Source organism: Paraburkholderia sp. CNPSo 3281 (genome assembly GCF_024206515.1).
Classification (GTDB): domain Bacteria; phylum Pseudomonadota; class Gammaproteobacteria; order Burkholderiales; family Burkholderiaceae; genus Paraburkholderia; species Paraburkholderia nodosa.
The window spans coordinates 1-42,182 of record NZ_JAMBPS010000060.1 but is presented as its reverse complement, the minus strand read 5'-3'; the positions used below and the strand labels follow the sequence as shown (position 1 = coordinate 42,182).

Sequence of the window (42,182 nt, the reverse complement as noted above, 5' to 3'; positions counted from 1 at the left end):
GATGAAATCGGGCGACACTTCGGTGCCGTAGGTCTCGGCCAGAAACGCCTGGATCTCGCGCACGCTCATGCCACGCGCGTACATCGCGATGATGCGCTCGTCAAAGCCGGTGAAACGACGCTCATGTTTGGGAATCAGGATCGGTTCGAAGCTACCGTCGCGGTCCCGCGGCAGTTCAACCCTGAGCGGGCCGTGATCCGTGATGATCGTCTTGCCGGTGGCGCCGTTGCGCTCGTTGGTCTGGCCTTCGGGCTTGCTGCCCCGGCGGGTAGCCCAGATGCCTGTTCATCTCGGCGCCCATCGCGCGCTCGATGACGGCCTTGTTGAACGCCAGCATCAGGTCCTGAACCTCGGCGGGCGTCATCGGCCCCTTGACCAGTTCGTCAAGCAGGCCTTCAGGCAGGGCAGGCAGCGGCCCTCGGGCCGCTGCCTGCGAAGCTACCGTGCGCTTCTTCATCGGCATATCCATGATTTTTACCTCTCATGATATGCCTCGCCCACGAAATGACGGATAGGTCCGATATGCCTCGCCCACGAAATGACGGATAGGTCCCGAAAACAGGGAACCGCCAAAGACCCCAAAGCAGCGACTTAAAGCTCGATCCGCTTGATATCACCCACGATGAAGATGTACGAGGCCGCGCCGATCAGCGCGATGACGCCGATGAACACGAGCGCCCAGACGAACGAGCCCGTTACACCCACGATCAGCCCCACGACCAGCGGCGTGATGATACCCGCGAGATTGGCCGCAAGGTTGAAAATACCGCCCGTGAGACCGAGCATGCCCGCCGGCGCGATATCCGATACGAGCGTCCAGCCGAGCGCGGCCATCCCTTGCGAGAAGAACGCCACCGAAAGGATCGCGATCACGGCCACGTTGCTCTCCACGAAGTTCGCGAGAATGATCGTCGAGGCGAGCAGCAGACCGGCGATGATCGGCAGCTTGCGCGCCACGTTGGCCGAGATGCCGCGGCGCAGCATCCAGTCGGAGAACGTACCGCCGAACATCACGCCGATCGACGCAGCAATGAACGGCATGATCGCGAAGAAGCCGATCTTGAGCCAGCCCATGTGACGCTCGGTGGCGAGGTAGGTCGGGAACCACGTGAGGAAGAACACGAGCGTGGAGTTGCCCGCGAACTGCCCGAGGCAGATGCCCGCGAGCTGACGGCGGCGCACCAGCTGGCCGGCCATGCGCCAGTCGAAGCCCTGCTTTTTCGGTTGCCCGGCAGCGGCTTGCGCGTCGGCCTTGCGCTCGTGACGAGCGAGACCGCCGCCCGCCTCGATGTAATCGAGCTCGGCGCGGTTGGCCGCAGGATGCTCGTGCGGCTCGCGATACAGGAACCACCACACCAGACCGAACACAATGCCCACGCCGCCCACCACGTAGAACAGCGAGCGCCAGCCGTAGGCGCCCATCAGCGCGAAGAGGAACGGGCTAAAGAACGCGAGGCCGATGTACTCGCCCACCGTATAGGTGCCCGTGGCGAACGCGCGCTCGCTTTGCGGGAACCACGTCGCGACCACGCGGCTATTGGTCGGGAAGCACGGCGACTCCGCGGCGCCGAGACCCAGACGACACGCGAACAGCGCGCCCACGCCGCTGATGAAGCCCTGTGCGAGCGTGCACATCGACCAGAGCGTCATCGAAAGCCAGTAGGTGAACTTGCTGCCGAAGCGGTCGAGGAACACGCCGCCCGGAATCTGCGCGACGACGTAGCTCCACGAGAACGCCGAGAACACGACGCCCATGAGCGCCGCGTTGATGCCCAGTTCCTTGGTGAGCTGCGGCGCTGCGATGCCAAGCACGGTGCGATCGAGGTAGTTGATCATCGTGCCGACGGCCAGCAAGCCCAGGATGCGATAGCGCGCCTTCGAGCGACGCATTGCGCCCTCGGCGGGCGCGGCTGCGGAAAGGTTCGGCGCGTCGCCGCGCCCTGTGGATACGGGTGGTGCCATGTCGTCGTCTCCGATGTGTCGGCGGGAGTTGGCGCTTGAGCGCTGGCTCCCGTCCCATGCCTGTTTCGCGGTCGGCGGGAGTTCGCGCTTTCACACTGACTCCCGCCGCGCGCTGTCGTTGTTATTCGCCGGCGCTTGCAGCGTTCGCCGCCAGCATGGATTGCAGATGCGCATACATGCGTTCCGCGTCGGGCTCGACGCCCGTGAACAGCCGGAACGCATCCACTGCCTGGTACACCGCCATGCCGCCGCCGCTCAGCGTGCGGCAGCCGCGCGCTTCAGCCGCTTCGAGCAGCGCGGTGCGGATCGGGAAATAAACGATGTCCGCCACCCACAGCCGCTCGTGCAGATACTCCGCGGGCAGCGGCATGCCGGGCAACTTCGCCATGCCGGTGGGCGTGGCGTGGATAAGGCCCGTGGCGTGCTGGAGCACTTCGCGCAGATCGCCGCCCGCGCTCACGCGAACCGCCGGGAAGCGCGCCTGCAATTCGCTGGCGAGCGACTCGGCGCGCGACGCGTCCACGTCGAACAGCGTGAGCGCCTGGGCGCCCATCTGCAGCGCCGCGTGCGCGACCGCCGCGCCCGCGCCGCCCGCGCCCAGTTGCACCACCGCTTCGAGCGAGACGTCGGCAAGGCCGCGCTGGAACGCGCGCGCGAAACCCGACCAGTCGGTGTTGTGGCCGATGCGCTTGCCGTCGCGGAACAACACCGTGTTCACAGCGCCGAGGGCGCGAGCGTCATCGGAGAGTTCGTCGAGCAGTTCGATCACAGCCTGCTTGCACGGATAGGTGATGTTCAATCCGTCGAAGCCCATGCGCTCGGCGGCCAGCAACAGATCGGGCAGCGCGGCGGGCGTGAGCTTCAGCGCTTCGAGGTCGATGCGCCGGTACACATAGTTGAAGCCGAGTTCGCGACCTTCCTGCTCCTGCATCGCGGGGGTGAGCGAGCCGCCGATGCCCGAGCCGATCAGCCCGCAGAGAAACGAGTTGGCGGTTGCGCGCGCGCCCAGCGCGTTCGTTTTGGCGGTGTCCTGGGCGCTCATTGCGTCACCTTTTTAGCGAGCAGCGTGGCCATGCGCTCCAGCGCGAGCACATACCCTTGCGTGCCGCAGCCGACGATGATGGCCTCCGCAACAGGCGAAACGAAGGAATGGTGCCGGAACGCCTCGCGCTTGTGCACGTTCGAGATATGGACCTCGATCACCGGCTTCGCGATGGCGGAAAGCGCATCGGCAATCGCCACCGACGTATGCGTATAAGCAGCCGGATTGATGACGATGCCGTCTACGCGCGTGCGCGCTTCGTGCAGCCAGTCGATCAGCTGATGCTCGGCGTTCGACTGGCGAAAATCGATCTCGAGCCCAAGACGCCCCGCCGCCTCGCGGCACAGGTTGGCGACGTCATCTAACGTTTCAGCGCCGTAGATCGCGGGCTCCCGCGTTCCCAGCAGATTCAGGTTCGGTCCGTTCAGGACCAGCACCGAAGGCATTCCCATTGCACACACTCCAGAACAGCTTGACGACCGGCACGGCGCATACTGAAGAACCGTTGCATGCTTCACCGCATGGCCGCCAGTGTGCCGCGAAGCGGTGCACCGGTCACCTGGGGTTTGCCAGAATTTGTACTAACTAGTTAGTTTGGCGTATCCTTCGGACACTCCAGCGGCAAGTGTGTCTGCGGTGCGCCAGTTAGTTAAACGCCCGCCCCACGCCGCCGCGCCGGTCCCTTGTTCAACACCGAAGTCGCAGTCAGCACGCTCGCCATGTCCATGTCCAAGCCGCTCCATGCCCCCTCTCGCGCGCTGCGCCGCTCGATCGCCACGGTGTCGATCAGCGGCACGCTCGCCGAAAAGCTCGCCGCGATCCGCGCCGCGGGCTTCGATGCCGTCGAGATCTTCGAGAACGATCTGCTCTATTTCGAAGGCTCGCCCGCCGACGTGCGCCGCATGGCTGGCGATCTCGGCCTCGATATCGTGCTGTACCAGCCGTTCCGCGATTTCGAAGGCGTCGCGCCCGAGCGCCTCGCGCGCAACATCGAACGCGTGAAGCGCAAGTTCGACGTGATGCATCAACTGGGCACGGACCGTTTGCTGGTGTGCAGCAATGTCTCGCCCGAAACGATCTGCGACGACGCCCTGGCCGCCGAACAGCTTGGCGCGCTCGCGCAAGCCGCCGGGGAAGCGGGCGTGACGATCTGTTATGAGGCGCTTGCGTGGGGACGCCACGTGCGCACCTATGGCCACGCGTGGCGGCTCGTCAACACCGTCAATCACGCGAACCTGACGCTCGCGCTGGACAGCTTCCATACGCTCTCGCTCGACGACGCGCCCGACGGCATCGCCGCGATTCCGGGCTCGCGCATCGGTTTCGTACAGATCGCCGATGCACCGAGAATGCAGATGGACGTGCTCGAATGGAGCCGGCACTATCGTTGCTTCCCGGGCCAGGGCGACTTCGCGCTCGCGGATTTCACGGCGCAGGTGGTGAAAAGCGGCTACACGGGCCCGCTCTCGCTCGAAATCTTCAATGACGGCTTTCGCGGCGCGCCGCCCGCCGCCACCGCCGCCGACGGCCATCGCTCGCTCTTGCTGCTCGAATCGCTCACGCGCGAAACCCTGCAGGCGGAGCATGTCGATGCGAGCGCGCTCTACCATCCGAGCGCCGCGCCCGCGAACGCGCAGTGGCAATTCCTCGAGTTCGCCGTGGACGACACCGCGCGCGCGCATGTGGCGAACTGGCTCGAAAAGCTGCGTTTCCGCCGCGCGGGCCAGCATCGTTCGAAGGACGTGACGCTCTATCAGCACGGCTCGGCCGCCATCGTGCTCAACGCCGAGCCCGACTCGTTCGCCGGCGCGTTTTTCCAGCGCCATGGGCTCTCGCTCTGCGCCTCGGCGTTTCGCGTGGACGATGCGCGCCTCGCGCTCGAACGCGCGGCGGGCTTTGGCTACCAGCCGTTCTCGGGCCGCGTGGGTCCGAACGAGCGCGTGGTGCCCGCCGTCCAGGGGCCGGACGGCAGTCTTAACTATTTCGTTAATGAGGAGCCGGGCCAGCCCACCCTCTTCGAAGCCGATTTCGCGCTCACGGATATCGACGGCCCGGTCGAAGTGGGACCGATCGCGGGCATCGATCACGTGAGCCTTTCGCTGCCTGCCGGCTCGTTCGACTCGTGGGTGCTGTTCCTGAAGTCGGCGTTCGGGCTCGAAGCGACGCCCGCCGTGCTGCTGCCCGACCCGTACGGCCTCGTGCGCAGCCGCGCACTCATGAGCCGCGACCGCGGGTTGCGCGTCGTGCTCAACGCCTCGGTGGACCAGCACACGGCCGCGGCAGAGACCGTGCGCGCCTACCACGGCACGGGCCTGAACCACGTGGCGTTCAACACCGGTGACATCTTCCGCGCCGTGACCGAATTCGAGGCGGCCGGTGTGCCGCTCCTGCGCGTACCCGCGAACTATTACGACGATCTCGACGCGCGCCATGCGCTCGACCCCGAGTTTCTCGACGCGCTGCGCAACCACAACCTGCTCTACGACCGCGACGAGCGCGGCGGCGAGTTCCTGCACGCCTACACGGAGACGCTCGACCAGCGCTTCTTCCTGGAGATCGTGGAGCGGCGCGGCGGCTATGACGGCTACGGCGCGCCCAACGCCGCCGTGCGCCTCGCGGCGCAGGCGCGCCAGCGCGCACTCGCCGCTGAGGGGGCGCGCCAACCGCAGGATTGATTCAAACGCGGTCACCGTAGTCACTTCGCGCAGCAGTACGCACGCCGCATCGACCTGAAAATCAGGCGGCGTAGCAAAGAAAAATATAAGCAGTCCAAATCTCACCCGGAGACACACAACGATGAAGAAAGCAGGCCTTGGTTTTGGCACGTTCCTAGCCACCAGCGCGGCCCTCGTGGCCAGCCCGGCGTTCGCGCAAAGCAGCGTCACGCTTTACGGCGCCGTCGACGACGCCATTACCTACGTCAACAACCAGAACGGCCACTCGAACGTCTATCTGCGCCAGGGCAACCTGTATGCGTCCAAGTTCGGCTTGCAGGGCAAGGAAGATCTCGGCGGCGGCACGTTCGCGATCTTCGACCTGCAGAACGGCTTCGACCTCAACTCGGGCGCGCTTTCGTCGAGCGGACTGATCTTCAATCGCCAGGCCTACGTGGGCCTGCAGAACCAGAACCTGGGCACGTTCACGGCTGGCCGCCAGTACACGCCGTATTACCTGTTCGTCGGGCCGCTCACGGGAAGCTCGTGGCTCACGGGCGCAACCGGCGCGCACCCCGGCGATATCGACGGTCTCGACACGACCGTGCGCATCAACAATTCAGCCACCTACACCTCGCCGATCTTTTACGGCGTGCAGGCCAGCGCCATGTACGCGCTCGGCGGCATTGCGGGCAGCACCGGCAAGGGCCAGACGTGGAGCGCCGCGCTGCGCTATTCCGCCGGCCCGGTGAGCGTCGCCGCGGCCATCCTGCGCATGGACAACGCGCAGTTGACGAGCGGATTCGACAGCTCCTCCACCGGCAGCTTCGGCAAGTCGTCGCTGAATACGGGCTATGTCTCGGCGAGCGCGGTCCAGCACATCGCGGCCGGCGGCAACTACACGATCGGCAACCTGGTCCTCGGCGCGTCGTATTCGAACGTTCAGTACATTGCGGGTGGCAAGTCGATCTTCCACGACACGGCCATCTTCAACACCTGGGCGGCGCTCGCCGTGTACCGCTTCACGCCGGCCTTCGACGTGGGCGGCGGCTTCGCCTATACGCTGGCCTCGAAGGCCAACGGCATCACGAGCGCGGCGCGTTATCAGCAGTACTCGCTCAAGGAGTCGTACCACCTCTCGAAGCGCACCACGCTTTATGCGCTGCAGGCCTACCAGCACGCGGGCGGCCAGACGCTCGGCGCGAACGGCGCGGGCAACATCGTCAACGCGAGCCCGGCCGTGGGCGACTCGCAGAACTCGACGCCCTCGTCCACGCGCTCGCAGTTCGTCGGCATGGCCGGTATCGCGCTGTTGTTCTGAGCGTTGTGCCGATGCACCGCCGGGGGTCGCCTGCACGGCCCCCGGTTTCGCCTGCAGCCCCTCGACGCAACGGCACGGCGCTGAGTACACTCGCGGGTATCGCCTAAACGAACCCGCGCGAATCCGCGAACTCACCGTGCCGCCCCCCGTTCCCTCCATCAGCCCACGCCTGCGCAGCAGGCTTCGCACGCTCGCCAAAACCCAGCCCAAGGCGGTCCAGCGCACCTACGACACGCTGCTCTCGCTCGAAGGCTATAGTGCGCTCTCGGCGGCGGCGCGCAAGGACATCTTCTCGTCGATCGCGTTTTCCGCGAACCTGTGGTTCCAGTGCCTGCTCGACGGTACGCCGCCCACCTCCGAAGTCATGGACCAGACCGCGGCGTTCGCGCGCCGCCGCGTGCACCAGAACGTGCCGCTGCGCTCGCTGCTGCGCGCCTTTCGCCTGGGCGCGCGCGAGTTGTGGCGCACCTGCACGGAGCTTGCGGAAGCCGACCCGGCGCTCGCGCACGAACTGCTATTCGATATTTCGCCTTATCTGCTCGATTATTTCGATGCGATGGCCGAGCACATCGCCGAGGCCTATCTCGACGAGCAGCACCAGCAGGCGCGCTGGCGCGGCTCGCTGCTGCAGCAGCTCTACGACCTCGTGTTCCATGCCCCCGACGACGCCGCACGCTTTCGCGAGACCGTCGAGGCGCTCGGCCTCGACGCCACGCTACCGCGCATTGCGCTCGCCGTCGATCTGGACTTGCGCGACCACGCGCCTTCGGTGCGCGAGGATGCGCTCGACCGATTCGCACTCAGCGCCGCGCGGCACTTCGAGCTGAAGCCCGATGCGCTGGTGCGTGCGTGGCACCGCGAGCGGCTGGTGTTCTGGCTGCCGTGCGTGCGGGGCGATTCGATGACGCGCAACGATCAGCGCGTGGCCGAGCATGCGGCCGCGCTCGCGCGCGCCGAGCCGCGTGTGCGCAGCATCGGCATCGGGCTCATGAACGAAGGGGCGCGCGGCTGGGCGGCCTCGGTGGAAGAAGCGCTCAAGGCGGTGGACTTTGCGCCGCGTGGCAGCCGCGCGGACGACGGCGACGAAAATGGCGACGAACCCGGCAACTTCCTGCGCGTGCACCGCTTTTCGTCGATCGCCATCGAGGAGAGTGTGCGCAGCAGCGCCAACGTGCTGCGCTATCTCGTCTCGCTCGCCGAGCAACTGGCGACAGAGGCGGACCTGCTCGCCACGCTCGAAGCGTGGTTCGCCAGCGGGCAGCGCCGGCGCCAGACGGCTGAAACGTTAGGGGTGCATCCGAATACGCTCGACTACCGGCTCGAGCGCATCGAGACGCTGCTGGGCGCGAAGCTCACCGACGCGCACTGGATCGCGCGGCTCGATATCGCGCTCAAGCTGCGTGGGGCGACGCAGGGTGTCCAGCGCGATGGCAAGAAGATGGAGAAGAAGGGACGCCTCGGGGTGAAGAAGGCGAAGAGCGCGGCGCGCTGAATGACGCGACACGCCGCTCTCGCGCGTCACCCCGCGTCGCGCAATTCACGCCGCAAGATCTTGCCCACCGTCGACTTCGGCAGCGCCTCGACGAAGCTCACCACGCGCGGCACCTTGTACGCCGCGAGTTGCGCCCGGCAATGCGCGATCACGGCTTCCTCGCTCAGCGCCGCCTCACGCGCGGGCACCACGAACACGCGCACGGCCTCGCCGCTTCGTTCGTCGGCCACGCCCACACACGCGCATTCGGCCACGCCCGGCAGCGCGGTCACGACCGCCTCGATTTCATTCGGATACACGTTGAAGCCCGAAACGAGGATCATGTCCTTCGAGCGATCGACAATACGCAGAAAGCCACGCGCGTCGAACACGCCCACGTCGCCGGTGCGAAAGTAGCCATCGTCCGTAAACGCGGCGCGCGTGGCCTCGGGCTGGTTCCAGTAGCCCTGCATCACCTGCGGGCCCTTCGCGCAGATCTCACCCGGCTCGCCTGGCGCGGCCTCGACGCCGTCGTTCATCAGCTTGACGTCGGTGGAGGGCACCGGCAGCCCCGTCGTCCCGGTGAAGCGATCGACGCTCCCCGGGTTGAACGACAGCACCGGGCTCGTCTCCGACAGCCCGTAGCCTTCGCGGATGAAGCCGCCCGTAATGGCCTGCCAGCGCTCGGACACCGTAGGAATGATCGCCGCGCCGCCGCCGCCCGCGAGCCGCAGCCGCGAAAAATCGACCTCGCCGATGCGCGGATGCGCAACGAGCCCCGCATAGAGCGTATTCACGCCCATGAAGCTCGTGGGCCGCGCGGCCTTGAACACATCGATCATGCCGTCGAGATCGCGCGCATTCGCAACGAGCCAGTTGTCGGCGCCAATCGAGAAGTAGGTGATCAGATTCACCGTCAGCGCGAAGATGTGATAGAGCGGCAGCGCGGTCACGACGACTTCCTCGCCCGGGTTCATGAAGCCCGGCATGAAGGCCTTGAACTGCTCGACGTTGGCGACGAGGTTGCGGTGCGTGAGCAGCGCGCCCTTGGAAAGCCCGGTCGTGCCGCCCGTATATTGCAGGAAGAGCGGATCGTCGCCGCACAACGCGGGGGCTTCGAACGGCAAGCCGGCGCCCTGTGCGAGCGCCGTCGCAAACGAGCCGGGCTGCACATCGCGCTCTCCGCCCGCGCTTGCGCAATCGCTTGCAGCAACGCTCAGCACGGTCTGCACGGCCGTATGCGCCTTGATCGCATCGAAAGTGGGCAGCGCACCCTCGAACACCACGAGCGTTTGCGCGCCGGAATCCACCAGCTGGTGCTGAAGCTCGCGCGGCGTATAGAGCGGATTCACGTTCACCTGCACCGCCCCTGCGCGCACGATGCCGATCAGCGCGATGGGAAACGCGAGCAGGTTCGGCAACATCACGGCGACGCGGTCGCCCTTCTTCACGCCCACGTGCTGCAGATACGCCGCGAAGTCGCGCGAGAGACGATCGACATCGGCGTAGCTGAGCGAAGCGTCGCCCGGCGAAGCGTCGCCCGGCGAAGCGTCGCCCGGCGTGGCGTCGCCCGCGCGCAATGCCGGCCGGTGCGCATGTTCGCGCATCGCCTCAATGAACATATGCGCGAGCGACGGATGCCGATCGGGATTGATGGTGGCGGGAATCTCGCCATAGCTGGCGAACCAGGGGGCTTTCGACACGTTCGTCTCCATGAATTCAATTCGCGGCTTGTATGCGAGGTGCCGCGTTTCACGCCCATGCTACGGGCTTGGCCGCGCCGGGAGAACTGGGAAAGCGGATAAGGTGATTGTGAAAAGTCACAAAAGCGCGCCCGCGCGCGGACCCGTGCGGCGTCACGTCCGTGTCTGATTTTTGTCATTTGTGCGACACTGCGTCGTCTCGTCCGCAGCGCTTTTCCAGCGTGCCGACGCGGCACCGCGCCACGCACGTTTGCGAACCCGCATACGCTGTGCCGAGGCGCTTCCCCAAGCGGATTGACCAGAGCCACCACGCTTTCATGCCGGACATACCCTTGTCCCCCTACCGCGCTCCGAGCGCACGCCGCCGCGGTATGGGCATCGCCCTATTTCTCGCCGTCATCGCGGCCGGGGCGATTTATGTCATCGATCATCTCGTCGTTGATTTGCGCGCCGTGCGCGAAAGCTCGGCGCTGCCCTTCATCCTGCTCGGGCTTGCGCTCCTCATCGCGCTCGGCTTCGAGTTCGTGAACGGCTTTCACGACACCGCCAACGCCGTCGCTACCGTCATCTACACGAACTCACTCGATCCGCATCTCGCGGTGGCATGGTCGGGCGCGTGGAATTTCATCGGCGTGCTCGTCTCCAGCGGCGCGGTCGCGTTCGGCATCCTGCAACTGCTGCCGGTGGAACTCATCCTTCAGGTCGGCAGCGGTGCAGGCTTCGCCATGGTGTTCGCACTCCTGATCGCCGCAATCGTCTGGAACCTCGGCACCTGGTATTTCGGGCTGCCTTCATCCAGTTCACATACGCTCGTGGGCTCGATCATCGGCGTGGGGATCATGAACCAGTTCATCAGCGGGCCTTCGGGCACGAGCGGCGTGGACTGGGACCAGGCGGCGGGCGTGGGCAAAGCGCTGCTGTTCTCGCCCGTGGTCGGCTTCGTGATGGCCGGGCTGCTGCTGCTCGTGCTCAAGCTGCTCGTGCGCGTGCCCGCGCTCTATGCCGAGCCCAAAGCCAACCAGGCGCCGCCGCTCTGGATCCGAACGCTGCTCATTCTCACCTGCACCGGCGTTTCGTTCGCCCACGGCTCGAACGACGGCCAGAAAGGCATGGGCCTCATCATGCTGATCCTGATCGGCGTCGTGCCGACCGCCTACGCGCTCAACAAGGCCGTCACGCCCGAGCAAACCGCGGCGTTCGTGGTCGTGGCGCGCGAGGCGTCCGCAACGCTAGGCCGATACGCGCACGGCGCGCCGCCCGACAATGCGCGCGCCGAGGTCGAGGCGTTCGTGCGCACACGCCAGCTCACGCCCGCCACGCTGCCCGCGCTGCGCCAGCTCACCGATACCATCGCCGACCAGGTCGCCCTTTCCGGCTCGATGGCGACGGTGCCCGACGCGATCGTCGACAACGTGCGCAACAACATGTACGTGGCGAGCGAAGCGATCCGCCTGATGCAAAAGGCGAAGGCACCCGAGATGTCACCCGGGGACGCCAAGGTGCTCGACACCTTCCGCAAGCAGATGGACCACTCGACCAAGTTCATTCCGACCTGGGTGAAGGTGGCCGTGGCTCTCGCGCTCGGTCTCGGCACGATGGTGGGCTGGAAGCGCATCGTCGTGACGGTGGGCGAAAAGATCGGAAAGCAGCACCTTACCTATGGTCAGGGCGCTTCGGCCGAAGCGGTCGCCATGATTACGATCGGCATGGCCGATGTCTACGGCTTGCCGGTGTCGACTACGCATATCCTCGCTTCGGGCGTGGCGGGCACGATGGCCGCGAACGGCTCGGGCCTGCAGTGGGGCACCGTGCGCAACCTCGTGCTCGCGTGGGTGCTCACGTTGCCTGCTTCGATTGCGCTGGCTGCTGGTCTTTACTGGATGTTCCGGCAGGTTTTCTGACATCGGCTTCACGCAGCATGTCGCGCAAACGGAACTTCTGCACCTTGCCTGCGGGCGTGGTCGGCATGGCATCGAGCAGCCATAGCCGCTCGGGCAGGTACTGCGCGGCCACCTTGTGCGACTTGAGAAAGCCTACGAGCGAAGGCAGATCGACAACGGCGCCAGGCCTGGCCACCACTACGGCGCAGGCGCGCTCGCCCAGCCGCTCGTCCGCGTACGCGACGATCGCCACCTGCGCAACCGCGGGATGACGATAGAGCAGCGACTCGATCTCGACCACGGGAATATTCTCGCCGCCGCGAATGATCACGTCCTTGCTGCGGCCGCTGATGCGGATGTAGCCGCGCTCGTCGACGATCGCGAGGTCCCCGGTGTCGAACCAGCCTTGCGCATCTGTCGCGTTGAGATGCGCGCGCTTGAGATAGCCGCCGAAACCCGAGCATGCGCGCACGAAAAGCCGGCCCGCTACGTTCGGCGGCAGCGCGTGGTCGTTCTCGTCCACCACCTTCACTTCCACGCCCGGCAGCGGCGCACCATCGGTCGTGGACGCGCGTTCGTCATCGTCGTCCAGACGCGTGAGCGTCACCGCGCCCAGCTCCGTCATGCCCCACGCGGAGACAATCTTCGCCCCCAGCGCCGTGCGCGCGCGTTCGACCAGTGCGCCGGGAATCGGCGCGCCCGCGCACAAGAACGTCCGTAGCGTCGGCACGCGCGTGCCCGTCTCGATGGCCGCGTGGGCGAGATCGCCGAGAAACGCCGTGGACGCCATCGTGAACGTAGCACGCTCCTGTGCGACGAGCGCGAGCGCCGTCTCGGGCTGCCATACGTCCTGCAGGACGGCGCTCGCCCGCAAGGCGATCGGCATCATGAGGCCATACATGAAGCCGGTTTGATGCGCCATCGGCGAGGCCATCAGCACGACATCGTCGCGGCCGAGACGCATGGCCTGCGCATAAGGAAGAATGTTCGAAAACAGCGTGTTCGCCGTGTGCATCACGCCCTTGGGCTCGCCCGTCGTGCCGGAGGTGTAGAGCAGTTGCGTCACGTCGTCGGGGCCTGGGCGATTGCGCGTGAGGATGGCTTTGGCGTCACTCGCTTCTTCCCAGCGCGGGCCGCTCAGGAGCGCTTCGAAACTGTTGCGCGCCGGCTCGCCTTCGTCGGTTGCGCCCACGACCACCACGTGCTCCAAGGCAGGTAGTTCAGGCCGCAGCGCGCGCAGCATGGCCTCGTAGTCGAAGCCTCGATAGCGCTGCGGCACGATCATCACCCTGCTGCCGCCATGGTTGAGCATGAACGACAACTCGCGCTCGCGAAAGATCGGCATGAGTGGATTGAGCACCGCACCGATGCGCGAGGACGCGAGATATAGCAGCGTGAACTGCCAGCAGTTCGGCAGCTGCATCGAGACCACGTCGCCCTTCGCGACGCCGAGCCTGACCAGGCCCACGGCAATGCGGTCCGCCATGCGCGCCATCTGCGCGTAGGTGAAGCGCGTGGCCTCTCCGTCTTCGATTCGTACCGCCGTGAGCGCGGTCTTCGCCGGACACTCCGCCACGCAGGCGTCCAGTTCGTCGTTGATGGTGCGCCCGGGCCACCAGCGCCGTGCCTCCTCCCGCGCGCGGCGCGGCCCGATCAATACCGCGTCGAACTCCATATGCAGCCTCCCGTGGCGTTGCAGGAAACGTCGCAGGCGGCGCGCATCATGCCGGCACCGCGTCGCGGCCCGCGTTCGAGCGCGCGATGATGGTCTTCATGATCTGAGCCGTGCCGTCGCCGATCTGGAAGCCGAGCACGTCGCGCAGGCGCTGTTCGAGCGGCCCGCGATCGTAGCCGCCGTGCCCGAACGAAAGCAGGCATTGATGCACCACGTCGTAGGCGAGCTTCGGCCCCCACCACTTGCACATGGCCGCTTCGGCCGTATGCGGCAGTCCACGGTCCTTGAGCCACAGCGTTTGCAGGCACAGCAGGCGCGCCGCCTCCACCTGGGTTGCGTATTCGGCGAGCGGATGCGACACGCCCTGGAATGCCGAAAGCGGCTTGCCAAAGGCTTCGCGCTGGGCGACGTACTCCCACGTTTCTTCGAGGCTCACGCTCGCCACGGCAAGCACCTGCAGGCCGATCAGCGCGCGCGAAAAGTCGAAGCCCTGCATCACCTGAACGAAGCCGTTGCCCTCGTCGCCCAGCAGGTGGTCCACCGGCACGCGCACATTCTCGAAGAAGATCGAACCGCGTCCGATGGCGCGCTGCCCGTGGCAGTCGAAGCGGTTGCGCGTGACGCCCGGCAGATCCATCGGCACGAGAATGGCCGAGACGCCGCGTGCGCCGTCTGCCACGCTGCCGGTGCGCGCGAACACCACCGCGGCGTCGGCCTGATCGGCGGCCGAAATCGAGGTCTTCTCGCCGTTGAGGACGTAGTGATCACCTACGCGCTCCATTTTCAGGCGCAGGTTCGCGGCATCCGAGCCGCCGCGCGGTTCCGTGAGCGCGATGGCGAGCAGCGCGCGGCCCTGCGTGAGGCGCTCGAGCCACGGGCGCGCAATCTCGGGGGCGGCGTGCTTGGCGAGGATCTGTCCGTTGAGCGAGGCAAGCAGATTGATGTACGAGAGGCTCAGGTCCGCGCGCGCAATCTCCTCGTGGATCACCCCTGCGGCGAGGCAGCCCAGGCCCTGGCCGCCATACTGCTCAGGCAATTCCGGCGCAATGAAGCCCATCTCGCCCATTTCGAGCATGAGGCCGCGATCGAGCACGCGTGTGGTATCGCGCTCGATAAAGCCAGGCGCGACGCGCCCTTGTGCGAAGCGCCGCGCGTGCTCGCCGAGCGCGGCGAGGTCGTCGTCGATATACGGATTCATGGTGTCTCCTTGAAGCGGCCTGCTCTATTCATTCGTCATCCTTATCGTCATGGAGACGCCTTTATTTGGCGTACTTGCGGAACTCGGGTTTGCGCTTTTCCTGGAAAGCGCGCACGCCCTCGCGCGATTCTTCCGTGTCGTAGTAGAGCTTGAGCGCATACATGCCCATGCCGGCAATGCCGGCCTGATGCGCGGTGTCCATATTGAACGAGCGCTTGGCGATCGCAATGGCCGTGGGGCTCTTTTCCATGATCTCGTCGCACCACTTCTGCACTTCCGCGTCGAGCTGATCGTGCGGCACGACCGCATTCACGAGGCCCATGGCCAGCGCTTCGGCCGCCGGATAGCGTCTGCACAGATACCAGATTTCACGCGCCTTCTTTTCGCCCACCACGCGCGCGAGAAACGCCGTGCCGTAACCCGGATCGACCGAGCCGACCTTCGGGCCCGCCTGCGCGAACACGGCCTTTTCCGAAGCGATGGTGAAATCGCAGATCGTGCACAGCACGTTGCCGCCGCCTACCGCATAGCCCTGCACACGTGCGATCACGGGTTTGGGCACGTCGCGAATCGCCGTGTGCAGCTCTTCCATCGGCAGGCCGATCGTGCCGCGCCCGTCGTACTGTCCCGCGTGCGCGGACTGGTCGCCGCCCGTGCAGAACGCCTTGTCGCCCGCACCCGCAAGGACGATCACGCCGATCTCGCGGTCGTAGCCCGCCTTGTTGATCGCGTGAATGAGTTCGTCGCAGGTGCGCCCGCGAAACGCGTTCATCTTGTCGGGCCGGTTGATGGTGATCCATGCCGCGCCGTTGCGCACTTCGTAGAGAATGTCTTCGTAGTTCATGATCGATGCCTTTGATGTTTCGTAGTCGATAGAGCGCGCGTTCGTCGGCGTTAGCCCGCCATGGTCAGGCCGCCCGATACGCTCAGCACCTGGCCCGTGATGTAGTTCGCGTCGTCGCTCGCGAAGAACACGATCGCGCCGGGCAGATCGTCGGGCTGCCCGATGCGGCCGAGCGGAATGGAGCGCTGGAACGCTTCCAGAAGCTTTTCGGGGTTGCCCGCGCCTTCCTTGTATTCGGCGAAGAGAGCGGTGTCGGTCGGGCCCGGGCACACCACGTTCACGGTGATGCCGTGGCGCGCATGCTCACGCGCGATGGTCTTCGAAAACGCCACGAGGCCGCCCTTGCACGCCGCATAGACCGCTTCGCCCGACGAGCCCACGCGCGCGGCGTCCGAGGCGATGTTGATGATGCGTCCGCGCTTGCGCTCGACCATGCCAGGCAGCACCGCGTGATGCATGTGCAGCGCGCCGGTGAGATTGATGGCGATGAGCTTGTCCCACTGCGCCGGTTCGGTCTTCGTGAACGGGCGGAATACGTCCCAGCCCGCATTGTTCACGAGCACATCCACGGGACCGAGCTGTGCTTGCGCTTGCTCGAGCGCCGTTTCCACCTCCGCGCGGTTCGTGATGTCGCAACGCAGCGCCAGCGCGTGGCCGCCCTTTTCGTGAATCTCCCCGGCCACCTTCAGCGCCGCTTCGAGCGACAGATCCAGCACCGCTACACGCGCGCCCTCGGCCGCGAAGCGCCGGCAGGTCGCCCCGCCGATGCCGCCGCCACCGCCCGTCACCACGACCGTCTTGCCTTCGAGTTTTCGCACCGCGATCCTCCATTCGGTTGAGCAGTACCATAGACGCCTTCGACGCCGGGCCCGCCTTTTGGCCTCGTCGCGAATTACGTCAATATGTTGACGTATACTAGGTAACACCCAAGTCGAAGACAAGCGCGGAATCACCAGGAGAAACCCTTGCCTAAAACACCAAAAATTCAGGATTCAAGCCGCTTCGATCTCGCCAACCGGCTCTTCTTCCGGCTCTATCAATGCGCAAACATGTTGCATAAAACCGGCACGCGCGCTGTGGAAGCCGAGGGTTTGACCACGCAGCAATGGGCCGTGCTCGGCGCGCTCTCGCGCCCGGAAGCCCAGCCGGGGATGAGCGTGGGCGATCTCGCGCGCTATCTGATGGTGAGCCGCCAGAATCTCTCGGGTCTGATCAGCCGGATGGAACGCGACGGCCACGTGAGTACCCAGGCGGATGCGCGCGATCGCCGCTCGCGCCTCGTTTGCATGACCGGGCCGGGCCGCAAGCTATGGGTTGCGCAGGCCACGCCGAAAATCGAGGCGTACTACGAAGCCGTGCTGGACAATTTTTCGTCGGACGACATGACGCACACGCTGCACTATCTGCTGAAGCTGCTCGATAACATGAAGCGCGTGGACGAACGGGAACGCGTGGCGGACGACGACGATGCGTGAGCGCGCTCCGCTACACTCTGACGTAACACACAAGGAGAAAACCGCATGAAGATGGACGCATTTCGCTTCGGCACCACCGACTGGTCCAGCGTCGAACCCACCCAACACAACGGGGAAACGGGCATGGCCACCTGGCGCACGCGTTTCTTCGGCGACGAAGCCGACCCGATCCGCGTGCGTATGGTCGAGTATTCGCCCGGCTACCTCGCGGATCACTGGTGCAAGAAGGGGCACATTCTGTTCTGCCTCGAAGGCGAACTCGAAACCACACTCGACGACGGGCGCAAGTTCGTCCTCACGCCCGGCATGAGCTATCAGGTGGGCGACAACGCCGAGGCGCACCAGTCGTACACGCGCACGGGCGCGAAGCTTTTCGTCGTCGATTGAAAGCGACGCCGCTTCAGCGCGGCGCGCCGAGATCGGCGTCGAGCCGCTTGCGCAGGTCGCGCACCACGCGCGCGGCCGGAACGAGCCACCACGTGGGCGCCGCCACGGAGAAGTCGTACGCGAGCGCCGTCTGCGCGGCGCCGGTCGTGTGCGCCCGGCAGCGGAACGCCACCATGTGGCGCCGCGTGGCGGTTTGCGAACCAGGCGAGAAGCGCATGACCGCACGCAGCGCGAATTGCGTATCGTCGGGTGCGGCCTCGTACGATTCGATACTCCACTCCGCTCCGTAGTGCGCCTCGTGACGCAACGCCGCGCTCACGCGCCGGCGCGTTTCATCGGCAGGCAAGGCCACGGGGTGCTCGCGCCCCGCACGCCCGGCGCGAAACAGCGTGCGCTGCGACCAGCCCCAGCCGAACGTGAGCACCACGCCGCCCGCCACGAGCGCCCACTGCAGAATATGCGTGAGCCAGCGGCCAACCTCGAAGCGCGCAATGGGCGCGAGCAGCAAGCCCGCGATCCAGTGCGCGGCAACGAAGATCACGATGCACGCGAACACGCTCGCGGAGAGTGTGAGCAGCCAGCCCCGCGACGGGTCGTCGAATTTCGCAAACAGGAAATCGCGCACGCCGCCTGAACGCGCGTGCACGTCATCGGTTTCGGGCGCGGTTACGCCCTGCGGCTCGCCTGGCTGCGCGGCATCCGCTTCGTCGCGCAGCCCCGTGAGTTCGCCGTGCAGCGAGTCGCGCTCGGTTCGCATGCGCTGGATCTCGTCGAGGGTGCGCGTGCGCTCGGCGCGCAGCCCGTCCAGCTCGGCGCGCACGCGTTCACGCTGCGCCAGCAGCGCCTGCATCTGCGCGTGCAGTTCGTCGGCCTGCGCGACGCTCAGCGCGGAGCGGCTCACCGGCGGCGCATGATGCACGGACCAGTACGCATCGAGCAACTCGCGCGCCTCCTTGACGCGTTTGAACTGGTCGTCGGCCCAGCGCATCGAGGCGGCCGTGGGGTGCCGCCATTTGTCGGGATGCAGGATCTGCGCGAGATGGCGATAGTGATGCTTGATGTCCGCCTCGCTCGCCCCCGGCTCCAGATCGAGCCGGTAGTAGAGGCGGTCGTAATCCACGGGTCGGTAATCGCGGCCTGGCATGACCTGTATCTATTCGTCAGTGGATGGGTTGGCAGGCGGCGCAACGCCTGCCCTGCTCAAGTTAGCGCAATGCGCCCAGTCCGGCAAGGAAAGCGCCACTGCGATTGCCCTCCCGGTTTCAGTACGGCCGCCCCGCGAGCAGGCGGCTCAACGTCGCGAACGCGGTGGCCGGCAGCTCGTGCAGCTTGCGCACGACCACGGCATGCGGATAGAACGCCTCGACTGCGTCGTCCAGGATGCCGATGCCGACCAGCTCGATGCCCTGCTCCTCGACCGCCTGCACGCGTGCGAGCAGGTCGCTGCGCAACACAGTCGGGTCGCCGTCGCTCGTCGAAGGATAGCCGTCCGAGAGGACGAACAGCAGCCGCCGGCGCGCCTTGCGCTGCGCGAGCCGGGACGCCGCCCAGGCGAGCGCTTCGCCATCGGGGTTCTCGTGGCCGCACTCGATGGCCGCGAGTCCGCTCAGGTCGCGCGAGTCGAAGCGCTTGAACACGCGCAGATCCAGCCGCTCGACGAAGCGGTTATAGGCCCGCAGATCGGCGCCGGCGGCGCGTTCGCGCTCGTAGCGCGCGCGCATTTCCGGCGCTTCGATCGAGCTGTAGCCGAGCACTTCCGAATCGAAGGCGAGTTGCGTGAGCGCGTCGGCGAGCGCCGCCGCGCACAGGCGCGCCAGCTCGATCTTGCGGCCCGCCATCGAGCCGCTCAGGTCGAGCAGCAGCGTGACGACCGTGTCGCGCCCGCTCGCATGACGCGCCACGCGAAACGGCGTGCGGTAGCCGCGCGAGGCGGCGAGACGCGCGAGCGCCGCGCGGTCGATCTCGCCGCGCTCCTGCTCGCGCTTCCAGTGCGTGAGCTCGTCGGCCTTGAGCAGGCGCTCGAGCTGGGCCTTGAGCGCGCCGGTCTCCGCGCGCGCCAAGGCGCGCAGCTTGCGCCAGGCGGCGGCGTCGCCGCGGCCCGTGAGATCGGTGACGGCGTCGTAGGCCGTAGTCAGCGGGAGCGACAAACGTGGCCGCCCTGGCGCGGGGCTGCGATTCATGGCGGCGTGAGGCGCATCCGCTTCGGAAAGCACTGCACCGGAGGCGGAATCGGACTCGGCGCTCGCGCGTGCCGACGCGCCGTCGTCACCCTGGCGGACGTCATCGGGCTGCGCGGCGCCGCCCGCCGGTTCGACCTCGTCTTCCTCGCCGAATGCGTCCATCGCACGCGCGAGCCGCGCCGATTCGTCGTCGAGCCCTTCGGACGGGCCCGCCGTCTGCATCATGTTGTTCGCGCAGCGCGACGCGAGCGAGCGCACGCCCGCCACGATCGCCGCGGCGGCGCTCAGGCTGGCGCGCGTCGACTGGCTTGCGCGGGCCGCGCCGAGCGGAGCGTCGATCGCGCGCAGCGCGGCGGCAAGCGCCGCGGCATCGCGCTCCAGCACGCCCGGCGCTTCGTCCCACAGCGTACGCTCGATCGCCCAGGCAAGGCGTTCGCGCCACGCCAGTTTCGACCAGCGTCGCGCGAGCGCCTCGCCGCGCTGTGTACGCCAGCTTTGCGCGTAGCGTTGCGCGCCAGGGAACGCCCGCGCGAGCTGCGCGAGCACGCGACGGTCCTCGATCGCCTGCGCAATGCGCCCCGTCACGCCGGCTTGCGGCGTGTCGAGACGCGCCACTTCGCTGTAGCGATGGCGCGCCGCAAGCAAATCGAGCGCGCCGAGCAGTGCGGCTTCATTCGCGCCTTCACTCGCGAGGCGCGCGGGCAGCACGAAGCGTTCGCCTTCCACGCGCGGCTCGCCCGCGCCGAACGTCACGCTCACGCGCGAGTCGCCGGTCAGCACCCGCGCCAGGCGGCCGAGCGCGCCCGCGGGATCGGCGCTCGCCGTCAAACTCTGTGTGTCGTCCTGCAAGCTGGACACAGGCGCCTCCGCACTCACGCGTCGAAGATCACGTGATGCCGGATGACGCTGCGGATGAGCGCCGCATCGTCCGCGCTCACCTTCGCGTAGATCGCCGGCCCCGCCGCGCGTTCGACATCGCCGGTGCGCAGCATGAGTTCGGCCCAGTCGATCAGGCGCCGCGTGGAGAACGTGCTCGCGAGGTCCTCGCGGGCGAACGCGGCCCGGCAGTCGGCGGCGATGGCAGCGAGCGTGTGCGCGAGCGGCCGCGTGAGCGCCGGCAGCGTGCGCAGCAATACTTCGGTTTCCTCTTCAAGTGAGAGATAGTCGAACAGGTAGACGCGCCAGCGATCGAGAAACGCCTCGTTGAGCAGGTTCGCGCCCTGGTACAGATGGCGGTACGCACTCATTGCGCCCGCGGCGTTCGCGGTGGCGAAGAGGCGGAACGACGGATGCGGCTCGACGATTTCGTTGCCGCGCTCCTTGAGCAGCAGGCGGCCGTTCGGTTCCAGCACGGCGGTGAGTACCGCGAGAATGGACGGCTCGGCAAAGTCGAGTCTTCGGAAACGAAGCCCTCGCGACGCCACTTGAGCAGCTTCGCTTCGAGATTGTCGAGATCGATTTCGGTGTCGATGTCGATGTTGACTTCACCGTCCTCGCCCTGGCCGTGCTCGATGCGATACATGTGCGCGCGTTCGGAAGGCGTGACGCACCACCATTCGCGCGCCTGGCCGGCGCCGCGGATGTAAAGGCCGAGCGGAGCTTCGTCTTGTAGTGCGGGATCGGATGCGTTCATGGGAGAAGAAGCGGGCAGCGTGGCGCGATAAGTCGCCCTATCTTACCCGCGCATACCACAGGTGCGCAAAAAACCGTCGGAACGCACGCACTGTCTTCTTCAGCAAACAGGTTACGCGATCAACAATCGAGGTGCGTCAATTACCGATCGCGAATCTGTTTCAAAGCGCATGCCCCAAGCATCAAAATAAGAGAGATCGAATTTTCAGGATCCGACTCATTCTTGCACCACAACGTTGAATTCCCGAGGGGCCCGCATGTCGTTTCCGTTGGAGTTGGTACGCGAATACATCGCCGCGTACCGGATTGCCGTTAGCCACGACAAGGCACTTCCCGCTCGCTTTGCTGCGGCAACGCTGGTGATGATCGCCGTCGTCGCTCTCGAAAGCGCAGTGCCGTGGCTATTGCGAGAAAGCACAAACGCGCTCTCGGTCGAGCGAGCCCCTGGCTTCGGGGGAGCCGCCGTCACGCTCGCGGGCGTCTATGGCCTATGCTGGACCGCAGCACGCGTCTCGGAGTGGGTCAAAACAATATTCTCGTCCGCCACGCTTGCCCGATCCGACGCCGCGTTTCAGAAAGCCTACTATGCGCATCTTATTCGCGTCGAATACGCCCGGCTCGCGACGATCGATCCTGGCGCGATGGTATCGGTCATCGCCAGGAGCCGCACCGCTTTCAGTGCAATCACATTGACCCTCTTCTGGGTAATCGTGCCTGCGCTCTTCCAGCTCGTTGTCACGGCATCGATTCTTTGGCGCGTGACCAACCTCGCATTTGCAGCCGCGTTCGTCGGCGCAATCGGTGCACTGTTCGTGGCGACGTGGCGGCTCGCTGCGAGAACGAAAGGCGCGCACGCCCAGATTTTCGATGCATCCAATCTTCTCTCCAGCCATCTCGTGGAACGGCTAGGTTTTATGCTAGACATCAAATTGAACAACGCCTACGAGCGCGAAGAAGCCGGACTCGACCGCATCCTTGCCCGTTATGTCGCACAAATTTCGCACGGCAATGCACGGCTTGCGCTGCTGCTTGCAGCGCAAGCGTTTTTCACCGGGCTCGTGCTGACAATCTTCACGATCGTCGCGGCGACATCGGTCACGAGCGGCGTTTTCCGAATCGGCGATTTTGTAATGATTACCGGTTATGTCGTGGCGCTGACCGCGCCATTCACCGGCCTCGCCGCTTCGCTTTCCGATTTGCGCAGAAATCAGCTTGCCTTGCACGAAGGCCTCGGCATTCTTGCACTACCACCCGAGCCGGGTGGCGTCGAGGTCGCAATTGCGCTCGACGCAAACCCCGTTTATGCCCTTTCGGATGTCAATATTTCATTCGGAAAGCGAACTATTTTTCGCGGAGCCAACCTTATCGCGAATCGAGGCGAGGTAACCGTCCTGATCGGGCCATCTGGACATGGCAAGTCGACACTCGTCAATCTGATGCTCGGCCTCTTGCGCCCCGAACGCGGGCGAGTCGAGTTGAATGGCGTGGACGTTTCTACACTCTCTCCGGCTTCGATATCGCGGATTGTCGCGGTCGTTCCGCAAAATCCGCTGATCATCAGCGGAACGCTCCGTGAAAATCTCGCTTTCGGCTGCGCTGACCCGCCGCCCGACGAGCAATTGCTGGCGCTGGTCTGCGCGCTGGAACTGCAAGGACTAGCCGGCGAGTCGGGCGGTAACGTACTCGACGTCATCCTCGGCGTACAGGGCAGAGCGCTTTCCGGCGGCGAAAGGCAACGTGTCGCGCTGGGTCGCGCGCTTGCGCGCCGCACTTCAGTCATCGTCCTCGACGAGCCAACCTCTTCACAGGATCCGTCCCGCGAGGCGCGTGTGCTGGAACAGGTCCGCCGTCGCGTTCCGACGATCGTCGCGATCACACATCGTGAAGCGTTGCTGGAAATGGCAGATCGTATCTATCGGGTTGATGAAGGGTGCGTCGTCGAATCGGGTGCCAGAAGAAAAGCGGCCACGACCAGTCAGAGCGGATAATGTCGCGGAGCACTCGCCACACCGCAATTCACCCGGAGCCCCGCCCATGCCACAAGCCGCGCCACCCGAACTCGACGACGAGCCCGGACGCGGCCGCTCGCTCGCACGCCACTACCCGCGCGGCCTCCAGATCGAGCCGCACACGCATACGTGGGCGCAGGTGCTCTACGCCGTCTCCGGGGTGATGTGGGTCGAGGTGGAGCGCGAGGCGCTCGTCGTGCCGCCGCAGCGCGCCGTGTGGCTGCCTCCCGGCACGCAGCACGCCATCCACATGCTGAGCGCCGTCGAGATGCGCAACCTCTATCTGCACGAACGCGACAGCCGGCACCTGAGCGAGCGGTGCGAAGTGTTCGAGATCAACGGCCTGCTGCGCGAACTCATCACGCGCCTCGCGGAACGCACTCGCGAAGATGACGCCTGGCTAGACGCGGCCCATCGCCTCGCATCGATCGAACTCGCCCACGCGCCGCGCTCCACGCTGCGCATTCCGCTGCCCGATGCGTCCGACCGCCGCCTCGCCACGCTGTGCCGCGCGGTGATCGACAACCCGTCGGCCGATATCGGCTTCGAACAGCACGCGGCATGGGTGGGCGCGAGCGTGCGCACGCTCTCGCGGCTCTTCACGCGCGAGCTTGGCATGGGGTTTGCGAAATGGCGCCGCCAGGTGCAACTCGCACTCGCGGTGTCGCGCCTCGCGGAAGGCGAGCCCGTGAGTGCCGTGGCGCACAGGCTGGGCTTTCTGCCCAGCAGCTTCAGCGACATGTTCCGCCGCGAACTGGGCGTTGCGCCCAGCGAGTTCCGGCCCGCCGGCACCCTTGGCGGCACAGCGGGTTTCGCGGAGGAAAGCGCGGCGCAGTAACGCGCGCGTAGCCGCGTGGCGCGGCTCAATGCGGCGGCAGATCGCCCACTAGCGGAAACATGTCGGGCGTGTAGCCCATATTGAAGTAACCGGCCCGTGCATAGGTGGCGATTCGTTCGAGCTGCTCGGTTGCGCGCGACGCGTCGCGCAGTTCGGGCTCATCGGCTTGCGGCGTGGGCGGCGGCCGGTTCGCCCGGCCGCGCCGCGCGAACCACGCCGGCACGGACAGCATCGACAGCTTCGACATTGCGGACTCCTTGCAAGGCTTTGATCCCTTCCAATCTAGACAGTCAGAGGCGCGCACGCAAACAAGCATTTCTGCGTTGCATTGCACACCCCGGCCGATGCTCACCGTTCATCCGGCCCGCACGCTGTAAACGCCCGAAAACCTTACAAATAACTAACGTTTCGAAATTGGCGCACGAGTTGGTTAGACTGCGAGTCTCGGCCTTCGCTGCACGGCGGAGCACGGCTTCGACGGCATAACAATCATGAGAATGCGTATGCAGCAACTCGACAGTCACCGGCAGCATTTCGCGGCGGCCAAGCCGTTGAGCGCGCCGACTTCGTTTCTCCGCACCGCCTCGCGCGGTGGTCCGACCTCCTGGAGGCAGGCATGAGCGACGTCCCGCAGACGCAACCCGCGCCCCCGCCGCCACCGCCCCCGCAGGCGCCGAAGCGCCGCCGGCTCGGTCCGCTCATTCTCGCCATTGTCGTGATCCTGCTGATCGTGCTCGTGATCGTGCACATCATGCGCAACAAGAAGACGGAGCACGGCGCGGCGCCGCAGGTCGTGACCGTGGCCGCCGCCACGCTCGGGCCCATGCCCGTGACGCTCAACGCGCTCGGCACCGTCACGCCGGTCGCCACTGTCACGGTTCTGCCGCAAATCAGCGGCTACCTCACCGAGGTGGGCTACAAGGAAGGCCAGGATGTCGTGAAGGGGCAGTTCCTCGCCCAGATCGACCCGCGCCAGTACGAGATCAGCAAGGAGCAGGCGCTCGCGCAGCTCGCCAAGGACCAGGCCCTGCTGGCGCAGGCGCGCGCCGACCTCGCGCGTTATACGCAGTTGAACGCAAAGCAGTCGATCGCGGCGCAGACCTACAGCGACCAGCAGTTCCTCGTCAAGCAGTATGAAGCCGCGGTGCAGGCCGACAAGGCCAACGTCAGGCTGTTCGAGCTCGATCTGATCTATTGCCGCATCACGGCGCCGGTGTCGGGGCGCGTGGGCCTGCGGCTCGTCGATCCGGGCAACTATGTGACTTCGTCCAGCTCCACGGGCATTGCCGTCATCACGACGATCAAGCCCACCACCGTGCAGTTCGCCATCCCGCAAACCTCGCTCGGCAGCGTGCTCGAGCGCGTCAACGCCGGCGCGAAACTGCCGATCACCGTCTTCAGCAGCGACAACACCCGCCAGATCGCCACCGGCACGCTGTTCGCGCTCAGCAACCAGATGGCCACGGCCACCGGCACGGTCACGCTGCGCGCGAGCGTGCCCAACGACAACGAGGCGCTCTTTCCCAACGAGTTCGTCAACGTCCGGCTACTCGTCGACACGCTACAGAGCGCCGTACTCGTGCCGACGCCCGCCGTGCAGACCGGCGCGCCCGGCGACTACGTGTACCTCGTGAACGCCGACAACACCGTGTCGGTCCACAAGGTCACGCTTGGCCCGAGCGATGGCCGCTACACGGTGATCTCCGCGGGCTTGCAGCAGGGTCAGCATGTCGTGACCGACGGCCTCGATCGCCTCAACGACGGCGCGAAGATCCAGCCCGCGGGGCCGAGGCCCGCCACGCACGCGGGCGCGGCCAGTGGTGCGGGCGGCGCAAGCGCACCGCATCCCGGCCACGCGAGCGGCGCGGCCAGCGCGGCCAGCGAACCCGGCGCCACGGCGCCGAACGCCTCCGACGCGAGCGCCGCGGCCTCGCAAGCGGGTTAAGCCCCGGACCCAGCGCCGATGAATATTTCGCGTCTCTTCATCCTGCGGCCGGTCGCGACTTCGCTCCTGATGATCGCGATGGTGCTGATCGGCCTCGTCGCGATGAAGTTCCTGCCGGTTTCCTCGCTGCCCGCGGTGGACTATCCCACCATCCAGGTGCAGACCTTCTATCCGGGCGCGAGCCCGAACGTGATGGCGACCACCGTCACGGCGCCGCTCGAGGTGCAACTGGGCGAAATCCCGGGCCTGCAGCAGATGATCTCGTACAGCTCCGAGGGCGCCTCGGTCATCACGCTGCAGTTCGACCTCTCGCTGAGCCTCGACGTGGCCGAGCAGAACGTCCAGCAGGCCATCAACGCGGCCAACAGCTTCCTGCCAAGCGGCCTGCCCGCGCCGCCGACCTATGCCAAGGTGAACCCGGCCGACCAGCCTATCCTCACGCTCGCGGTCACGTCTAAGTCGATGTCGCTCACGCAACTGCAGGACGCGGCCAACAACCGTCTCGCCACGAAGATTTCCGAAGTGCCGGGCGTGGGCCTCGTCACCACCGCGGGCGGCAACGTGCCCGCCGTGCGCGTGGAGGCCGACCCGCAGAAGCTCGCCGCCTACGGCCTGAATCTCGACGACCTGCGCACGCTGCTCGCCAACGTCAACGTGAGCAACCCGAAGGGCAACTTCGACGGCCCCGAGCTGAACTACACGATCAATTCGAACGACCAGATCTCGGACCCGAGGGACTACGAAGACACGGTCATCGCCTATCAGAACGGCTCGCCGGTGTTCATGCGCGACGTGGCGCGCGTGTCCACGGCCGCGCAGGACGTGGAGCGCGGCGCCTGGTACAACAAGGCGCCCGCCATCGTGCTGAACGTGCAGCGTCAGCCGGGTGCGAACGTGATCGCCACCGTCAACCAGATCATGGGGCAGTTGCCGCAGCTCGAAGCGGCACTGCCCGCCGGCATGCAGGTCACGGTGGTGTCGAACAGCGTGGGCGTGATCCGCGCTTCGGTGGGCGACGCGGCCTTCGAACTCGTGCTCGCCGTGGCGCTCGTGGTGGCCGTGATCTTCGTATTCCTGCGCAATCTGCCCGCGACCATCATTCCGAGCATCTCGGTGCCGGTCTCGCTGATCGGCACACTCGCGATCATGTACGAGCTGGGCTACTCGATCGACAACCTCTCGCTGATGGCGCTCATCATCGCCACGGGCTTCGTGGTGGACGACTCGATCGTGATGATCGAAAACATCGTGCGCTACCTCGAGGAAGGCGACAAACCCTTGCAGGCGGCGTTAAAAGGCGCAGGCCAGATCGGTTTCACGATTCTTTCGCTGACGATCTCGCTCATCGCCGTGCTGATTCCGCTGCTCTTCATGGGCGGCGTGATCGGACGCCTCTTCAGCGAATTCGCCGTCACGCTCGCGGTGACCATCGTGCTGTCGGCCGTGGTCTCGCTCACCGTCGTGCCGATGATGTGCGCGCGCATCCTGCGCGCCCAGGCCGAGCGCCATCCCAGCCGCTTCGAGCGCATCAGCGAAGGGCTTTTCAACAAGACGCTCAACGCCTACGAGCGCGGCCTGCGCTGGGTGCTCGACCACCAGACGCTCACGCTCGTCGTGTTCGTGGTGACGGTGGTGCTCACCGGGCTGCTGTACGTCGTGATTCCGAAGGGCCTGTTCCCGGTGCAGGACGTGGGCGTGCTGCAAGGCATCAGCGTGGCCGACAACTCCATCTCCTACCAGGCGATGGTGCGGCGCCAGTCCGCACTGGCCGAGGAAATTCTCAAGGACCCCGATGTCGTTTCGCTCACCTCGTACGTGGGCATCGACGGCATCAACAACACGCTCAACAACGGGCGCTTCCTCATCAACCTGAAACCGCACGACGACCGCTCGGAAACCGCCGACGAAATCGGGCGGCGCATTCAGCAGTCGGTGGCGAAGGTGGCGGGCGTGCGCCTTTACATCCAGCCCGAGCAGGACCTCACGCTCGACACCACGGTCTCGCGCAACCAGTACAACTTCGTGCTGCGCGGGCCGAGCCAGGAGGCGTTCGACCAGTACGTGCCCGCGCTCATCGCGCGCATGAAGCAGATCCCGTCGATCCGCGACGTCACGAGCGACCTCAACACGGATGGCCTTTCCGTCAACGTCGAAGTGAACCGCCAGCTCGCGGCGCGCTATGGCATCACGGCGGCGACCATCGACAACGCGCTCTACGATGCGCTGGGCCAGCGCATCGTTTCGACCATCTTCCAGCAGTCGGACCAGTACCGCGTGATTCTCGTGGCCAAGCCCGAGGCGCTGCCCACGGTCGAATCGCTCGGCGACCTTTATCTCCCGAGCCAGACGAGCAGCGAAGGCCAGGTGCCGCTCAAGGGCATTGCGAAGATCAGCATTACGCGCTCGCCGCTCATGATCAGCCACCTCGCGCAGTTCCCTTCGGTCACGATCTCGTTCAATCTCGCCGATGGCGCGTCGCTCTCCGCGGCCGTGCGCGACGTGCGCAACGCTGAGGCCAGCGTGAACCTGCCACCCTCGATCACCTCGTCGTTCCAGGGCGCGGCGCAGGCGTTCGAGGATTCGCTTTCCAGCGAGGTGTATCTGTTGATCGCGGCGCTCGTGGCCGTGTATATCGTGCTGGGCGTGCTGTACGAGAGCTATGTGCACCCGGTCACGATTCTTTCGACGCTGCCTTCGGCCGGCATTGGCGCGCTGCTCGCGCTGATGATCGCGGGCAAGGACCTGGACGTGATCGGCATTATCGGCATCGTGCTCCTGATCGGCATCGTCAAGAAGAACGCCATCATGATGGTGGACTTCGCGCTCGAAGCCGAACGCGTGCACGGCAAGCCGCCGCGCGAGGCGATTTTCGAAGCGTCGCTGCTGCGCTTCCGGCCTATTCTCATGACCACGCTCGCGGCCATGCTCGGCGCGCTGCCCATGCTGCTCGGCAGCGGCACGGGCTCTGAACTGCGCCGCCCGCTGGGTCTTGCGATCATCGGCGGGCTTACGCTTTCGCAGATGCTCACGCTCTTCACGACGCCCGTGATCTATCTGCTCTTCGATCGGCTGGCCGAACGCTTCGGCCGCAAGCGCAAGCCTGAAAGCCATGCGGGCGGCGATGCGGCCGGCGGTTCCGGCAACGGCGCGCCACCCGCGCCCGAGGGCACGCCGTGAACCTCTCGGCGCTCTTCATCCGGCGGCCGGTCGCGACGTCACTCCTTGCGATCGCGATCCTCATTTCGGGGACGCTCGCCTTTTTCCGGCTGCCGGTCGCGCCGCTGCCCAACATCGCCTACCCGGTGATCGTGGTGCAGGCCAACATGGCGGGCGCGAGCCCGGACATCATGGCGTCCACCGTGGCCGAGCCGCTGGAGCGCCGGCTCGGCACCATCGCCGATGTCAGCCAGCTCACGTCGATCAGCAACACGGGCACGGCGCTCATCGTGGTGGTGTTCGGCCTGAACCGCGACATCAACGGCGCGGCGCGCGACGTGGAAGCGGCCATTCAGGCCGCGCGTGCCGACCTGCCCACCACGCTGCGCAGCAACCCGACCTATCGCCAGTACAACCCCGCGAGCGCGCCGATCATGGTGCTCGCCCTCACCTCGGACACGCTCACCAAGGCGCAGCTCTACGATTCCGCCGATTCGGTCATCCAGCAACAGCTCTCGCAGGTGGACGGCGTGGGCCAGATCACGCTGGGCGGCGGCGCGCTGCCCTCGGTGCGTGTGGAACTGGAGCCGGGCAAGCTGAACAGCTACGGCATCGGCCTCGAAGACGTGCGCGCGTCCATTGGCGCGGCTAACGCGAACAGCGCGAAAGGTCATATCGACCAGGGCAACCAGCGCTACACGGTGACGTCGAATGACCAGATCAGCAAGGCCGCGCCGTTTCGCGACGTGGTGATCGCCTATCGCAACGGCTCGCCCGTGTTCCTGCGCGACGTGGCTTCCGTCGTCGACTCCAACGAAAACATCCGCAACGCGGGTCTCTACAACGGCAAGTCGTCCGTGCTCGTGATCGTCTACCCGATGCCCGGCAGCAACGTCGTGAAGACGGTGCAGCAGATCCGCGCGCGCCTGCCCACCATCGAAGCCGCGCTGCCCGCCACGATCAAGGTGGACGTGGCGATCGACCGCTCCGAGTCCGTGCGCGCCTCCGTGGCCGACACCGAGCGCACGCTCTTCATCGCCGTGTTGCTCGTGATCGGCGTGGTGTTCGTGTTCCTGCTCTCGCCGCGCGCCACGCTCATCCCCGCCGTGGCGCTGCCGCTTTCCATCGTGGGCACATTCGGGCCCATGTACCTGCTCGGCTATAGCATCGACAATCTCTCGCTCATGGCGCTCACCATCGGCACCGGCTTCGTGGTGGACGACGCCGTGGTGGTGCTGGAGAACATCGTGCGCCACATCGAGGCCGGCATGGACCCGAAGGAAGCGGCGCTCAAGGGCGCGGGCGAAGTGGGCTTCACTGTGCTTTCCATGAGCCTTTCGCTCATCGCCGTGTTCCTGCCCATTCTGCTCATGCCCGGCATCGTGGGCCTGCTCTTTCACGAGTTCGCGATGACGCTCTCCATCGCAATCCTCATCTCGCTCGTGATCTCGCTCACCGTCACGCCCACGATGTGCGCCTATGTGCTCAAGCGCGAGGCGCTGCACCGCAAGCCCTCGCGCGCGGCCGTGTGGATCGACGCGCAGTTCGAGCGCTTCAAGCAGTTCTACTCGCGCACACTCGACGTCGCGCTCAATCACGCGCGGCTCACGATCTTCATCCTGTTCGCGCTGCTGGTCGGCAATGTGTTTCTCGCGCGGCTGCTTTCCGGCACGTTCTTCCCCGAGCAGGACACCGGCATTCTGATCGGCCAGATCATCGCGGACCAGAGCATTTCGTTCACGGCGATGGAGAAGAAGCTCGCGCAATTGCAGGCCATCGTGAAGGCCGATCCGGCCGTGCAGTCGGTGGCGGGCTTCACGGGCGGACGCGCGCTCAATTCGGCCACCGTGTTCGTCGAACTGAAACCGCTCAACGAACGCCGTCTTTCGGCCACCGAGGTCGTGAACCGCCTGCGTCCCAAGCTCAATGCCGTGTCGGGCGCGCGCCTTTTCATGCAGGCCCAGCAGGACCTGCAGATCGGCGGGCGGCAGTCGGCGGCCGAGTATCAGTACACGCTCACGAGCGACGACGCCGACGCCCTCTTCACCTGGGTGCCGCGCCTCGTGGACGAGCTGAACAAGCACCGCGGCCAGATGTCGGATGTGAACTCGGACCTGCAGCAAAACGGTCTGGAGGCCTACATGACGGTGCAGCGCACGACCGCCAAGCGCTATGGGTTCGACCCGAACCAGGTGGACAACGTGCTCTACGACGCCTTCGGCCAGCGCACCGTTTCGACCATCTACAACGCGATCAACCAGTACTTCGTCGTGATGGAAGTGGCGCCGCAGTACTGGCAGTTTCCGCAGTCGTTCCAGGATATCTGGCTGAGCACGGCGGCGGGCAACGCCAGCGGCGCGGCGCAAACGCAAATGCCGTCAAGCGTCATCTCGGGCGTTACGCCCTTCACGGCGGTGACCACGGCCACCGCAGCGAGCGGCAACACCAACGAGCGCAACGCCAACGCGGTGGCCAATCAGCAGAACAACGCGATCGCCAACAGCAAGGGCGGCAGCTCCAGCGGCAGCGCGGACAGCACGGCCGCCGAAACCATGGTGCCGCTCATGGCGCTCATGGACTGGAAAACGCGCCATACGGCCACCCAGGTCAATCACCAGGGCACGGAAGTGGCGGGCACGATTTCGTTCAATCTGCCCAAGGGCGGCTCGCTTTCCGAGGCCGGCACGATCATCGAGCAGGCCGAGCGCGACATCGGCATGCCCGCCTCCATCCACGGCGCGTTCGCGGGCGCGGCGCAGGCCTACGCGCAGTCCATGGGCGTCGTGCCGCTGCTCATTCTCGCCGCGCTCGCCGTGGTCTATATCGTGCTGGGCGTGCTGTACGAGAACACCATCCACCCGCTCACGATTCTCTCCACGCTGCCTTCGGCCGGCATCGGCGCGATTCTCGCCATGCTGATCTTCGGCACGCCGTTCTCGGTGATCGCGATGATCGGCATCATTCTGCTCATTGGTATCGTGAAGAAGAACGGCATCATGATGGTCGACGTCGCCATCCAGTTGCAGCGCAACGAGGGCATGGAGGCGCGCCGCGCGATTCACGAAGCCGCCGTGGTGCGCCTGCGCCCGATCATGATGACGACCTTCGCGGCCGTGCTCGGCGCGCTGCCGCTTGCCATCGGCATTGGCCAGGGCGCTTCGCTGCGCCAGCCGCTCGGCGTGACGGTGATGGGCGGCCTGCTCCTGAGCCAGGTGTTTACCCTGTACACCACGCCGGTGATTTACCTGTTCCTCGACCGCCTGCGCGCGCGCCTCGCGCGCTGGGCCGCGCGCCTGCCGTGGAATCGCCAGGCCGATGAGAGCGCATCATGATGAAGACTCGCCTTAATCCAACGCTCATGCGAATGCTGATCTCCGCCGCCACAAGCGCCGCCACGCGCGCGCTGCCGTTCGCGCCCGTCACCGCCGCGCTGCTGCTCGCGGGCTGCATGGTCGGACCGGACTACCACCGGCCGCAGGTCGCCGTGCCCGCCACGTGGAAAGAACTGCCCGGCTGGACCCAGGCCGAGCCGGAAGCCGCCCAGGGACCCAAGGGCGAATGGTGGACCGCCTTCCAGGACCCGCTGCTCGATGAGCTGGAACCGCTCGTCCAGGTCTCGAACCAGACCGTCCGGCAGAGCTACGCGAACTACCAGCAAGCGCTCGCCGAAGTGCGCGTCGCGCGTGCGAGCCTGTTCCCGACCATCGGCATCACCGGCTCGCTCGCGCGCGAGCGCTCCTCCACCGGCACGCTCAGCAGCGTGAGCAGCATCACGTCCACGCCGAGCGGCGCGCGCATCGTCAACGGCGGCACGCTCGAAGCGAACGCGAGCTGGGACATCGACCTCTGGGGCCAGGTGCGCCGCCAGATCGAGGAACAGTCGGCCACGGCGCAGGCGAGCGAGGCGACGCTGGCGAACGCTACGTTATCCGAACAAATCGCACTGGCGAACGCCGTGATCGATCTGCGCATCACCGATGCCGATATCGACCTGCTCACGCATACCGTGCAGGCCTACACGGACTTCCTGCGCGTGGTGGCCAACCAGGACCAGGCGGGCACGGTGCCGCCGTCCGACCTGATATCCGCGCGCACGCAGCTCGAATCGGCGCGCGCAAGCCTGATCGCCCTGGGCGTGGCGCGCGCGCAAAACGAGCACGCCATTGCGGTGCTAGTGGGCCGCAACCCCGAAGAAGTCGATATCCCGCACAGCACGCAGCTTCCCGCGATGCCCGCGATTCCCGCCGGCGTGCCCTCCACGCTGCTGCAGCGGCGGCCCGACATTGCGACCGCCGAACGGCAGATGGCGTCGGCCAATGCGGCGATCGGCGTGGCGGTGGCCGCGTACTATCCGTCGATCTCGCTCACCGCGCTCGACGGCTTCACGCAGTCGCCGCTTTCGGGCCTGCTGCACATGAGCAACTATGTGTGGTCGCTCGGCGCGAGCGCGACCCAGACGATCTTCGACGGCGGCCTGCGCAGCGGCCAGGTGGCGGCCGCGCGCGCGAGCTACGAGGCGGCGGTGGCGAACTATCGCGGCACGGTGCTGACGGCGTTCCAGGGGGTGGAGAACGATCTCTCGGGGCTGCGCATCCTCGCGCAGCAGGCCGACGTGCTGGACGACGCCGTGCGCGACGCCATCCGTGGCGCGCAGATCGCGCAAAACGAATATGAGGCGGGCACCGTGGACTACACGACGGTCGCCACAGCGCTGGCCACGCAGGTGACCAATCAGCAGAGCGCGCTCAACGTGCATCAGCAGCGGCTGCTTGATACGGCTTCGTTGATCGGTGATCTCGGCGGCGGCTGGTCCGGGCAACTGCACGATGCGCAGCATCCGGCGCGTGCGGTGACGCCGGCTTCCGACGCCGCGGCGACGGGCGCGAGCGCGAGCGCGAGCAGTCCCGCGAACGTGGAAGCGAGCGGGACGCAGGGCGCCGCTGCGAGCCCCTGATCGAGAGAACCCGCGCTACGCGCGCGGCCGCGTTTCCGAAGCGCCCGTCACCGGCAAGGCGGAGGCCGGCAGGCCGAACACGGCGTCGAAGATCAGGTTGTAGACGTAGTTGTAGACGAGAAAGAACACCGAGAGGCCGATATCCATCGCGAACGCCTCGATCAACGTCACTTGCAGCGTGAGCGCGATCATCGGCACGAGGAACACCACCAGCCCGCCCTCGAAGCCGACCGCATGCGCAATGCGGCGCGCGACACTGCGGCCGCGTTTCGTCTGGCGCGCTTCCCAGCGCTCGAACAGCATGTTGTAGACGAAATTCCAGCCCACAGCGATCAGCGATGAAAACACCGCCGCCGCGCCCGCGCGGTCCATGCCGCTGCCCGAGAGCGAGGCGAAGCTCGTGCCGGTAATCAGGATCGCGATGCCTTCGAACAGCGTGACGTACACGATCCGGCGTTTGATACCCTGCATGGACGAATGCTCCTGATGCGGTTCCCGCGTGGCTTCGGGCCGTGTCAATCGCCGCGCTTGCTGCGAGCGCGGCGAAAACCTGCGCGAATCAACCGAGATCGGTGAATACCGAAGCCGCGGACAAGCGCGACTTCGGCAGTTTCGCGTTGAAGTCATCGGCGCTGCGGTAGCCGAGACCGACCACCACGAGCGCGGTGAGGCCCTGCTCGCGCAGGCCCAGTTCCTCGTCGAGCGCCTTGGCGTCGAAGCCTTCCATCGGGCAGGCGTCGATTTCGAGCGTCGACGCGTCGATCAGCAGCGCGCCGAGCGCGAGATACGCCTGCTTCTCCAACCACGCCGGCAGGTCGTTGCGCTCGCGATGCAGGTTCACATAGAACGAGCGCGTCTTTTCCTGAACCGCCTTCGCCTCGGCGCTGGCGAAACGGCCGTCCGCTTCTTCCTGCGCGAGCACTTCGGCGAGGTGCGCTTCGTCCATCTCGGTGCGCACGCACAGCACCACCACGTGCGAGGCGCGCGTGACCTTCGGTTCGTTGTACGCGAAACCTTCCATGCCCCTGGCGATACGCGCACGCGCGGCGTCGCTTTCGGCCAGCACGAAATGCCAGGGCTGCGAGTTTACCGAGGAAGGGCTGAAGCGGATCAGCTCCTTGAGTTCATCGATGACGGCCGCGGGAATCTTGCGGGCGGGATCGAATGCCTTGGTGGCGTGGCGGGCTTTCGCGAAGCGGGTGAGGTTCAAGCGGTTTTCTCCTCCGTATGCGGTCGGCCGAGGCAAGCCCCGGCAAGGCCGACATCGTACCAGCATCGTGCGCCGGCCGCGGGGCGGTCTGCGCGCCCAGCGCGCCTGCGCTATGCTTGAAGGCTGGCATCGCCGCGACGGCTCAGCCGCCACGTGCCGCCGCCCGCAAGGAGACCGATCGTGCGCCAGGCCATCCATCATCTGCCGGTGAGCACGCGCACGCGCGGGCTCGTCGAAATCAGCCATGAGGTGCGCGCGTTCGTGCGCGAACAGCGCATCGCCACCGGCTTGCTCACCCTCTTTTGCCGCCACACTTCGGCGTCGCTCGTCATCCAGGAAAACGCCGATCCTTCGGTGCGCCGCGATCTCGAACGTTACTTCGAGCAGCTCGCGCCCGAAGATCCCCAGCGCTACGAGCACGACACCGAAGGCCCCGACGACATGCCCGCGCATTTGCGCACGGCGCTCACGCACACGCAGCTCTCCATTCCGGTCGAGCACGGCAATCCCGTGCTGGGCACGTGGCAGGGCATCTATGTGTTCGAACATCGGCGCGCGGCGCACACGCGCGATATCGTGCTGCATCTGATCGGCGAATGAGCAGATCAGGCGCACACACGCAAATCCCGTACGCAAGCGCTATGCTACGGCTTTCGTTCAACCGACTCATCGAGGGTTGCCGCAAATGAAACAGTCCGCCGGATCCATGATTTCCTTCACCCGCCCTGACGGCCAGTCGCTCCAGGGCTATCTCGCCAAACCGGAAAAGACCGAAGGCGCGCCCGCCATCGTCGTGATCCAGGAATGGTGGGGCTTGAACGACCAGATCCGCGGCGTGGCCGACCGGCTCGCGCAGGCGGGCTACTTCGCGCTCGTGCCCGACCTCTATCGCGGCAAGAGCACGGTCGAACAGGAAGAAGCCCACCATCTGATGACGGGCCTCGACTTTGCGGACGCGGCCTCGCAGGACGTGTACGGCGCGGTCAACTACCTCAAGACGCTCACGGACCGCGTGGGCGTGACGGGCTACTGCATGGGCGGCGCGCTCACGCTGCTCGCGGCCACCATGGTGCCGGGCCTTTCGAGCGCCGTGGTGTGGTACGGCTTCCCGCCGCTCGAATACATCGACGCGAGCAAGATCACCGCGCCCATCCTCGGCCACTTCGCGACCCAGGACCAGGCGTTCAGCATCGAGACCGCGGCGGAACTCGAGACGAAGCTCAAGGGCGCCAGCGTCGACGTCGAATTCCATCGCTATCTTGCCCACCACGCGTTTGCGAACGAGACCGCCGTGGGCCCGACCCGCATCGCCATCACGCAGTACGACCCGGTCTGGGCGCAGCTCGCGTGGGACCGCTCGCTGACGTTCTGGGGCCGTACGATGTGGCCGCAACGCGCGGCGCGCTGAAGCGCTGGCAGCGCCCCGCGCCGCCGCGCGGATCTGTCGTAGAATCGGCGTCGCCCCGTCTCGCGCGGGCGACGCCGATTTGCATTGCAGCGCCTTCGTCCCTCTCACGCTTTTCGCGGAGACTCCATGACGCCGCTCATCCTCCAGCGCCCCGCGCTTCTGTTCATCGTGCTGATCGTGGCGCTGCCGCTTGCCGCCGCGCTGGGCGCAAACGTGCTGCATAAATACTTTCCGCTCGCCGAGGAGGCGCGCGAGAACTACAAGATCGTGCAGGGCGCCACGCTCACGCTGCTCGCGCTCCTGATCGGCTTCACGCTCTCGATGGCCGTGGGCCGCTACGACCAGCGCAAGAACCTGGAGGAAGAGGAAGCCAACGCGATCGGCACGGAGTATCTGCGCGCCGAGCTTCTTGGCGGCGAAGCGGCGGCCCAGACCAAGGCGCTGCTTGCGCGCTACCTTCAGGCGCGCATCCACTTCTACGTCGTGCACGAGCCCGGCGCACTCGATCAGATCAACCGCGACACCGGCGAGCTCCAGACGCAGCTCTGGGCGAGTGTGCGCGATCCCGCGAAGGCGCAACCGAATCCGGTGATGGCGCTCGTGGTCTCCGGAATGAACGACGTCATCAACACCCAAGGCTACACACAGGCCGCGTGGATCAACCGCATTCCCGTCGCCGCGTGGGTGCTGATGATCATCATCGCCATTTTCAGCAACCTGATGCAGGGGTACGGCGCGCACGGCCAGGTCGGCCGGCGGGTGCTGTTGCTCATCCTGCCCATCACGGTGACGCTGTCGCTCACGCTCATCGCCGATATCGACAGCCCGCGCGGCGGCCTCATTCGCGTCGCGCCGCTCAATCTGATGAGTCTTGCGCAATCCATGCCTGCCAATCCTTGAACTCCGCTCCAGGGCGCCGCACGATCACGTCCAGGCCCGTACAGCCATGAAAGTCATCCGCTCAAAAGCCTTCACCGCCGCCCGCCCCTGGGGTGCGCTCGACATCGCCAGCATGAACGGCACCACCGTGCGCCTGCACTGGACCGACCAGCCATACAAATGGCACGTCAACGACGGCGAGGAAGTGTTCGCCGTGCTCGACGGCGTGGTCGACATGCATTACCGCGAAGACGGTGCGGAGCAGGTCGCGGTGCTCGAAGCCGGCGACGTGTTCTTCGCGGGCGTGGGCTGCGAGCATGTCGCGCACCCGCGCGGCGAGGCGCGCATTCTCGTGGTCGAGCGCGAAGGTAGCGTGTAGCAGCGTGTAATCCGCGCCTCGCGGCGAAAAGACGGCGCGCGCCATTTCCACTAAACTTGGCGGCCTGACTCCACTCCCGCCTCTCGATCAGACCGCGGCGCGCCAAGCACTGCCCGCGCCCCGCCGTTGAAGGACTTCAAGGACCCCGCATGAACGACCTTTCCGCATTTCCCGTCACCCACAAGTGGCCAGCGCTTCACCCCGAGCGCATCCAGCTCTATTCGCTGCCCACGCCCAATGGCGTCAAGGTCTCGATCATGCTGGAGGAAAGCGGCCTGCCGTATGAGCCGCATCTGGTGCGCTTCGACGCGAACGACCAGATGTCGCCGGAATTCCTCTCGCTGAACCCCAACAACAAGATTCCCGCGATCCTCGATCCGAACGGCCCAGGCGGCGAGCCGCTCGCGCTGTTCGAATCGGGCGCGATCCTCATCTATCTCGCCGACAAGTGCGGCCGCTTCCTCGCCCGTGAAGGCGCGGCGCGCTACGAGACGATCCAGTGGGTCATGTTCCAGATGGGCGGCATTGGACCGATGTTCGGCCAGGTGGGCTTCTTCCACAAGTTCGCGGGCAAGGAGTACGAGGACAAGCGTCCGCGCGACCGCTACGTCGCCGAGTCGCGGCGCCTGCTCGCCGTGCTCGACCAGCGCCTCGAAGGGCGCAAGTGGATCATGGGCGACGAATACACCATCGCCGACATCGCCACGTTTGGTTGGGTGCGCAACCTTGTTGGCTTCTACGAGGCCGGTGACCTCGTGGGTTACGCCGATTTCAAAAACGTCGCGCGCGTGCTCGAAGCCTTCGTCGCGCGGCCTGCGGTCGCACGCGGGCTCAACATTCCGCCGCGCGGCTAAGGCGCCCGGCGCGTCATTGCGGCGCCGCTTTCACGCGCGCCGCGACCGAGTCGGCCACTTCGGCCGCCGCGCGGTCCACGTTCTTGCGGTCGTCGGCGCGCGCAAGCACGAATTTGGCTGCCGCCACATACGGATTGAGCGCGACGGCCGCGCCGGCGCCCGGCTTCGCGTGGCTCGACTGACTGTCGATCACCTGATAAAGCGGCTGCGGCGCCTGGGTGGCGAGGTTGTCAACGGCCACCGCCAGCTCGATCTGGCTCGCGCCCGAGCCGAAACCCACCACCGCGCGCCGCATGCTGTTGCCTTCGTCCACGCTCAGGAATACGCCGCGCACCAGCCAGCCCTGCGCGGGTAGCGGCGTGCCGCTGGGCAGGCGGCGCGCATCGAGGCCTTTCTCGCGCAGGTCGTTGACCAGCGCATCGGCCATTTTCGTGACGACCTGATCGGCCTGCTGCTGCGGGTCGCGGTGGCGCAACAGCGGTCGTGGCAGCAAGCCGCCCATGTGCTCGCGCGCACTCTCCACACGATTCGAATCCTGCTTGACGTTGGCCGCGTCGAGTTCGAAGTCCGTCACGTAGACGAGCGGCGCGCCCGGTTGTTGAGCCGCGGCGAGCGACGCGAACGCGCACAGGCAGAGTGTCGCGACCCGCTTCCAGTTCCATTGCATTTTCATCGCAAGCTCCCGTACGTTCGCCAGCCATCCATCCGTTCATTCATTCACGCCATGGCCGCGTGCGGCACGGCCATCAACCGTCGATCAGCCCGAGCCGCGCCAGGTCGCTCGCGAGCGCATCGGCTTCGACGAAGTGGCACGCCTGCAACCCCGCATCGAGCGCGCCCGTGACGTTCGCTTCGCTGTCGTCGATGAAGAGCGTTTCCTGGGGCTGCGCGCCGAGCTGGGCAACGCAGCCAAGGTAGGTCTGCGCGGCCGGCTTGACCGCGCCGAACGTCGCGGACGCATAGACCTGCGAACCGAAAAGCCGCGCCACGGGCGGATTCAGATAGTCGAGGTGATGCGTGACGAGCGAGCAGTTGTTGGTCAGCACGGCGATGCGGCAGCGCGCGGCCACGCGCTGCGCCAGCGCGAGGGCCGCCTCGTTCGGCGTGATCGACGCGCGCCGCGCCGCCAGCCACATATCGCGGTCCACCTCGCATCCGAGCATCGCGCCGAGTGCGCGCAGATAAGCGTCGGGATCGAGCTCGCCCGCGTCGGCGCGCGCTTCGAGACCCGAGCCCCAGATCGCGTGACGCACCGTTGCGGGCGGCGCGCCGGTGGCAGCCGCGAGGCTCATCACGCGCGCGTCGCGATCGTAGTGGGACAGCACGCCTTCCATGTCGAACAGCACTACGCCGATCGCCGCCATCTGCCGCTCCCGCCACAAGATATCCCACTGCGATCCCACCGCGGCCCCGCCACGTCCGCAGCCGATCATACCGCCGGCCCGCGCCTGGCGGCGCACGAGTGGCACAAGCGCGGCGCGCGCCGATCGCGCCCCTAAACCGTCAATCGATTTTGGGTAAACTGGAACGCATGGACACCTGCCGTTACTGCGGAAAACTGCGCGACGAATGGGATTGCCACGGGCCAGCGTGCCGCCAGGCGATCGCGCAGGCGCTGCACCGCCAGCGCAAGGGGCTGCCGATGGTCGCGAACGTCATCCGCAACGAAATCCCCGCCGACGCCACCACCGGCCAGATCATCACCGTGCTTTCGCGCCAGCGCCAGCGTGCGCGGCGCGGCAACGAGGAACGACGCGAGCGCAAGGCGCTCGATCTCCCCGAAGGCGAGTAAGGCACGCGCCGAACCCGGTCAGCGCCCGCTCTCGTCCTCGTTCGCAGGCGCGGCAATGCCGATGCGCGCGAACGTTTCCTCCAGATGATTCACGCACACGCGCACTTTCGCGGACTGCGCGAGGCGCGCCGGATACACGGCCCAGACATTGGCCGGCTGCGTCACGCCGGGCAGCACGCGCTGCAGGCGCCCGCTCTCCAGCAATGGTGCGACGTCCCACATCGAGCGCAGCACGATGCCGCGTCCCGCCAGCGCCCACTGCACCGCCACCTCGCCATGATTGGTCGAGAGCGGCCCCGCCACCTTCACCGAAACCGTTTCGTCATGCGCGTCCAGGCGCCAAACGCCGAACGGATGATCGCGCTCCTTGATCGCGAGACACGCGTGTTCGGCGAGATCGGCGACCTCCTGTGGCGCGCCGCGCCGCGCGAGATACGCGGGCGCGGCGCAGAGCACGCGATAGTTCGCGGCGAGACGCCGCGCGATCAGATGGCCGGCGATCTCGTCGCCGATACGTACGTCGAGATCGAAGCCTTCGCCCGCCACATCGACGAGCCGGTCGAACAGTTCGAGGCGCACGCTCAGTTGCGGATAACGCTCGGAAAGCCCGGCGAGCGCGGGTGCGACGAAGTTGCGGCCAAAGCCGAAGCTGCTCGACACGCGCAGCGTGCCGCGCGGAATGCGCCGCGTGGTGGAGACGTCGTCCACGAGCCGTTCCACGTCGTCGAGGATCTTGCCCGCCGAGGCATAGACGCGCTCGCCCGCCTCGGTCATCGCGACGCGCCGCGTCGAGCGGTGCAACAGGCGCGTGCCGAGGCGCGCCTCGAGCACGCCCACGCGCTTGCTGACATAGGCCGGCGACGCCGCAAGCGCTTCGGCCGCCGCGGTGAAGCTCGCCTTGCGCGCGACCATGCAGAACACGCGCAAGTCGTCGAGCTCCGGCGACGCGACGGATTTCGGCGCTTTCGGTGCGTCCGGCATAGGCGTCACAGCGGCGTCACAGCGCGGCGGCTACCGCTTCGCCCAGCTCGGTCGTGTTCGCCGTGCCGCCCATGTCGGGTGTGCGCGGGCCTTCCACCAGCACCTTCTCGATGGCCTGCATGATCGCGTCGTGCGCGGCCTTGTATTGCGCGTCGCCGTTGCCGAGGAAGTCCAGCATCATCGCGCCCGACCAGATCATCGCGATGGGGTTGGCGATCTGCTTGCCGAAGATGTCGGGCGCCGAGCCGTGCACAGGCTCGAACAGCGACGGAAACTTGCGCTCGGGATTCAGGTTCGCCGAAGCCGCCAGACCGATCGTGCCCGTGCATGCGGGGCCGAGATCCGAAAGAATG

At 66.3% G+C, this 42,182-nt stretch carries 35 protein-coding genes and 2 pseudogenes; 18 read left to right on the top strand and 19 right to left on the bottom strand.

The features are described 5' to 3' along the window. The 4 genes and pseudogenes from M3I56_RS34490 to aroQ form a co-directional block, all read right to left on the bottom strand. Positions 1-463, bottom strand: a pseudogene (locus tag M3I56_RS34490) (transposase); the annotation flags it as partial. Between the two features lie 128 nt (positions 464-591). Then, complete coding sequence (locus M3I56_RS34485; protein ID WP_254357813.1) at positions 592-1,890, bottom strand: MFS transporter; 1,299 nt, start codon at positions 1,888-1,890, stop codon at positions 592-594. Between the two features lie 193 nt (positions 1,891-2,083). Beyond that, on the bottom strand, positions 2,084-3,004 hold the full coding sequence (locus M3I56_RS34480; protein WP_254345392.1) for a shikimate dehydrogenase: 921 nt from the start codon (positions 3,002-3,004) through the stop codon (positions 2,084-2,086). After that, complete coding sequence (aroQ, locus tag M3I56_RS34475) at positions 3,001-3,456, bottom strand: type II 3-dehydroquinate dehydratase (protein ID WP_254345390.1); 456 nt, start codon at positions 3,454-3,456, stop codon at positions 3,001-3,003. Before aroQ ends, M3I56_RS34480 begins: the two co-directional genes overlap by 4 nt. A gap of 306 nt (positions 3,457-3,762) precedes the next feature. Here aroQ and M3I56_RS34470 point away from each other — a divergent pair, with 306 nt between their 5' ends. From M3I56_RS34470 to M3I56_RS34460, 3 genes are all read left to right on the top strand, one after another. Continuing rightward, positions 3,763-5,679, top strand: coding sequence for a bifunctional sugar phosphate isomerase/epimerase/4-hydroxyphenylpyruvate dioxygenase family protein (locus M3I56_RS34470; RefSeq protein WP_254357812.1), 1,917 nt, complete (start codon positions 3,763-3,765; stop codon positions 5,677-5,679). A 121-nt stretch (positions 5,680-5,800) separates the two neighbouring features. Next, complete coding sequence (locus tag M3I56_RS34465; RefSeq protein ID WP_254357809.1) at positions 5,801-6,979, top strand: porin; 1,179 nt, start codon at positions 5,801-5,803, stop codon at positions 6,977-6,979. Between the two features lie 136 nt (positions 6,980-7,115). Beyond that, on the top strand, positions 7,116-8,471 hold the full coding sequence (locus M3I56_RS34460) for a helix-turn-helix domain-containing protein (RefSeq protein WP_254357808.1): 1,356 nt from the start codon (positions 7,116-7,118) through the stop codon (positions 8,469-8,471). Between the two features lie 26 nt (positions 8,472-8,497). On the opposite strand, the gene M3I56_RS34455 is transcribed toward M3I56_RS34460, so the two are convergent. Next, positions 8,498-10,153, bottom strand: a complete 1,656-nt coding sequence (locus M3I56_RS34455; RefSeq protein WP_254357807.1) for an AMP-binding protein — start codon at positions 10,151-10,153, stop codon at positions 8,498-8,500. Positions 10,154-10,524: 371 nt separating this feature from the next. Between M3I56_RS34455 and M3I56_RS34450 the strand changes: the two genes are divergently transcribed. Next, the gene (locus M3I56_RS34450; RefSeq protein WP_375541841.1) at positions 10,525-12,054 is read left to right on the top strand and encodes an inorganic phosphate transporter; all 1,530 of its coding nucleotides are present in this window, start codon (positions 10,525-10,527) and stop codon (positions 12,052-12,054) included. Here M3I56_RS34450 and aliA read toward each other — a convergent pair. From aliA to badH, 4 genes are all read right to left on the bottom strand, one after another. Beyond that, positions 11,990-13,708 (bottom strand): cyclohexanecarboxylate-CoA ligase, encoded by a 1,719-nt coding sequence (gene aliA / locus M3I56_RS34445; RefSeq protein WP_254357805.1) that lies wholly within the window; start codon positions 13,706-13,708, stop codon positions 11,990-11,992. The genes M3I56_RS34450 and aliA overlap by 65 nt on opposite strands. 46 nt (positions 13,709-13,754) lie before the next feature. Continuing rightward, entirely contained in the window at positions 13,755-14,906 is a 1,152-nt protein-coding gene (gene aliB, locus M3I56_RS34440) for a cyclohexanecarboxyl-CoA dehydrogenase (RefSeq protein WP_254357804.1), read from the bottom strand. A 61-nt stretch (positions 14,907-14,967) separates the two neighbouring features. Then, entirely contained in the window at positions 14,968-15,750 is a 783-nt protein-coding gene (badI, locus tag M3I56_RS34435; protein ID WP_028205392.1) for a 2-ketocyclohexanecarboxyl-CoA hydrolase, read from the bottom strand. A gap of 50 nt (positions 15,751-15,800) precedes the next feature. Next, positions 15,801-16,568 carry a 2-hydroxycyclohexanecarboxyl-CoA dehydrogenase gene (gene badH / locus M3I56_RS34430; RefSeq protein ID WP_254357803.1) on the bottom strand — a complete coding sequence of 256 codons (768 nt, stop codon included), beginning with the start codon at positions 16,566-16,568 and terminating at the stop codon, positions 15,801-15,803. 231 nt (positions 16,569-16,799) lie between these two features. On the opposite strand from badH, the gene M3I56_RS34425 reads away from it, so the two are divergent. Together M3I56_RS34425 and M3I56_RS34420 are read left to right on the top strand one after the other, a co-directional pair. After that, on the top strand, positions 16,800-17,225 hold the full coding sequence (locus M3I56_RS34425; protein ID WP_081771745.1) for a MarR family transcriptional regulator: 426 nt from the start codon (positions 16,800-16,802) through the stop codon (positions 17,223-17,225). 45 nt (positions 17,226-17,270) lie between these two features. Next, a complete protein-coding gene (locus M3I56_RS34420) occupies positions 17,271-17,612 on the top strand; it encodes a DHCW motif cupin fold protein (protein WP_254357802.1) in 342 nt (113 codons plus the stop codon). Between the two features lie 13 nt (positions 17,613-17,625). Here M3I56_RS34420 and M3I56_RS34415 read toward each other — a convergent pair whose 3' ends face one another. The 3 genes and pseudogenes from M3I56_RS34415 to M3I56_RS41445 all read right to left on the bottom strand — a co-directional run. Continuing rightward, the gene (locus M3I56_RS34415; protein ID WP_254357801.1) at positions 17,626-18,756 is read right to left on the bottom strand and encodes a DnaJ domain-containing protein; all 1,131 of its coding nucleotides are present in this window, start codon (positions 18,754-18,756) and stop codon (positions 17,626-17,628) included. A 118-nt stretch (positions 18,757-18,874) separates the two neighbouring features. Further along, the gene (locus tag M3I56_RS34410; RefSeq protein ID WP_254357800.1) at positions 18,875-20,650 is read right to left on the bottom strand and encodes a cobalamin biosynthesis protein CobT; all 1,776 of its coding nucleotides are present in this window, start codon (positions 20,648-20,650) and stop codon (positions 18,875-18,877) included. Positions 20,651-20,664: 14 nt separating this feature from the next. Further along, a pseudogene (locus M3I56_RS41445) lies at positions 20,665-21,186 on the bottom strand (CbbQ/NirQ/NorQ C-terminal domain-containing protein); the annotation flags it as partial. 495 nt (positions 21,187-21,681) lie between these two features. On the opposite strand from M3I56_RS41445, the gene M3I56_RS34400 reads away from it, so the two are divergent. Both M3I56_RS34400 and M3I56_RS34395 read left to right on the top strand, forming a co-directional pair. Beyond that, positions 21,682-23,412 (top strand): ABC transporter ATP-binding protein, encoded by a 1,731-nt coding sequence (locus tag M3I56_RS34400; protein WP_254357799.1) that lies wholly within the window; start codon positions 21,682-21,684, stop codon positions 23,410-23,412. A gap of 46 nt (positions 23,413-23,458) precedes the next feature. After that, positions 23,459-24,271, top strand: a complete 813-nt coding sequence (locus tag M3I56_RS34395) for a helix-turn-helix domain-containing protein (RefSeq protein WP_254357798.1) — start codon at positions 23,459-23,461, stop codon at positions 24,269-24,271. Between the two features lie 25 nt (positions 24,272-24,296). On the opposite strand, the gene M3I56_RS34390 is transcribed toward M3I56_RS34395, so the two are convergent. Next, the gene (locus tag M3I56_RS34390; protein ID WP_254357797.1) at positions 24,297-24,518 is read right to left on the bottom strand and encodes a hypothetical protein; all 222 of its coding nucleotides are present in this window, start codon (positions 24,516-24,518) and stop codon (positions 24,297-24,299) included. A gap of 369 nt (positions 24,519-24,887) precedes the next feature. On the opposite strand from M3I56_RS34390, the gene M3I56_RS34385 reads away from it, so the two are divergent. From M3I56_RS34385 to M3I56_RS34370, 4 genes are read left to right on the top strand one after another with little or no spacing between them, the layout of a single operon-like run. After that, positions 24,888-26,216, top strand: coding sequence for an efflux RND transporter periplasmic adaptor subunit (locus M3I56_RS34385; protein ID WP_254357796.1), 1,329 nt, complete (start codon positions 24,888-24,890; stop codon positions 26,214-26,216). A gap of 18 nt (positions 26,217-26,234) precedes the next feature. Beyond that, on the top strand, positions 26,235-29,393 hold the full coding sequence (locus M3I56_RS34380; RefSeq protein WP_254357795.1) for an efflux RND transporter permease subunit: 3,159 nt from the start codon (positions 26,235-26,237) through the stop codon (positions 29,391-29,393). Beyond that, positions 29,390-32,704, top strand: a complete 3,315-nt coding sequence (locus M3I56_RS34375) for an efflux RND transporter permease subunit (protein ID WP_254357794.1) — start codon at positions 29,390-29,392, stop codon at positions 32,702-32,704. Before M3I56_RS34380 ends, M3I56_RS34375 begins: the two co-directional genes overlap by 4 nt. Further along, positions 32,701-34,326, top strand: coding sequence for an efflux transporter outer membrane subunit (locus M3I56_RS34370; protein ID WP_302057118.1), 1,626 nt, complete (start codon positions 32,701-32,703; stop codon positions 34,324-34,326). The genes M3I56_RS34375 and M3I56_RS34370 overlap by 4 nt, the downstream gene beginning before the upstream one ends. Positions 34,327-34,341: 15 nt before the next feature. Here M3I56_RS34370 and M3I56_RS34365 read toward each other — a convergent pair whose 3' ends face one another. Both M3I56_RS34365 and nfsB read right to left on the bottom strand, forming a co-directional pair. Continuing rightward, positions 34,342-34,797, bottom strand: coding sequence for a PACE efflux transporter (locus M3I56_RS34365; protein WP_254357793.1), 456 nt, complete (start codon positions 34,795-34,797; stop codon positions 34,342-34,344). Positions 34,798-34,885: 88 nt separating this feature from the next. Next, positions 34,886-35,536 carry an oxygen-insensitive NAD(P)H nitroreductase gene (gene nfsB, locus M3I56_RS34360; RefSeq protein ID WP_254357792.1) on the bottom strand — a complete coding sequence of 217 codons (651 nt, stop codon included), beginning with the start codon at positions 35,534-35,536 and terminating at the stop codon, positions 34,886-34,888. 180 nt (positions 35,537-35,716) lie between these two features. On the opposite strand from nfsB, the gene M3I56_RS34355 reads away from it, so the two are divergent. From M3I56_RS34355 to M3I56_RS34335, 5 genes are all read left to right on the top strand, one after another. Then, positions 35,717-36,136 (top strand): secondary thiamine-phosphate synthase enzyme YjbQ, encoded by a 420-nt coding sequence (locus tag M3I56_RS34355; RefSeq protein WP_254339890.1) that lies wholly within the window; start codon positions 35,717-35,719, stop codon positions 36,134-36,136. Positions 36,137-36,221: 85 nt separating this feature from the next. Continuing rightward, the gene (locus M3I56_RS34350; RefSeq protein WP_254357791.1) at positions 36,222-36,944 is read left to right on the top strand and encodes a dienelactone hydrolase family protein; all 723 of its coding nucleotides are present in this window, start codon (positions 36,222-36,224) and stop codon (positions 36,942-36,944) included. 126 nt (positions 36,945-37,070) lie between these two features. Further along, complete coding sequence (locus M3I56_RS34345; protein WP_254357790.1) at positions 37,071-37,844, top strand: hypothetical protein; 774 nt, start codon at positions 37,071-37,073, stop codon at positions 37,842-37,844. Between the two features lie 46 nt (positions 37,845-37,890). Continuing rightward, positions 37,891-38,202 carry a cupin gene (locus M3I56_RS34340; RefSeq protein WP_254357789.1) on the top strand — a complete coding sequence of 104 codons (312 nt, stop codon included), beginning with the start codon at positions 37,891-37,893 and terminating at the stop codon, positions 38,200-38,202. A 149-nt stretch (positions 38,203-38,351) separates the two neighbouring features. After that, entirely contained in the window at positions 38,352-39,056 is a 705-nt protein-coding gene (locus M3I56_RS34335) for a glutathione S-transferase N-terminal domain-containing protein (protein WP_254357788.1), read from the top strand. 13 nt (positions 39,057-39,069) lie between these two features. On the opposite strand, the gene M3I56_RS34330 is transcribed toward M3I56_RS34335, so the two are convergent. Together M3I56_RS34330 and M3I56_RS34325 are read right to left on the bottom strand one after the other, a co-directional pair. Continuing rightward, positions 39,070-39,729, bottom strand: coding sequence for a DUF4410 domain-containing protein (locus tag M3I56_RS34330; RefSeq protein ID WP_254357787.1), 660 nt, complete (start codon positions 39,727-39,729; stop codon positions 39,070-39,072). A 73-nt stretch (positions 39,730-39,802) separates the two neighbouring features. Next, the gene (locus M3I56_RS34325) at positions 39,803-40,420 is read right to left on the bottom strand and encodes an HAD family phosphatase (protein ID WP_254357786.1); all 618 of its coding nucleotides are present in this window, start codon (positions 40,418-40,420) and stop codon (positions 39,803-39,805) included. A gap of 167 nt (positions 40,421-40,587) precedes the next feature. Between M3I56_RS34325 and M3I56_RS34320 the strand changes: the two genes are divergently transcribed. Continuing rightward, the gene (locus M3I56_RS34320) at positions 40,588-40,848 is read left to right on the top strand and encodes a hypothetical protein (protein ID WP_254357810.1); all 261 of its coding nucleotides are present in this window, start codon (positions 40,588-40,590) and stop codon (positions 40,846-40,848) included. 18 nt (positions 40,849-40,866) lie between these two features. On the opposite strand, the gene M3I56_RS34315 is transcribed toward M3I56_RS34320, so the two are convergent. Both M3I56_RS34315 and M3I56_RS34310 read right to left on the bottom strand, forming a co-directional pair. Then, a complete protein-coding gene (locus tag M3I56_RS34315) occupies positions 40,867-41,829 on the bottom strand; it encodes a LysR substrate-binding domain-containing protein (protein WP_254357785.1) in 963 nt (320 codons plus the stop codon). A 16-nt stretch (positions 41,830-41,845) separates the two neighbouring features. Next, on the bottom strand, positions 41,846-42,182 hold a 337-nt coding region (locus M3I56_RS34310; protein WP_254357784.1), incomplete at its 5' end, for an isocitrate/isopropylmalate family dehydrogenase.

Bases quoted from the DNA above. Each gene is read 5' to 3' on its own strand.
- M3I56_RS34485 (WP_254357813.1), bottom strand. From the start codon at position 1,890: ATGCGTCGCTCGAAGGCGCGCTATCGCATCCTGGGCTTGCTGGCCGTC.
- M3I56_RS34415 (WP_254357801.1), bottom strand. From the start codon at position 18,756: ATGCCAGGCCGCGATTACCGACCCGTGGATTACGACCGCCTCTACTAC.
- M3I56_RS34390 (WP_254357797.1), bottom strand. From the start codon at position 24,518: ATGTCGAAGCTGTCGATGCTGTCCGTGCCGGCGTGGTTCGCGCGGCGC.
- M3I56_RS34365 (WP_254357793.1), bottom strand. From the start codon at position 34,797: ATGCAGGGTATCAAACGCCGGATCGTGTACGTCACGCTGTTCGAAGGC.
- aliB (WP_254357804.1), bottom strand. From the start codon at position 14,906: ATGAATCCGTATATCGACGACGACCTCGCCGCGCTCGGCGAGCACGCG.
- M3I56_RS34380 (WP_254357795.1), top strand. From the start codon at position 26,235: ATGAATATTTCGCGTCTCTTCATCCTGCGGCCGGTCGCGACTTCGCTC.
- M3I56_RS34395 (WP_254357798.1), top strand. From the start codon at position 23,459: ATGCCACAAGCCGCGCCACCCGAACTCGACGACGAGCCCGGACGCGGC.
- M3I56_RS34425 (WP_081771745.1), top strand. From the start codon at position 16,800: ATGTTGCATAAAACCGGCACGCGCGCTGTGGAAGCCGAGGGTTTGACC.
- M3I56_RS34340 (WP_254357789.1), top strand. From the start codon at position 37,891: ATGAAAGTCATCCGCTCAAAAGCCTTCACCGCCGCCCGCCCCTGGGGT.
- aroQ (WP_254345390.1), bottom strand. From the start codon at position 3,456: ATGGGAATGCCTTCGGTGCTGGTCCTGAACGGACCGAACCTGAATCTG.
- M3I56_RS34315 (WP_254357785.1), bottom strand. From the start codon at position 41,829: ATGCCGGACGCACCGAAAGCGCCGAAATCCGTCGCGTCGCCGGAGCTC.
- badI (WP_028205392.1), bottom strand. From the start codon at position 15,750: ATGAACTACGAAGACATTCTCTACGAAGTGCGCAACGGCGCGGCATGG.
- M3I56_RS34335 (WP_254357788.1), top strand. From the start codon at position 38,352: ATGAACGACCTTTCCGCATTTCCCGTCACCCACAAGTGGCCAGCGCTT.
- M3I56_RS34465 (WP_254357809.1), top strand. From the start codon at position 5,801: ATGAAGAAAGCAGGCCTTGGTTTTGGCACGTTCCTAGCCACCAGCGCG.
- M3I56_RS34350 (WP_254357791.1), top strand. From the start codon at position 36,222: ATGAAACAGTCCGCCGGATCCATGATTTCCTTCACCCGCCCTGACGGC.
- M3I56_RS34330 (WP_254357787.1), bottom strand. From the start codon at position 39,729: ATGAAAATGCAATGGAACTGGAAGCGGGTCGCGACACTCTGCCTGTGC.
- M3I56_RS34345 (WP_254357790.1), top strand. From the start codon at position 37,071: ATGACGCCGCTCATCCTCCAGCGCCCCGCGCTTCTGTTCATCGTGCTG.
- M3I56_RS34480 (WP_254345392.1), bottom strand. From the start codon at position 3,004: ATGAGCGCCCAGGACACCGCCAAAACGAACGCGCTGGGCGCGCGCGCA.
- M3I56_RS34385 (WP_254357796.1), top strand. From the start codon at position 24,888: ATGAGCGACGTCCCGCAGACGCAACCCGCGCCCCCGCCGCCACCGCCC.
- M3I56_RS34450 (WP_375541841.1), top strand. From the start codon at position 10,525: ATGGGCATCGCCCTATTTCTCGCCGTCATCGCGGCCGGGGCGATTTAT.
- M3I56_RS34320 (WP_254357810.1), top strand. From the start codon at position 40,588: ATGGACACCTGCCGTTACTGCGGAAAACTGCGCGACGAATGGGATTGC.
- aliA (WP_254357805.1), bottom strand. From the start codon at position 13,708: ATGGAGTTCGACGCGGTATTGATCGGGCCGCGCCGCGCGCGGGAGGAG.
- M3I56_RS34420 (WP_254357802.1), top strand. From the start codon at position 17,271: ATGAAGATGGACGCATTTCGCTTCGGCACCACCGACTGGTCCAGCGTC.
- M3I56_RS34400 (WP_254357799.1), top strand. From the start codon at position 21,682: ATGTCGTTTCCGTTGGAGTTGGTACGCGAATACATCGCCGCGTACCGG.
- M3I56_RS34370 (WP_302057118.1), top strand. From the start codon at position 32,701: ATGATGAAGACTCGCCTTAATCCAACGCTCATGCGAATGCTGATCTCC.
- M3I56_RS34325 (WP_254357786.1), bottom strand. From the start codon at position 40,420: ATGGCGGCGATCGGCGTAGTGCTGTTCGACATGGAAGGCGTGCTGTCC.